Genomic DNA, 57,671 nt, shown 5'->3' with positions numbered 1-57,671 from the left:
TCGTGCCGTGGACGCCTGGTCGGCGGGCACCCCGCTGACCGACACCCGGTCAGCGGGCACCCTGACCGCCGCCGTCAGCGGGCCCGGATGCCCTCCAGCACCGCGTCGACCACGCGTTCGGGCAGGTCCTTGTCGTCCAGGTCAGGATTCCACTGCAACACCCGCTGGATCAGCATCGGCCCGGTGAGCAGCGCCATGGTCACCTCGACGTCGATGTCGGCGCGCAGCACGCCCTCGTCGATGCCGCGCCGCAGCACCTCGCGCATCAGCTGCCGCCGGGGCTCGATGATGTTCTGGTAGAGCTGGTACTGGTCCGGGGTGCGGTTCACGGCGGGCACCAGGCAGGGCATGATCTTCGCCGCTCGCGGGTCGACGTTGGTGCCGACCGCGCCGACCAGCAGCACCAGGTCGTCGCGGACGGAGGTGCCGACCGGCTGAGCCATGATGCCCTTGAGCCGGCGCAGCGCGTCCAGCAGCAACGCGTCCTTGCCGGCCCAGCGGCGGTAGATGGTGGCCTTGCCGACCCCCGCGCGGGCAGCGATGGCCTCGATCGAGAGCGCCTCGGTGGTGCTGCCCTCGGCGAGCAGGTCGAGGGTGGCCTCGATGATCGCCTCGTCGGCACGGATGCTCCGCGGTCGCCCGGGCGACCGCGGAGCATCAGCAGTGGACGTCATGTCCGACATTCTTCCCGCACCTAGGCCGTGCCGGCCAACTCGGGCTCGGCGACCGGCGCCACCGGGGCGACGCTGGTCTCCTCCTTGCCCGGCATCCAGCGCAGCACCACGATGATCCCGAGCGCGGCGATCACTGCGGAGAGCCCGGCCGCCCAGTGCATGGCGGTGACGAAGGCGTCGTTGGCCGCCGAGATCAGCCCCGGTGCCGCCGGGCCGAGCTGGCCCGCCGCCGCGTACGCCCCGGAGATCGACTCGTTGGCCGCGTCCTGGGCCTGCGTGGGCAGGCCGGTCAGCGCGTCACCGATGTCACTGCGGTAGACAGCGGAGAGCACCGAGCCGAGGACGGCAACGCCGAGCGCGCCGGCCACCTGGCGGATGGTGTTGCTGACCGCGGAGCCCACCCCGGCCTTCTCCCGGGGCAGCGCCGACATGATCGACTCGGTGGCCGGCGGCATGATGTTGGCCATCCCGGCGCCCTGGATGAGGAAGACGAGCAGCACGATCCAGATCGGGGTGGAGGCGCCGATGAAGACGAAGGCGCCGAGTGACACAGCGGTCAGCACCAACCCGACGGCGGCGACGGCCTTACCGCCGTAGCGGCGGACCATCGTGGCGCTGCGCGGCGCGAAGACCAGCTGGGCGCCGGCGAAGGGCAGGAAGAGCAGACCGGTCTGCAACGGGCTGTAGTCACGCACGAGTTGCAGGTAGAACGACCCGAAGAACATCGAGCCCATCGCGGCGAAGAACACCAGGCCGACGATGGCGACCGGAGCGGCGAACCGGGGCACCTTGAACAGCCGGACGTCCAGCGACGGGTGGTCGCTGCGCCGCTCGTGCTGCACGAACCAGGCCAGCACCGCGACGCCGACCAGGATCGAGCCCCAGGCCAGCGGGCGGCCGAATCCGTGCTCGCCGCCATCGATGATGCCGTAGGAGAGGGCGACCAGGCCGACCACGGAGAGCAGGACGCCGAGCACGTCGATGCGGCCCGGGCGCGGGTCACGCGACTCGGGGACCAGCAGCGCCACCAGCACCACGCCCGCGGCGACCACCGGCACGTTGATCAGGAAGACCGAGCCCCACCAGAAGTGCTCCAGCAGCGCGCCGCCGAGGATCGGGCCGATCGCCACGGCGAGGCCGACAGCGCCGGCCCAGACCCCGATGGCCCGACCGCGCTCGCGCGGGTCGAAGACGTTGGAGATGATCGACAGCGTCACCGGCATGATGGCCGCGCCGCCGACCCCCATCAGGGCGCGGGCCGCGATGAGCTGTCCGGGGCTCTGGGCGTACGCGGAGAGCAGCGACGCCAGGCCGAACACCAGCAGACCGATCATCAGGAAGCGCTTGCGGCCGGCGCGGTCGCCGAGCACGCCGAAGGTGAACAGCAGCCCGGCGAAGACGAGGGTGTAGGAGTTGATGGACCACTCCAGCTCGCCCTGGCTGGCACCGAGGCCGTGCACCGGGTCGGCCAGGGTGCGCAGGGCGACGTTGAGGATCGTGTTGTCGAGGACGACCACGAGGAGGCTGATCACCAGCACCCCCAGGATCGCCCACCGCCTCGGGTGTCCCGTGTTGTTCTGCAGTTCCATTCCTGGCTTTCCCCCCATGATCACCCGCGACGAAATACGATACGGGTCAGACTCGTAACGCGAGTCAGCGTACGACGCGCATTAACGATACGGTACCGATCCGTATCGTATGTGGTGGGCGTCACGCCCCGGCGGTACCGCCAGGCAGGCCGCGACGGCGTCCGCCAACGTGCCGAGCCGCACGGCCGGCTCGCCGAGCGGCTCGATCCACCCCGGCCCCGCGCCGTACACCCGAAGGCGCGGGAAGTCCCGGGCGAAGCGCACCAGGCGGTACGCGCGGCCGGTGAGCGGCGTCTGCGACCAGAGCACGACGGTGCGGGGTCGGGCCCGGTGCGCCGCACTGGCCAGCGCGCCCCAGGGCAGCGCCGGGCCGAGATACAGACAGCCGCGGCCCCGCTCGCGCAGCGCGGCGGCGAGGGCGTGCAGCCCGAGGCAGTGCGCCTCCTGCTCGGCGCCGGCCAGCAACACCCCGCCCGCGGGCAGGGCCCGGCCGGGCTCCCGGCGGTACACGTCCATCCCGACCCGGACACCCTCGCTCAGGGCGTGCTCGACGGCGATCTCAGCGGCGGTCCGCCCCGGCACCCGGGCCAGCAGCGGCCCGCAGACCTGCTCCCAGAGCGCCTCGACTCCCCACGCGTGCGCCATCTCCAGCAGGACAGTGGCGACACGGTTACTGTCCAGGTCCTCAGCCGCGAGACAGACGCGCTTGTACGCGACCTCCACGGCATCCGCCGGCATCGAAGCGCTCAGCACCACACGTACCCCCGGGTAGACGGTCTCTACCCGGGGGTTCGCTCGGAGGGCGCGTGGCGGATGCGCCGTCGCGCAATCTCAGCGGCGACGGGCCGCCAGCCGGTGGGCCAACGCGGCGACACTTCCCCAGATGCCGCGCCGGAACAGCACCACGACGAGGACGAATATGCCGCCGGTCACCAGGCCGATCGCCTCGAACCCGGAGAACGACAACCAGTCCTCCAGCCGGACCACGAGGGCGGCGCCGAGCACCCCACCCCAGAGGGTCCCGATCCCGCCGAGCACCACCACGATGACCGCCTTGCCGGAGGTGGTCCAGTGCAGCACGTCCAGGGAGACGAACCGGTGGCCGACCGCGAACAACCCGCCACCGAGGCCGGCGATGAACCCGGACAGCACGAACGCGGTGAGCTTGTAACGGTGCACCGGGTAGCCCAGTGCCCGCGCCCGGGCCGGATTGTCCCGGATGCCGACCAGCACCCGACCGAACGGTGAGTGCACGATCCGCCAGGCGGCGGCGAGCCCGAGCAGCACGATCGGCAGGATCGCGTAGTAGAAGAAGTAGTCGTCGGTGAGGTCGATGCCGAACAGCTCGCGGGGCACCCCCTGCAAACCGTTCTCGCCCTGGGTCACCGAACGCAACTCGTTCGCCACGTAGTAGACCATCTGCGCGAACGCGAGGGTCACCATGGCGAAGTAGATGCCGGTCCGCTTGACCGCCAGGTACCCGATCGGCACCGCCAGCACGGCCGCGGCGAGGGCCCCGGCCAGCACCGCCAGCGGAAACGGCAGACCGGCGTGGATGGCCACCAGCCCGGTGACGTACGCGGAGGTGCCCCAGAACGCGGCGTGACCGAAGGACATCAGCCCGGTGAAACCCAGTAGCAGGTCCACGGCCACGGCGAACAGCGCCCAGCAGAGGATGTCGACCGCGACCGCCGGGTAGAGGCCGTTGGGCAGCCACACCGCGACGGCCAGGCCGACGGCGAGCAGCGCGTACCGAACCCAGCCGGGCGCGCGGGCCACGGCGATCAGCCCGGACGGCGGCGTCGAGCGGGACGCGTCGGTAGGAGTGTCCACGGTGTTGGTCATGCGGGGGCCTCCTCCCGACCGAACAGGCCGGCCGGGCGCCAGAGCAGCACGCCGGCCATCACCACGAAGACGATCGTCTGCGAGACGAGCGGGAAGTCGGAGAGGTACGCCTCACCCCACGCCTGCACCAGCCCGATGCCGAAGCCGGCGGCGACCGACCCGAAGATCGAGCCCAACCCGCCGATCACCACCACGGCGAACACCACGATGATCAGGTCGGCGCCCATCAACGGGTTGACCGCGCGCATCGGCGCGGCCAACACCCCGGCGAGGCCGGCCAGCCCGATACCGAAGCCGAAGACCGGGGTCACCCACCGTCCGACGTCGATGCCGAAGGCGCGGGTCAGGTCCGGCCGCTCGGTGGACGCGCGGACCACCATGCCGATCCGGGTCCGGGTCAGCACCCACCACACCGCGACGCAGAGCAGCACCGTGAAGCCGAGGATGAACACCCGGTACGTCGGGAAGTCGAACAGCCCGAAGTCGACCGACCCGCTCAACACCGACGGCGTCTCGTACGGGCTGGACTGCACGCCGTAGCGCAGCTTCACCAGGTCCTGAAGGATCAGCGTGAGACCGAAGGTGAGCAGGAAGTTGTAGAGCGGGTCCAGTTTGGTGAGCCGGTGGATCACCGCGCGTTCCAGCGCCACGCCCAGCAGACCCAACCCCACCGGCATGATCACCAGGGCGGCCCAGAACGGCACGCCCGCCTCACTGAGCAGCACGTACGCCCCGAACGCGCCGAGCATGTAGAACGCGCCGTGGGCAAAGTTGACCACCCGCAGCATGCCGAAGATGACCGCGAGCCCGAGGGCGAGCAGGGCGTAGAACGCCCCACTCACCAGCCCGTTGAACGTGTTCTGCGCAAAACCACTCATAGCTTGCAGTCCGCCGAGGGCGCGCGGAACGCCTCCGCGGCGGGGATCGTCTTGAGCACCTTCACGTAGTCCCACGGCTCGGTTACCTCGGACTGCGGCTTCACCTGGGCGAGGTACGCGTCGTGCACCACCCGGTGGTCCTCGGCGCGGATCTTCCCGTTGCGCAGGAAGACGTCCTCGACCGTCTTGCCTTCCAGGCTCTTGACCACGGCGTCCGCGTCATCGGTGCCGGCGGCCTGCACCGCCTCCAGGTACTGCCACGCCGCCGAGTAGTTGGCCGCGTGCGCGAACGTCGGCCGGGTGCCGGCCTTCTGCTGGAAGCGGTCGGCGAACTCCCGGTTCTTGGCGTCGAAGTTCCAGTACCAGGCGTCGGTGTACGTGGTGCCGGCCAGCGCGGCCGGGGTGAGCGAGTGGATGTCGGTGAGGAACATCAGCCCCACCGCCAGGCCGACGCCCTTGTCCCGCAGCTTGAACTCGTTGTACTGCTTCACCACGTTGACCAGTTCCGCACCGGCCTGCATGGTGCCCAGCACGTCCGGCTTCGGGTTCAGGGTCGGCGCCTTGAGCAGGAAGGTGGAGAAGTCGCCGCTGGTGTTCGGGAACGGCGCCCCGTCCCTGCCGACGACAGTGCCGCCGGCCGCCGTGATCGCGGTGGAGAAGCTTTTCTCCATGTCCTGACCGAAGGCGTAGTTCGGGTAGAGGATGTACCAGTTCTTGCCGATCTGCTCGGTGGTGGTCTTCCCGGTGCCGTTGGCCAGCATGTACGTGTCGTACGCGTAGTGGAAGGTGTACTTGTTGCAGCTCTTGCCGGTCAGGTCGGTGGTGGCCGCTCCGATGTTGAAGTAGAGCTTCTTCTTCTCCTTCGCCACGTCGGCGACCTTCAACGCGGCCGACGAGGTGGGCACGTCCAGGATCAGGTCGACGCCCTTGCGGTCGTACATCTCCTGGGCCTTGGAGTTGGCCACGTCCGGCTTGTTCTGGTGGTCGGCGGTCTCCACGGTGATGTCGGTGGTCACCGCCTTGTCGCCGTACTTCGCGGTGAAGTCGGCGATGGCCATCTCCACCGCCGCCACCGAGTTCTTCCCGGACAACTCCGAGTACGCCCCGGACTGGTCGTTGAGCACGCCCAGCACGATCTTGTCGCCGGTCAGCTTCTGGTCGCCACTCGACTGAGGTCCGCCGCCGCCGCATCCGGCGACCAGCACCACCACGGCCGACGCCGCGGCCACACCCATCGTCCTGCGCATGCCCACTCCATCCATCCCGCGCGTCGTCGCGCGGGTCGTCGTTGGGAAAATTCAGATCCCGAGGTACGCGAGCAGCTCGCGCTCGCGCGAACGCACCTCGGAGTTGTCCATCGCCTCGGCGACCCGGCCCTCGGCCAGCAGGTAGTGCCGGTCGGCGACACCGGTGGCGAAGTGCAGGTTCTGTTCGACCAGCAGCACTGTCACCCCGTGCCGCTTGGCCTCGCGCAGCAGGTCGCCGACCTGCTGCACCAGCAGTGGCGACAGCCCTTCGGTGGGCTCGTCGCAGAGCAGCAGCCGGGCGCCCATCCGCAGCACCCGGGCCAGCGCGAGCATCTGCTGCTCGCCGCCGGAGAGCATGGTGGCCGCCGAGTCCCGTCGGGTGTGCAGGGCCGGGAACGCCTCGTACACCCGCTCCAACGACCACGGGTCGGGGCCGACCGTGGGTGGCAGCGTGAGATTCTCGGTGACGGTCAAGGTGGCGTAGCTGCCCCGATCGTCGGGCACCCAGCCCAACCCCAGGCGTGCCCGCTTGTGCGCCGGCAGCCTGGTGACGTCCCGCCCGTCCAACTCCACCGTGCCGCGCTGACCGGGATGCAGTCCCATCACGCAGCGCAGCAGGGTGGACTTGCCGGCGCCGTTGCGGCCGACCAGGGTGACCACCTCGCCGGCGGAGACCTCGAGGCTGACGTCGCGCAACACCTGCGCCTCGCCGTAGAAGGCGGACAGGTTCTCAATGCGCAGCATCGGCGACTCCCAGGTAGGCGGTGATCACGCGCTCGTCGGTGCGGACCTGCTCGTACGGGCCCTCGACGAGGACCTTGCCGGCCTGGAGGACGGTGACGGTGTCGGCGAGCCGGCCGACCACGCTCATGTTGTGCTCGACCATCACCACGGTCCGGCCCTGGCGGACCCGACCGATCAACTCGACGGTGCGGTCGACGTCCTCCAGGCCCATGCCCGCAGTCGGCTCGTCGAGCAGCAGCACCTTCGGGTCCAACGCCAGGGCGATGGCCAGCTCCAGGGCGCGTTTCCGGCCGTACGCCAGGGCCGCGGAGGGGGCGTGCGCCAGTTCGGCCAGCCCCACCATGGCCAGCAGTTGGTCGGCCCGTTCGGCGTAGCGGCCCATCAGCTTCGCCGAGCGCCAGAACCGCCAGCCCAGCCCGCTTGACGACTGCAACGCCAACGCGACGTGCTCGCGGGCGGACAGCTGGGGAAAGAGGCTGGTGATCTGGAACGAGCGGGCCACACCGAGCCGGGCCACCTGCTCCGGGGGCAACCCGGTGACGTCCCGCCCGGCCAGCTCGATCCGTCCACCACTGGGTCGCAGGAAGCCGGTGAGCAGGTTGAACAGGGTGGTCTTGCCCGCGCCGTTGGGGCCGACCAGCGCGTGCACGCTGCCCGACGCCACGTCGAGGTCGATGTCGTCGACTGCCCGGAAGCCCCGGAAGTCGCGGGTCAGCCCACGGGCCGACAGGAGCGCTTGCCCGGCCATCGCCTCATCCTCCGCACGTCGCGGCGACGGTCGGTTCGGTGACCGCGGTCACAGGCCCGTCGCGTGGACGAAACCTACGGCGGGCCGCCAGAGTCGAACCATGTCGATGGACTCCATATTCGACCCACGTCTGACGTGCGTGAACTCCACTCCCCGTGCCGTCGACTTGACCGGACCCCCTAGGTTGATGATCCACACAGCCCAACGGAAGGTCCCCACCCCATGCCCGTCGGCTTCACCATGGCGATCGTCTTCGCCGTCGCCCTGGCGGTCAGCGCCGTCGTCGCTCTCGTCGCTCCCGCCCGGCCACTCAAGCGGATGGCCGCCCTCGCGGCGCTCGGCCTTCTCGCCCTCACACTGGTGGTCGGCATCGCCTCCAGCGCCCACTCGGTGCCCATCCGCTCGGTCGGCATCGTCACCAGCTTCGGCAAGCCCACCGGAGAGGTGACCGGATCGGGCCTGAAGTGGGTGGCGCCCTGGCAGAAGGTCGGCGAGTGGGACGCGGGCCGGCAGAAGTACGACCACATCGGCGGCAACAACTGCGTACGCGTGCGCACCGGCACCCTCGCCGACGCCTGCGTCGAGGTGCTCGTCGAATGGCAGGTCAAGCCGGAGAACGCGCCGAAGCAGTTCATGGACTACAAGGGCGACTTCGGCAGCTTCCGCGGTCAGCGGGTGGGCGTGCAGCTCGACAGCGCGGTGAACGACGCCTTCGCCGCGTACAACCCGCTGGAGAAGATCGACGCCCGGACCGGTGACCTCAACGTCGACCTGAAGCCGTTTGCCGCGAACATCAAGACCAGCGCGGAGACCCGCCTCGCCAGTGACGTGGACATCCTCTCGGTGACCATCACCCGGGTCAACCACGACGACAAGACCGAGGGCAACATCAAGGCGTTCCAGGACAAGCTGGCACAGACCCGCAACCTGGAGCAGGACCGCAAGAACGCCGAGATCTCCAAGCAGATCACCGAGACCAACGCGAAGGTGGACAAGGTGACCCGCTGCCTGGAGATCGCGGAGAAGAACGGCGCGAACCCGGGCCTGTGTATCAACCCGGGCATCGTCACCGGCAAGTGACAGCGGGCCGGCCCACCGGTGGCGGGTGGGCCGGCCCCGGTGCTCGGCTGGTCGCTGGCCCTAGGCGAAGCTGAACAGCGGCGGAAACACCAGCACCACGATCCAGGCCCACGCCGCGTACACCGGCAGGTAACCGGTCTGCCACCGTTCGAGCGCCGCGAACGGCGTACGTCGGCGAATGAAGGTCAGCAGGAGCCACGCCGACCACGCGAGGTTGACCAGCAGGATCACGTTCTCGCCGAGCGCTGCCGCCCGGTTGGGCGTACCGCCGTAGTCGTCGGTGATGCGCCCGGTGATCTCTATCAACACCAGCACGTCGATGGCCAACGCGCTGACCACGAGCGCGAGTTGGAGTTTGTCGAACGGGCCGGGCAGGGCCGACGGATCGCGGGCCGACAGTGAGTAGAGCAGCAGCCCGAGCACCACGACCAGCAGGAGGTCGAAGAGGAGCAGCGCCTCACGCTCGACGTCGATGCCGTGGCTGGTCCAGACGACAGCGACGAGGAAGGCGAGCAGGGCGGCCGTGAAGAGCGGGGTGAACAGCCGGGTGAGCACCGGCGCGATGTTCTCGACGACGCTCTGCTTGGCCTCGACGAGCCACCCGGCCACCACGACAGCCGCCGCGGCGCCACCGGGCAGCAGCCACTGCGAGACGAACTCCTCCGGGACGATGCCGATGGCCGCGAACGTGTTGAACAGGAACGCGGCGAGCACGCCGCCGCCGAGCGCCATCAGCACCAGGTAGATGAACCACTCGCCGGTGAACCGGATGAAGTCCATGCGCCGACGCGACGAGCGCCAGTCGTCGGCGACGTAGGCCAGGCCGACCACCAGCCACAGGGCGATGGGAAGGTGGACGCTGGTGACGACCACGGACTGCGAGTCGTCCGCCAGGGGGTAGGCGTTGGCCGCCACCGCGCCGAGGGCGAAGAAAACCGCGAGTGCCGCGATCACCGGCCGTCGGGCGCTCCGACGCCAGGCCAGGTACGCCGCCAGCCAGGGCAACGCGAACAGTGTGAAGTTCCGCGCGTAGAACGCGCCGTCGTCGGCGAAGCTCAGCCCGAACAGCGCCGGCACCTTGACGGACACCAACGCGCCCGCCGCGCAGGCGAGCATCACCCACAGGTCCCGCCGGGAGCGGGTGCCGTCGGCCGGGCCGGCGGAGTCGCCGGTCAGCACCAACTGCTTCCACAACCGCTCCGAGTGTTCCCGGGCGAACTCGCGGGAGAGTTCGTCGAGGCTACCCATCCGTTTCACCGCGACCAGGAACGCCTCGTCCGCGCTCAGGCCGGCGGCGACGAGTTCATCGACGGAGCCGCGTAGGTGGTCTTCCAACTCGTCGGCGTCCACCGCCTGCAACTCCCGGCGACGGAGCACGTACTGGCGCCACTGGGCGAACTGCGCCTCCAACTCCTCCGGGCCGTCGTGTGCCGTCATGCCAGGCCCTCCAACGGGGGTACCGTCAGCGGCGCGCGGTGCTGCCAGATCTCCTTGAGCGCGCCCACCACCGTGTCCCACTGCCGGCGCTGCTCGGCCAGCTCAGCCAGGCCGCTGTCGGTGATGCGGTAGTACTTGCGCTTGCGCTCACCGGCGACCGACTGCCAGCTCGACTCCAGATAGGAGAGGCGCTCAAGTCGGTGCAGCAACGGGTACAGCAGCCCTTCGGTCCAGTCCAGCTCACCCCCGGACAGCTCGTTGATCCGCCGGAGGATGGCGTAGCCGTAGCTCTCGCCCTCGGCCAATATGCCGAGCACCATCGGGGTCGCCGAGGCGGCGACCAGGTCCTTGGCGACCTTCATGAAACCTCCCGCCCAAACCTAGAAGTACGATGCATAGTACTGCTAGGTATATCGCCTGGCGCAACCTCAGCGCCAACACCGGCCCGGCGAAAATCGCTCGAATCCCGATGGTCGGGTCACCACAATGGCCGGTGTGCCGGAGGTCAAGGTGGTGGTAGCCCATCAGGAACGCGCCACCCTGCGCATCGGCGACGTGTTCCTGAAGATCGACGCTGATTCGAGGCGCACCGACGTCGAGGTCGAGGCGATGGCCATCGCGCCGGTCCCGACTCCCGAGGTCCTCTGGCGCCAGCCGCCCGTGCTCGCGCTCGCCGCCCTGCCCGGTACGGCGCTCGGCCGCCTCGGCGAGCCGTCGACCGCGTCGTCGGCGGCGTGGACCGCCGTGGGCGCCGCCGTTCGGAAGCTGCACGACGCGCCGCTACCGTCATGGCCCGGTCGCGACCGCGCCGAGTTGACCTCACAGCTCGACGCCGAGTGCGAGTGGCTCGTGCGCGACGGCGTCCTCCCCACCGACCTGGTCGCCCGCAACCGCCAGGTCGCCGAGGCGGCGCTCCGACCGTGGACCCCGGTGTTCACGCACGGCGACCTCCAGATCACCCACGTGTTCGTCGACGGCGACGAGGTCACCGGTGTGATCGACTGGTCCGAGGCGGGCCAGGGCGACGCCCTCTTCGACCTCGCCACCCTGACGCTCGGGCACGAGGAACGCCTCGCCGACGTCCTCGCCGGCTACCGCGCCGACGTCGACCTCGACGTCATCCGTGGCTGGTGGTCGGCGCGCAGCCTGCTGGCGATCCGCTGGCTCGTCGAGCACGGCTTCGACCCGTTCGCGCCCGGCTGCGAGGTCGACGTCCTGAAATCCCGGCTGTGACGGACGTCAGCTGAGGGTAACCACCCAGCGGGCGCCCTCGCCCCGGGCCAGCCGGTCGAACGCGGTGGGCGCCTCGTCCAACGGGATCGTGCCGCTGACCAGCACCCCCAGATCCAGTGCGCCGCCGGCCAGCTCGGCAGCCAGCATCGGCACCTCCCGATCCGGGTCGGACGATCCGTACACCGAGGAGCGCAGCGTGCGCGCCGAGTGGAAGATGTCCAGCGCGCCGAGGCTGACCATGTCGTCCTTCGCGCCCATCCCGACCACTGTCACCGCTCCGCCGCGCCGGGTGAGCCGCCAGGCGGCACGGATGGTGGCGGCCCGACCGACGCATTCGAAGGCGTGGTCGACGCCACGGCTCTCGGTGCGCGCCCGTACCTCCTTGGAGAGCCGGTCGTCGGAGAGCAGGAAGTCGGTAGCCCCGGCGGCCAGCGCCAGATCCCGCTTCGCCTCCGCGACGTCGACGGCCAGGATCGTGGTGGCACCGGCCCGGCGGGCCGCGCTGAGCACGGCGAGCCCGACGCCACCGAGACCGACGACCGCCACCGACTCGCCGGGCGTCACCCGGGCGGTGTTCCGGACCGCACCCACACCGGTGAGCACCGCGCAGCCGAGCAGTGCGGCCTGCTCGGGCGGCAGCCCGGCCGGGATCGGGATGACGGCACGCTCGGGTACCACCACCGCCTCGGCGAGAGCGCCAAGGCCGAGGGTCAGGTGCAGCGGGACCCCGTCGTCGGTCTCGCCACGCGCCACGGTCGGGGCTGTGGTGGCGGCGCAGAGCCACGGCTCGCCGCGCCGGCACCACCAGCAGGCCCGGCACGCCGGTGCCCAGTTGAGCACCACCGGGGTGCCGACGGCCACCTGCGCGCCCGGCCCGGTCTCGGCCACCACGCCGGTCGCCTCGTGCCCGAGCACCAGCGGGAACCTCGCGGCGAGGGTGCCGTTGACCATGGACAGGTCGGAGTGGCAGACACCGGCCGCCGTGATCGTCACCCGCACCTCGCCGGGGCCGGGCGCGGGCAGGCGTACCCGCTCGACCCGCAGCTCGGCACCCGACCCGCGCGCGACCAGCGCGCGGACGGTGACCGGCGCGGACGCCGCTTCGGTGCCGCCGCCCGGCGCTGCCGGGGACAGCTCGCCGCCGGTCATCGCTGGATCGCCTTCAGCTCGCAGAACTCGGCCAGCCCGTGCACGCCCAACTCCCGGCCCAGGCCGGACTGCTTGTAGCCACCGAACGGGGCGAGCGGGTTGAACGGGGCGCCGTTGATGTCGACGGCGCCGGTGCGCAGCCGCCGGGCCACCGCCAGTGCCGCGTCGGTGTCGGCGGACCAGACCGCGCCGGCCAGCCCGTACTTCGAGTTGTTGGCGATGGCGACCGCCTCGTCGGTGTCGGCGAACGGGATGACGGCGAGCACCGGGCCGAACACCTCCTCCTGGGCGAGCGCGCTGTCGGGGTGCACGTCGGCGAAGACGGTGGGGGCGACGAAGTGCCCCCGGTCCGGCACCGGCGCGTCCGGTCCACCGGCGACCAGCCGGGCGCCGTCGGCGACGGCCCGGTCGATGTGGCCGCGCACCCGCTGCGCCTGCGCGGCGGAGACCAACGGGCCGAGCCGGGTCGCCGGGTCGAACGGGTCACCGAGCCGGTAGCCGGCCACCGCCGTGGCGACCAGGTGGAGGGCTTCGTCGTACCGGTCAGCGTGCACCAGCATCCTGGTCCACGCGGTGCAGGTCTGACCCGAGTTGAGCAGGGCGTTGCCGACGCCCACCTTGACGGCGGTGGCCAGGTCGGCGTCCGGGAGGATCACGTTGGCGGACTTGCCGCCCAGCTCCAGCGCGACCCGGGCGATCCGGTCGGCGGCGAGCCGCATGATCCGCGCGCCGGTGGCGGTGGAGCCGGTGAACGAGACCAGGTCGACGTCGGGGTGCCCGGCGAGAGCTTCGCCGACCACCGGCCCGGTGCCGCTGACCAGGTTCAGCACCCCCGGCGGCAGACCGGCCTCGGTGACCGCGTCGAAGAGCAGGTACGCGGTCAACGGGGTCAGCTCACTGGGCTTGAGCACCACTGTGCAACCGGCGGCCAGGGCCGGGGCGAGCTTCGCCATCACCTGGTGCAGCGGGTAGTTCCACGGCGTGATCGCGCCGACCACGCCGATCGGCTCGCGGATGACGAGGGAGTTGCCGATGTGCTCCTCGACCGGCTCGCGGGCGGCGAGCGCCACATGGTCGCGCAGCACTGTCAACGGAAGCCCGACCTGCACCCGGGTGGCGAGCTTGAGCGGCGAGCCCAGCTCCCCGGCGATGGTGCGGGCGAGGTCGTCGGCCCGGGCGGCGAGCGCCGTGTGCAGCCGGTCGAGGTGAGCGGAGCGCTCGGCGGGGGTGGCGGCCGACCAGCCGGGGAACGCGGCGCGGGCCGCGGCGACGGCGCGGTCCACGTCGGCCGGGGTACCGGCCGGCACCTGCCCGATCAGCTCCCCGCTGCTCGGGTTCTCCACGTCGATCAGGTCGGTGCCGGCGGGCGACGTCCACTCCCCGCCGACGTACAGGTGGCGCCGGAGGCGCAGGGGGTCGGGCAACTGCGACGGCGGGGCGGCGGCGAGGTCCATGTCGTCCCTTCGAGGGTGGGCGATGGGCGATGGCGACGGGGTCGCGAGGGGCGATGAAACTAGCGCTGGGAGTTTGGACGCTACCCGGTGGGCCGGGCGGACTCCACCGGGTCGACGGTGCGGGCGTACTCGGCCGCCAGCCCGTGCAGCAGGGCGTCCAGGCCCAGGGCGAAGGCGCCCTCGTCGACGCTCTGCTGGTGTTCGGCGAGCCGGTGCGCCTGGCGCAGGTGCGGGTAGTGCGCCGCGTACAGCTCCGGGTCCTCGACGAAACCGCGGGCGAACGAGCCGAGCGCCGACCCGGCCACGAAGTAGCGCAGCGCCGCGCCGATGTGGGTGGCGCGGGCCGGCGGCCAGCCGGCCCGGACCAGGCCGCCGTAGACCGCGTCGGCCATCGCGAGGGCGGCCGGTCGACGACCCGGCCCCTGCGCGAGGTACGGCACGATGTTCGGGTGCGCGGTGAGCGCCCGCCGGTACGACCAGGCCCAGTCCCGCAGCGCGGTGACCCAGTCCCGGCTGGCGAAGCCACTGGTGTCGACGGCACCGGTGACCGTGTCGGCGACCGCGTCGAGGATCTCGTCCTTGGTGGCGAAGTGGTTGTAGAGCGACGGCCCGCGGACGCCCAGTTCGGCGGCGAGCCGGCGGGTGGAGAAGGCGGGCAGGCCCTCGGCGTCGATGAGCGCGGTGGCGCTCTCGACGATCAGCTGCCGGGTGAGCCGGGGCTGGCGGGGTCGGGGCACTGCGCTCCTCGCGGGTCTCGGGTCGTGGGGTCTGGACGAATGAAAACTTACACCGCTAGTTTAGGTGTGACCGCTGCGTCCCGCAGCGGCGCACCGCCACGCCGACCGAGGGGGAACCGTGAACTTCGCACTGTCCGACGAGGAACGCGCCGTCCGAGACACCGTGCGCGCGTTCATCACCCGCGAGGTGATGCCCCTGGAAGCGGAGGTGCTCCGCCGGGAACGGGCGCACCAGCCGGGCCTGGACCACTCCGAGGTGCGGGAACTGCAACTCAAGGCGCGCAAGTTCGGCTTCTGGGGCCTGGCCACACCGGAAGAGTACGGCGGGATGAACCTGCCGGCCGTCCTCCAGTCGTTGATCTGGACCGAACTGGGCCGCACGTTCGTGCCGTTCCGCTTCGGCGGCGAGGCGGACAACATCCTGTTCCACGCCACCGAGGAGCAGAAGCGGGAGTTCCTCATCCCGACCATCGAGGGCGAGCGCCGCTCCTGCTTCGCGATCACCGAACCGGGCGCCGGTTCGGATGCGGCCAACATCCGGCTGTCCGCCCGCCGCGACGGCGACGACTGGATCCTCGACGGCGAGAAGACCTTCATCACCGGCGGCCACGACGCCGACTTCGCCATCGTGGTCGCAGTGACCGACCGGGAGAAGGGGGCCCGCAACGGCGGCGCCACGGCGTTCCTGGTGGACCGGTCGATGGGCTGGCGGTCGGAGTTCATCCAGACGATGGGCGAGGGCGGTCCGGCGTCGCTGATCTTCGAGGGCGTCCGCGTGCCGCACCGCAACATTCTCGGCGAGATCGGGCAGGGCTTCACGCTGGGCATGGAGTGGATCGGCAAGGGTCGTTACACCATCCCGTCACACGCCATCGGCATCGCCGAGCGGGTGCTGCAGATGGCCATCGACTACGCCAACACCCGGGAGACGTTCGGCGCGACGATCGGCACCAACCAGGCCATCCAGTGGATGATCGCCGACTCGGAGACCGAACTGGAGGCGGCCCGCTGGCTGGTGCTGCGCTCGGCGTGGACGGTCGACCAGGGGCTGGATCCCCGGCACGCCTCGTCGATGGGCAAGCTCTACGGCGCCGGCATGGTCAACCGGGTGGTCGACCGGGTGCTCCAGATCCACGGCGGCATGGGCTACACCCGGGAACTGCCGATCGAACGCTGGTACCGGCAGGTCCGGCTCTACCGGATCTTCGAGGGCACCGACGAGATGCAACGGTTGATCATTTCCCGGGACCTGCTGCGCGGCTACACGAAGATCGGCGGCCACCTGGCCTGAGTCGTATGCCGTACGCGATCGGGGACGGCCGGGTGCGCGCCCGGTCGTCCCCGACGTCGGGTTTCAGCCGGTCAACGCCGTCAGCGCGGCGTCCACATCGGCCTCGGTGGAGTAGACGTGGAAGGAGGCCCTTACCCGGCCGGCGCGCACCGCCGCCCGGATGCCGGCCGCCGCGAGGCGCTGCTGCGCGTCGGGCACGTCCACGCTGACGATGGCGCTCTCCCCCGGTGGCCGACCCAGCCCGGTCAGGAACCGGTTGGCCAGCGCCACGTTGTGCGCCCCGATCGCCGACACGCCGATCTCGGCGACCACCTCCAGGGCGGGCGCCGCGCCGACCCAGCTGAACCAGGCCGGTGAGATGTCGAACCGGCGGGCGTCGTCAGCCAACCGCAGCGGCGGACCGTAGTAGGAGGCGTGCGGGTCGTCGCCCGCGTACCAGCCGGCGGCGTCGGGGCGCAGCCGCTCACGCAGCGCGGGGGCCAGATAGGCGAACCCGGTCCCGCGCGGATTCATCAGCCACTTGTAGCCGCCCACCGCCACCACGTCGGCCCGGCCGCCGTCGAACGGCAACCACCCGCACGCCTGCGTCGCGTCCACCGCCACCAGTGCGTCGTGCGCGCGGGCCGCGGCCACGATCTCGTCGTACGCCGCGACTGCCCCGTCTGCCGACTGCACCAGGCTGAACGCGACCAGGTCGGTATCGTCGTCGATGGCGTCGACCAGCGACTCCAGCGGCACCGTCCGGACCGTGACACCCCGCTCCCGCTGCACCAGCCAGGGGAAGAGATTCGAGGTGAACTCGACCTCGGGGACCACCACCGTGGCACCGGCCGGCAGCGCCGCCGCGACCGGCGCGAGGAGCTGGGACACGGCCGCGCCGACCGCCACGTCACCGGTCGGCACCCCGATCAGGCCGGCGAACGTTTCCCGGGCCCGGTGCGTCGACTCACCCCACCCCTCCCACGACGTACGACCAACCCGCCAGGCGGTAAGGGCCTCCTGCACCGCCGCCCACGCCGGCTCCGGCGGCAGCCCGTAGCTGGCGGTGTTCAACCAGCCCGGCTCCGGCTGCCACAGCTTCTGCGCCTGCTCGATCTCCATGCCCCGACGCTATGTCGAGCCCGGCGCGACGGGCACTGCCAATCGGCGACCCGCGGCCTCACCGGCCGCGGCCGGCCGACTCGTCGGCGGTGGGCCGCTGGATCCGGGTGAGGCTGTCGGCGAGACCGGCGAGCCACCGGTCGACCTCCACCAGGTGCCGGACGGACCGCAGGTCGGCCCCGCGCAGCAGCGGACGGATCCGGTCCAACTGGTCGACGCAGGTCATCGAGACCGGTGCCGGGCCCGCTGTCCGGCCGTGGGCGACCTCGTCGGCGAGGGTGTCGTACGCCGAGCGCAGGCGGCCGACGGCGTCCGCCAGCAGCGCCGCCGCCTCGGGCCAACCGGCGAGGCAGCCGGGCGGGTTGCGGCGCAGCAGCGCCTCAGCGCCCGGCACGACGTGGTGCCCGGTGCTCAGGACGGCATCCCAGTTCACCCGCTGACCGTGCGGATCGTGCCGCTCCGAGTGGTACTGGCAGTACGACGAGTCGATCAGGACCATCCGCCGACGGACCCGGCTGAGGGCACCCTCGGGTGGCGGGGCGTCGCCGAGCACCGCCTGGACCGTCTCTTCGACAGCGTCGGCGCTGGCCTTCAGGTAGCGGGTGGCGTTGTACCGCAGGTCGTGGCCCGCGCCGCGCGGCCACATCGCCACCCCGGCGAGCACGCCGATCACCGCGCCGAGCAGCACGTCGACGAGGCGGGCCTCGGCGAGCCGCCACCCTGCCGGGCTCAGTTGGGCGAAGACGACAGTCAGCAGCACGGTGAACAGCGCCTGCTGCCACACCGGACCGAGCAGGCGGCCAACGCCGAAAGCCAGCAGCAGGGTGATCGGCAGGACGATGGCGTAGACGATCGGATCAGCGACGACGAGCATCACCCCGCCGCTGACGACCGCTCCGATGATCGTGCCCAGCACGGCCGGCCGCAGCGCGGTGCGGGTGTCGGCGGCCGAGGTGCGCAGGACCGTGAGGGTGGCCAGCAGCACCCAGAAGCCGTGGTTCAGCTGCAACACCCCGGCGGCCACCCGGGCGATGGCGAGGGCCACGGCCAGCCGCAGCGAGCTGTGCAGGTGGGCCGAGCGCGGCGCCAGGTGGGAGCGGAACTGCCACCAGTACAGCGTCCACGGGCTGCGCCGGGCGTACTCGAACAGACCCGAGGAGGCGTGCGGGTCGTCGAGCCGTGCCCCGGCGGCCACCCGGCAACCGACGGCGAAGACCCGCACCTGGTCCGCGAGGGCCAGCACCGTCGCGTCCCGGCACAACCGCTGCACGTCCGGCCCGTCGCGGGCGCTGCCCGCTCCCACGGGGTACGCCGCCTCGGCTCGTCCGACCGCCACGTCCAGGTCGGCGAGGGTCACCGCCGGGGCCTTTGGCGACAGGCTCCGGCCGGCGGCGCGGGTGGTTTCCGCGCACGAGCGCAGCAGACGTGCCGCCGCCAGATCCGGGGTCGGCTCCGGTGGGGCGTCCGCCGCCAGCCGGTCCGCCTCGGTGAGCACCTCCCGAAGCGCGGCCGCGCAGATCCGCAACGCCCGGTCCTGGGCGCCCGCCGCGGTGGGCGCCCACGCCGGAGGGCTGCGGTTCAACTCGATCGCCGCCACCACGTCGTACGCCCGCGCGCGCCGAGTGTCCCGGTCGGCCCCGGCGGTGTGCAGGCCGGTCACCGTGGCGGCGGTGTCGTCGAGGAAGGCGGCGATGCCGTCCGCCGCCGCGGTGAGGCGCTGCCGGTAGGAGACCGGCACCGGGTCGGGCCAGAGGACGACCTCCGCCGCGGCGAGCAGCACGATGGCGAGCGTCACCCCGCCGAGTCGGGCCGGCAGGGTGCCCGGCTGGTACGGCGGGAACGACGCCAGGATGTAGAAGAGCTGGAACGCGCTCGCCAACCCCACCAGGCGCGGGTTGCCGACCCCGGCGAACGCCACCACGAACCCGACGACGAGCATGCCGCCGGCGGCCGCCCACGTGCTCCACGCCAGGAACGAGCCCACCGCGATCAGCGCCCACACCACCGGTAGCGACAGCACGAGGATCCGCGCCCGCTGCGGTGCCGGACCGGGCAGCTGCGCGAACGACCCGGCGGCGATCGTGCCGAACAAGCCGTACGTGGCGAGGGTGGAGTTGCCCGCACCGTAGCGGCAGCCAAAGAAGACGACCGACGCGACGAGCGTCAGTCGTGCCGCGCGTCGCATGATGACGTCACCCGGGTCACGGCGGCGAAGCCGGCCAAGGAGGCTGGTTCCGAGCACGACCGCTCCCCCGGTTCGTCGCAGCAGCCCTCCCCGGCCCACCATTCTCCACCGCGCCCCGCCACGGGCGGCGGGTTTAGCGACGAATCATCGCCGGGAGCTGCCGAGCAGACCGAGCCGGAGAGCCCGCAGCAGGGTGCCGGGGCGGCTCAGGGCGGCCGGATGGTCGAGCATGGTGGTGACCCGACCCAGCCGGGCGTTGAGCACCGGGTCGGTCAGCGACGCCCGGAAGAGCAGGTCCCCGAACCACTTGGTGACCCGGTAGCCGGGCGGGTACGGCCCGTTGACGTGCGGCAGCTCGATGTCGGCGGTGGTGGAGATCTGCCAGGCCGCGTCGACCACCACCCGGACCTGGTCGAAGTACGCCCGCGCCGGCTCGTCGTGCGGCCTCGGCCCGGATCGCAGGTACCTGGACAGGCAGGAGGCGTGCAGCGTCGCGGAGGTCATGCCCTGGCCGTACACCGGGTTGAAGGACGCTACCGCGTCGCCCGCGGCGACCAGCCCGGCGGGGAGGCGGTCGAGCTTGTGGAAGTCGCGGCGTCGGCTGTCGGCCTGGTGGTACGTGACCACCCCGCCGAGCATCTCCCCGTGTTCGGCGATGTCACCGAACATCTGCGGGTAGTGCTCCCGGCAGCGGGCGGTGAAGTCGGCGACGTCGCGGCTGGGCCGATCATCGTCGTAGCCGGCCACCAGCATGATCCAGCGGTCCCCCTCGACCGAGTTGATGCCACCGATCCGGGCGGTACGCCCCCTGCCCGCCATGGTGTGGAAGACCGCCACCCACGCGTCGCTGACCTTCTCGTCGCGCTTGAAGAGCGCCGTTGCGTAGTTCAGCTTGATCGGCATGCGCTGCATGGGCGGACGCGGCCACCCGTGCTCGGCCAGCCAGTCGCTCAACCGGCTGGACCGCCCCATCGCGTCGACCACCAGGTCCGCCGCTTCGACGACGGGCTCGGTACCGCCCTCGGGCACGTATCGGGCGCCGGTGACCCGCCGCTCGTCGAAGAGCAGGCCCTCCGCCCGGCCGTACACCATCCGGATGTTGTCGACGGCGAGGGTGCGCCGCCGGACCAGCGCCTCCAGGAACGGACGCGTGGTGATCAGCGCCGGCCCGGTGCCGGTCGCCGCGGGCGGCAGGCCCAACATGCCGTTCACGAAGACCTTCGCCGTGCCCGGGTCGCGCGGCGGCGGTGGAGCGCCGAGCGCGAGCGCCTCGTCGGCGATGCCGGGAAACCAGCGCTCCAACTGGACCTGACCGGCGGGCAGCAACGCGTGCACCTGACTGCCCTGCGGCACCCCCGGCCGTGGCCCGGCGTCGACGTCGGACGGGTCCCGTTCGACGATCAGCACCTCCTCGGCGTGGTCGCTCAGCACCCGGGCCGCCAGCAACCCGGCCATGCTGCCACCGAACACCACCGCACGTCGCATGACGACTCTGGTCTCGGCCGGTCGTTCGGCGGTCGCTATCTCCGCGAAGAGCCGGGACGGAGAGGGGGGCATGCGATCACTCCTCGGACGGTCGGGAAAGCGTGGCATCCACGACCGTAACCATCACCGCCCTCGCCGTCAGCGCTCAGCTGGCCCGCCACTTCTGGTTGGCGTTGCCGGTGCACTGCCAGATCTGCAACCGGGCGCCGTTGTCCGGATTCGAGTCGACCACGTCGACGCACCTGTCCGCCTTGGTGTTCACCAGGTCGTACGCCTTGTTGAGGGTGAACCTCTGCGACGACGCGCCGGAGCATTCGGCCAGGATGACGTGCGCCCCGTCCTGGGTGGAGTGGCCGGCGACATCAAGGCACATTCCCATCGAGCGGACGGTGCCGTCCGACGGGAACGTCCACAGTTGCTTTGCCGTCCGTCGACAGTCCCAGATCTGCGGTCGCGCGCCGGCGTAGGCGTTGCCCTCGGGGATGTCGATGCAGCGGTCGCTGGCGAAGCTGGAGATCTGCTTGCCGGCGGGCGGGTTGCTCTTCGTCGGAGACGGTGGCGGAGCGGACGGCGGCGCCTGATTTCCCGGAGCGGTGGTCGTATTGCCGCCTGTCCCGGGCGACGGCGGCGGCGCACTGGCCGACGGTGGCGCGCTGGCGGCTCGCGACGGCGGGGCACCCGCGACGGGTAGGCCCTGGAAACCATCCGTGATCAGCGCGAGGACGGCCTCGCTCGCGGACCATTCGGCGGCCGAGGTGGTCCAGTCGATCGAGTACGCGTGCCCGTTGTGGCCGACGAACAGCCGGCTCGACGTGCGCATCGGCGTGCCGTCCTCGTCGGTGTACGTCCACGCCCACTCGGCGGCACGCAGCTGGTAGCGCAGCGCGTCGAGCCGGACCTGCCGATACTCGGCGTACCGGCCGCGTTGCGTCGTCTCCCGCGCCCGCAGCTGCGCGAGCGGCTCCGCGGGGACGGACCGGAGTTCGTCGACGACGAGCACGCGGCTGCCGTCCGGCTCGCGGAACACCGCGCGCTCACCGTCGTGCCGGGCCTGCCAACCGTCCGGCACCGGTACGAGGAAGCGCGGATCGTCACGGTAGTAGCGCCAACCCGCCGGCGGCGGTGGCAGCACCCTGGACACCGGCGTCTCGGCGACCGGCGACGGGTGCACGGCCGGCGCCGCCACGTCGCCGGCACGGGTGTCACCGAACAGCCCGCCCTTGAGCAGGGACGCGGCCACCAGCAGGACGACCAGCAGCACGGCGGCCCCGACCGACCCGATCAGCCGCGCCCGACGCTGACGGCCCTTCCCGGGCACCGGGGCGGCAGTGGGTGACGGGGGCACAGCCGGCGACATGGGCGTAGCCGGCACGGCAGCGACGGCGGGCGACTTGGGCACGGCAGCGGCGGCGGGTGACGTGGTGGCGGCGGCGGGCGACGTGGTGGCGGCCGGCACGGCGTTGACAGTCGATGCCGCGGGGGCGTCGGACGCGTCGGGGAGGGCCGGCGACGCGGGCGGGCCGGGTTCGGCGGGGACGAACTCGGGCACGATCGTCGGACGGGGCAGGTCGGCTGTGGCGGTGGTGATCCGGGTCAGCGGTCCGCCGCCGGCGCCGCTCACCTCAGTCGTCGGCACATCCGGGGTGGCGGCCTGGCGCAGGAGCCGATCCGCCTCCTCGGCGCTGATCCGTTGACCCGGCTCCCGGCGCAGCAGTCCGTCCAGGAGCGGGGTCAGCCGACCGGCCCGTCGCGCCGGTGGCGGCGGCTCGGTGGCCAGGGCCGCCAGCGTGGCGAGCGGAGACGAGCGGTGGTACGGGGTGCGTCCCTCGACCGCCGCGTAGAGGGTGGCGCCCAGCGACCACAGGTCGGCCGCCGGCCCCACGTCGCCGTCGGTGGCCCGCTCGGGTGCGAGGAACGCCGGCGAGCCGAGCACCATCCCGGTCTGGGTCATCCGTGGGTCGCCGGGGAGGGTGGCCAGACCGAAGTCGGTCAGCACCACCCTGCCGTCGTCGGCGAGCAGCACGTTGGCCGGCTTGACGTCCCGGTGCAGCACACCGGCGCGGTGGGCGGCCCGCAGCGCGCCCAGGATGCCCAGCCCGATCCGGGCGGCGCGGTCCGCCGGCATCGACCCCTCGGCTTCGAGCACCTGTTGCAGGGACCGGGACGGCACGAGCTCCATCACGATCCAGGGGTCGCCACCGGAGTGCAGCACGTCGAAGACGCGTACCACGTTGGGGTGGCCCAGACGGGCGACGGCCCGCGCCTCGCGCATGGACCGTTCCCGCATCTCCCGACGTTCGTCGTCGCGCAGGCCGGGCGGTGCCACCAACTCCTTGATGGCGACGTCGCGCTGCAGCATCTCGTCACGGGCCTGCCACACGCGGCCCATCCCGCCCTGACCGAGCGGACGGACCAGCCGATAGCGATCGGCAATCAACTGTCGAGAGGCGTCTGGCACGACAGGAAGGTACCTGCCCTGGTTTACGTACCCAATTCTTGTGGCGGCTGGAAATGCGACAGTTGGATATGTCACACGCAAGATCGACTAGTTACCGATCGTTCATTTAGACATAACTCCGCTATTGGGTACGAGCAGTGTCGCCCACCGCGATGTTACCAACGCGTATATCGGCGTCCTGCTATAAATATCGAATGAATTCGAATTCTGCGGAGCGCCGGGCCGGACGCGTCGCGGCCGAGTTGGGCGCCCTGTGCCTGGCGGTGGTCCTGTCCGCCTGCACGCCGGCAGGTGGCCCGCACCAGCCCACCTCAGCACCGGTCGACCGGACAACTCCGGCCGACCGGGCGGCGCCGGCCACCGGTGCCAGCGGTGCCGCATCGCCGTGCACGCCATCGGTCGATGCGCTGCCGGCGCCACCGGCCGGCTACCGGTTGGTGGGCGAGGACGTCGCGGTGCCCGACACCCCGGTGCTGTCGGCGGACGATTCCGGGGAGGTCGACCCGGCGGCGCGACTGTTCGCCAAATGGGGGCTCGTCGTCCGCGCCGGCACTGTCGTCGACCTGCGGGTGGCACCGGGCTGGCAGGACAGGGCCCGGCTCGGATGGGGCGGCACGGGCGCGCCCGCGGCGACCGTCACGGTGCACGCCTGCACGCCCGAGGGTGGGCAGGCGCAGTGGCTGGCCTTCGTCGGCGGCACCTGGGTCGGGCAGGCCGCCTGTGTACCGCTGATCGTGACGTCGGACGGCCAGACCGACCGCGTCAACCTCGGCATCGGCACCCCCTGCGACACGACCGCCACGCCACACCCCGTCACCTCATGAACCCGAACGGCCCGGCGCCGCCGGCCGCCGATCAGTCCGGCAGCGCTCGTGCGACTCGATCGAGCAGGTCTCGGGCACCGGACTGAACATCCGGGTCGGGATCGTCCAGCAGACTCCGGAGCGCGGCGCGAAAACGCATCCGGTCCTCCGGCCCCGCGCAGGCGAGCTCGAAGAAGGCGGCGCTCAGGCAGCCGGTGAGATGATCCGCCTGGTCCGGCTCAGCGACATGCCACGCCGCCGCGACGAGACGCAGGCCGGCTGCGTCACGACGCCGCAACAGCTCCTCGGCGGTGGCGTCGGTGACCGCGGTGTTCGCGCTGTCGAGAAGCAGGCTCCGCACCACGGCATCCACCGGTTCCCGTCCAACGACAGCGCTCAGGTGACGCCCGGCGCGGGCCCGGTCCGACCACCACCGCGACCGCGCCAACCCCAGTGCCTCCCCGTCCTCCACCCTTACATCATCCCCGGCCCTCACCCGGAATGACGTCCACCGCCCTCGTGATCAAGAGCTTTACGTCATCCATCCCGGTGTGTCGTGACGCAAACCTCTTGATCACCAGGGTGGCGGGTGGGGTGGGGGTGGACGGGGGTGTCTACTGTCTACAGCGCCTGCCGTCCGACTGTCGATGTCCTGGATGTTCTGCCGAGAGGGTCAACGACATGCTGAAGGCCGAGGATCTTCCCCCGTTTCAGCGCGCCGTGTCCGATGAGTCGCAGCGCGGCCAACGCGTGTACACCACCCTTGTCGCGCTGCGGCTGTCCCTGCTCCTGGTGGCCGCTGTCGCGGGAGTCGCCACCTGGAAGCTCGACGATTTCGCCCTCGGCCCGGCGCTGGCGGCGGGCGCGTTCGCCGCCACCTCGTTCGTCGAGGTCTTTCTCCTCACCAATCGTCCGAATGAACGGTGGTACGTCGGCAGGGCCCTCTCCGAATCCATCAAATCACTCACCTGGCGATTCACCGTCGCGGCTGAACCTTTTCCCCGATCGCAGAGCGAATCGGACAGCGTCCAGGAATTCACCAACCGATTGTTGGGCCTGACCGGGGACATGTCGGCCGCCGGGTTGGCGGCTCCCGCGGTGGCCGGGCAACAGATCACTGACGGAATGCGTGCGCTGCGCGCCACCCCCCTTGAGGAGCGCCGCGCCGCGTACCTGGTCGGCCGCCTCGAGGCCCAGCGGGCCTGGTACGCCGAACGGTCACTGGCGAACCGGGCCCGGGCGACCGGCTGGTCGGTGACCATGCTCGTGCTGGAGATCGCCGGGGTGACCCTGGCCGTGTCGAGGGCTGCCGGACTGACGGACCTCGACCTGCTCGGGGTGGCCGCCGCAGCGGTCGCGGCCGGCGCGGCCTGGACCCAGACGCGGCAACACGGCGCGGTGGCGACCGCCTACGCGCTGGCTAGTCAGGAGCTTGCCGCCATGGGGTCACTGGCCACCCGGATCAGTACGGAAGCCGAACTGTCGCGGTTCGTGAACGACACGGAGACGGCCATTTCCCGGGAACACACGATGTGGCGCGCGCGCCGACGCTGACGCCGCCACGCCCAGCCCTCGCCCCCGCCCCCGCCCCCGCCCCTGTCGCCCGGAGATCGACTCGGATTTCAGGAAAGCGCGGTCTCGAGGCCGATCGGATGCCCCGATATTCAGGAAGCCGAGTGGATCACGGCGTGGACCGGGGTCACGGGGTGGACCGGGGTCACGGGGTGGACCGGGATCACGGCGGCCGAGGCCACCGCGAAGCCCGGTCCACGTCCGTGCATCAGGCCGGCGCTCCGGCCGGCGCGGTCTCCCTCTCGTCGGGGCGCGGCGCCGCGTCGTCGTGCTCGTCGACCATGGTGGCCTCGTCGAACGGGTCGTTGCCGCTCAGCACCCCGACCGCCCGGTCCCGGTCGAACTCGCCGGTCCAGGTTCCCACCAGCACTGTCGCCACCGCGTTGCCGGCGAAGTTGGTCAGCGCCCGGGCCTCCGACATGAACCGGTCGATGCCGACGATCAGCCCGACCCCGTCGACGAGGTCCGGTCGGTGCGACTGGAGGCCGCCGGCAAGCGTGGCCAGCCCGGCGCCGGTGACCCCGGCGGCACCCTTCGAGGCAATGATCATGAACAGCAGCAGCGAGATCTGCTCGCCGACGGCGAGTGGCTTGCCCAGCGCGTCGGCGATGAACAAAGACGCCATGGTCAGGTAGATGGCCGTACCGTCCAGGTTGAACGAGTAACCCGTCGGCACCGTGATGCCGACGACCGGCTTGCTCACGCCGAAGTGCTCCATCTTGGCGATCAGCCGCGGCAGCGCCGACTCCGACGACGAGGTGGACAGGATCAGCAGGAACTCCCGGCCCAGGTACCGCAGCAGCGAGAAGATCGAGATCCGGGCCACGAACCACAGCAGCGCGCCCAGGAAGACCAGCACGAAGATCAGACAGGTGACGTAGAAGCCCACCATGATCTGGGCGAGGCTCTTGAGGGCGTCGACGCCGGTCGCGCCGACCACGGCGGCCATCGCGCCGAACGCGCCGATCGGCGCCAGCCACATGATCATGGCGAGGACCTTGAAGACGACCCGCTGGATGACGGTGATGGCGTTGAGCACCGGCTCGCCCCGCTGTCCCATGGCCTGGACGGCGAACCCGACCAGCAGGGCGACCAGCAGCGTCTGGAGCACCTTGCCCTCGGTGAGCGCGGAGAGCAGCGTCGTCGGGATGATCCCGAGCAGGAAGTCGGCAGTACCGGCGGCCTCGTCACCGGCGGCGGCCTTGCCCGAGCCGACGAGGTCCGGGCCGAGGTTCAGGCCGGAGCCGGGGTGGATGAGGTTGCCGACGACCAGGCCGATGGCGAGCGCGACCGTCGACATGGTCAGGAAGTAACCGAGGGCCAGGCCGCCGACCCTGCCGACCTTCGCGGCCTGCCGGACGGAGCCGACGCCGAGCACGATGGTGCAGAAGATGACCGGGCTGATCATCATCTTGATCAGGTTGACGAAGCCGGTGCCGATCGGCTTGAGTTCCTTGCCGAAATCGGGGGCGACCAGGCCGACCACGATGCCGGCGACGACGGCCACGATGACGGCCAGATACAGGTAACGGGTACGGTCCCGGCGGACCGCCGGCGCCGGGGTGGTGGCGGATGTGGTGGTGTCCATGTCGACAATGTGAAGCGCGTCTCACCCGTTGACAGCCTTGCGGTCATTCTGTTCACCGCGATGGCTCCAACGGCGGCGCGACGAGGAGGGGGTGGAGGTGGCCCGACGCCAGTGGAGCATCGCGGGGCAACTCTTCGCCCTCCAGGCGATGGTGGTGACGTTGCTCGTGCTGGCCGGCGCGGCGGGCGCCGTCTGGCTGGCCCGCAGCGACTCCCGCCAGGCCGCGCAGGAAGAGGTGCTCGCGGTGGCGCAGACAGTGGCGCGCTCCCCCGACGTCCGCGCCGCCCTCACCACCGCCGACCCGGCCAGCATCCTGCAGCCGTACGCCGAATCGACCCGGCTGGCCACGGGCACCGACTTCGTTGTGGTGATGGCCCCCGACCGCACCCGTTTCTCCCACCCCACCCGGGAGCGCATCGGCCAGCCGTTCGTCGGCGAGATCGGACCCGCCCTGGCCGGCCACCCGTTCACCACCACGAACGTCGGCACGCTCGGCGAGTCGGTGCGCGCCGTCGTTCCGGTGTACGACGAGCAGCGGCACCTCGTCGGTCTGGTCTCGGTGGGCATCACCACCCGGGCCATCGACCGTAAGCTGCTCAGCCAGCTGCCGGTGCTGTTCGGGGTGGTCGCGCCGGCTCTGGCGCTCGCCGCGACGGGCTCCTGGCTGCTCAGCCGCCGGCTCCGTCGCCAGACGCACGGGCTGGGGCCGGCACAGATGACCCGGATGTACGAGTACTACGACGCCGTTCTGCACTCGGTGCGCGAAGGTCTCGTCGTGCTGACCACCGATCGTCGGGTGGCGCTGGTGAACGACGAGGGCCGCCGACTGTTGGGGCTCGACACGGACGCGCCGGTGATCGATCAGCCGGTGGGCGGGATCGACCTGCCGCCCGCGGCGGCCGAGTTGCTCGACTCCGGGCGTGACGCCCGCGACGAGCCGATCCTCGCCGGTGACCGGGTGCTCGTCGCCAACCAGCGGACCGCCCGCTTCGAGGGCGCGGCGCTCGGCACCGTCCTGACCCTGCGCGACCAGACCGAGCTGCGCACCCTGGCCAGCGAGCTGGATTCGGTGCGGGCCCTGACGGAGGCGTTGCAGGCGCAGACCCACGAGTCGGCAAACCGGCTGCACACCGTGCTCACCCTGGTCGAGCTGGGCCGCACCGAGGAGGCCGTCCGGCTCGGCACCCGCGACCTGGCCCTCGCCCAGCAACTGACCGACCGGGTGGTCGGCGCGGTGACCGAACCGGCGCTCGCGGCCCTGCTGCTCGGCAAGTCCGCGCAGGCCGGCGAGCGCGGAGTGGACCTGATCATCGAACCGGACTGCCGCCTCGACGACAGCCCACTGCCGACCGGTGACCTGCTCACCGTGGTCGGCAACCTGGTCGACAACGCGCTCGAAGCGGTGGCCGGCACCCCGGCGCCCCGTCGGGTGCGCGTCTTCGTCGGCGCGGCCGACGACGAACTGGTGGTCCGGGTCGCCGACAGCGGCCCCGGGCTGGCACCGGAGCGGGTCGCCGACGCGTTCCGGCGCGGCTGGTCCACCAAGAGCACCGGCCGTGGCCTCGGCCTGGCGCTGGTCGGGCAGGTGGTGCGCCGGCACGGCGGCAGCGCCGAGGTGGATCGCTCGGACGACGGGGGCAGCCTGTTCACCGTCCGACTGCCGAGCCGGGTCGAGCGCTCGTGACCGACATCCGCGTGCTCGTCGTCGAGGACGAGCCGCTGCTGGCCGAGGCGCACAGCGCGTACACCGAACGGGTCCCCGGTTTTGTGGTGGTCGGGGTGGCGCACACCGCGCGGGCGGCGATGGCGGCCCTGCGCGCCGACCACGGCGGCGGCGTGGACCTCGTACTCCTGGATTTTCGGCTGCCCGACCTGCACGGCCTGGACGTCTGCCGGGCGCTGCGCGCGGCCGGCAGCAGCGTGGACGTGCTCGCCGTGACCTCCGCACGGGACCTGGCGGTGGTGCGCACCGCCGTGTCCCTCGGGGTGACCCACTACCTGCTCAAACCGTTCACGTTCGCCGCGTTCCGCGACAAGCTGGAGCGCTACGCCGACTACCGCGCCCAGGCGCTCGCCGACGGCGAGGTCGCCGCCCAGCACGAGGTGGACCAGATGTTCGCCACCCTGCGCGGCACCGCCGGGCACAGCCTGCCGAAGGGGCTCGACGCGCAGACCCTCGATCGGGTACGCGCCGCCCTCACCGACGGCAACCGCGCGGCGGCCGGGCTGTCCGCGACCGAGGTGAGCGCGCTGACCGGCATCTCCCGGGTGACCGCCCGCCGCTACCTGGAGTACCTGGTCAGCGTCGACCGGGCCGCCCGCACCCCCCGCTACGGCACCCCCGGCCGCCCCGAGGTCGAGTACCGACCCCGCTGAGCGCGTCGCCGGCCAGGCCCAGCGCACGCCGCAGAGTGCTCAGGAACCTGGTTGTGGCGTGAAGATCCGTTGTTAGACTCGACGGAGTTGGGTTGGCGATACGACCAGGGAGACCAGACATGGCGGGTGACGACGACATCTCCGGGTGAGACCGGATGTGTTCGGCCATCGGTTCGGCGCGCGTGAGGCGCAGCCGCGGTGGCCATGACGTCGTTCCACCGTTCCCGTTCGTCGTCGGGCGGTTTACGCACGCCCACCCCACCCTCTGAGGTCACTCGCAATGTCTGATGCTTTCATCGTCTGCTCGAATCTGTCCTTCTCCTGGCCGGACGACACCCCGGTCTTCTCGGACCTGTCCTTCACCGTGCCGGGCGGTCGCACCGGCCTGGTCGCGCCCAACGGCGCCGGCAAGAGCACCCTGCTGCGGCTGATCGCCGGGGAGCTGCGGCCCAGCGGCGGCAGCGTCAGCGTCGACGGCGTGCTCGGCTACCTCCCGCAGACGCTGCCGCTGGTCGGCGACCTGACCGTGGCGCAGGTGCTGGGCGTCGCCGAGCGGATCGCGGCGTTGCACGCCATCGAGGCCGGCGACGCCAGCGAAGAGCACTTCGCCACCATCGGCGACGACTGGGACATCGAGGAGCGCACCCGCGCCGAGCTGGACCGGCTCGGCCTCGGTGACCTGGAACTCGACCGGCGGCTGCACACCCTCAGCGGCGGTCAGGTGGTCTCCCTCGGCCTGGCGGCGCAACTGCTGCGGCGCCCGGACGTGCTCCTGCTCGACGAGCCGACGAACAACCTGGACCTGGCGGCCCGGCACAAGCTCTACGACGTGCTGACCGACTGGTCCGGGTGCCTGCTGCTGGTCAGCCACGACCGGGAGCTGCTGGACCGGATGGACCGCATCGCCGAACTGGAACGCGGCGAGATCCGCTGGTACGGGGGCAACTTCACCGCGTACACCGAGGCGGTGCAGGCGGCGCGGGAGGTCGCCGAGAGCAACCTGCGCAACGCCGAGCAGGAGGTGAAGCGGGAGAAGCGGGAGATGCAGCAGGCCCGGGAGCGGGCCGACCGGCGGGCCAGCAACGCCTCGAAGAACCTGAAGAACGCCGGGCTGGCCCGGATCGTCGCCGGCGGGCTCAAGCGCAGCGCGCAGGAGTCGGCGGGCAAGGCGCAGGGGACCCACTCGGCCCGGCTCGGCGAGGCCAAGGCCCGACTCGACGAGGCCGGCCGGGCGGTACGCGACGAGGACCGGATCACCGTCGACCTGCCGGACACCAGCGTCCCGGGCGGGCGCACGGTCTTCTCCGGTCAGGGCATGCGGGCCCGCTTCGACGACCGGGACCTGTTCGGCGGCGACGGCGCCGACCTGGTGATCCGAGGGCCGGAGCGGATCGCGCTCACCGGCGCGAACGGCGTCGGCAAGTCGACCCTGCTGCGCCTGGTCCAGGGCGACCTGCAACCGTCCGGCGGTGAGATCAAGCGGGGCGACGGGCGGATCGCGTACCTGTCGCAGCGGTTGGACCTGCTGGACCTCGACCGTACGGTGGCGGAGAACTTCGCCGCGTACGCGCCGAACCTGCCGGACGCGAAGCGGATGAACCTGCTCGCCCGGTTCCTGTTCCGGGGCGCCCGGGTCAACCTGCCCGTCGGGGTGCTCTCCGGTGGCGAACGGCTACGCGCCACCCTCGCCTGTGTGCTCTGCGCCGAACCGGCACCACAACTGCTGCTGCTCGACGAGCCGACGAACAACCTGGACCTGGTCAGCGTCGGTCAGTTGGAGAGCGCGCTCGCCGCGTACCAGGGGGCGTTCGTGGTGGTCAGCCACGACGAACGGTTCCTCGCGGAGATCGGCGTGCAGCGCTGGTTGCGGCTGGCCGACGGCCAACTGCGGGAGATCAGCGCCCCCGACCGGAGCTGAGCCCGGCGGTGTCCTCGGCCCGGTCGGACGAACGCCCGACCGGGCCGAGGCCCACTCAGCTCACGGCCGGCCGGGACGAGGCCCGGTCAGCTCACGTTGGCCGGGCCGAGGACGCTCTTCAGGTCACCCATCAGGGCGGTCGTCGGCGCCACCCGGAACGGCCCCAGCCGCAGCGTGGTGGTACGCCCGCCGTTCTGCAGCTTGACGTGCACCTCGGTGTCGCCCGGGTGCAGCACCAGGGTCTCCTTGAGCCGCTCGACCAGCGGTGGCGTGCACCGGTGCACCGGGATGGTGAGGGTGACCGGCTTGTTGGTGGCGCTGGTGCTGACGTCCGGCATGGACATGTCCATCGCCATGATCCGTGGGGTGTCGTCGCGGCGGTCCACCCGACCCTTGACCACCACGATGGCGTCCTCGGCGATGTACTGCCCGATCACCTCGTAGGTGTTGGGGAAGAACAGCGTCTCCACCCCGCCGGCCAGGTCCTCCAGGGTGGCCGACGCCCAGGCCCGGCCCTGCTTGGTGACCCGGCGCTGCACGCCGGAGAGAATGCCGGCGAGGGTGACGACCGCCCCGTCGGGCACCGCGCCCTCCTCGGCCAGCGAGGCGATGGTGGTGTCGGCCGCCGCGTTGAGAATGTGCTCCAGGCCGAACAGCGGGTGGTCGGACACGTACAGGCCGAGCATCTCCCGTTCGAAGGCCAGCTTGTCGCGCTTGTCCCACTCGCTGTCACCGATGGTCGGCATCACCGTGGTGCTGCCCGTGTCGGCGTCACCGAAGCCGGCGCCGAACAGGTCGTACTGGCCGACGGCCTCCTTGCGCTTGACGTCGGCGTACGCGTCGATCGCGTCGGCGTGCACCGCGAGCAGGCCCTTGCGCGGGTGGTCCATCGAGTCGAACGCGCCCGCCTTGATCAGCGATTCGATGGTCTTCTTGTTGCAGACCACCGCGTCCACCTTGGACAGGAAGTCGTAGAAGTCGGTGTAGTCGCCCTTCTCCTCCCGGCAGCGCATGATCGAGGCGACCACGTTCGCCCCGACGTTGCGCACCGCGGCCAGGCCGAAGCGGATGTCCTTGCCGACCGGGGTGAACGGCCCGGCCGAGGTGTTCACGTCCGGTGGCAGCACCTGGATGCGCATCCGGCGACACTCGGCCAGGTAGAGCGCCATCTTGTCCTTGTCGTCGCCGACGCTGGTCAGCAGCCCGGCCATGTACTCGGCCGGGTAGTGCGCCTTCAGGTACGCGGTCCAGTAGGAGACCAGGCCGTACGCGGCTGAGTGCGCCTTGTTGAACGCGTATCCGGCGAACGGCACCAGGACGTCCCAGACGGCCTGGATCGCCTCGTCGGAGTAGCCGCGTTCGCGGCAGCCGTCCCGGAACGGGATGAACTCCTTGTCGAGGATCTCCTTCTTCTTCTTACCCATGGCCCGGCGCAGCAGGTCCGCCTGACCGAGGCTGTAACCGGCGAGGATCTGCGCGGCTCGCTGCACCTGCTCCTGGTAGACGATCAGGCCGTGGGTGGGGGCCAGGATCTCCCGCAGCGGCTCCTCCAGCTCCGGGTGGATCGGAGTGATCTCCTGGAGGCCGTTCTTGCGCAGCGCGTAGTTGGTGTGCGAGTCGACGCCCATCGGGCCGGGCCGGTACAGGGCCAGGACGGCGGAGATGTCCTCGAAGTTGTCCGGCTTCATCAACCGCAGCAGAGACCGCATCGGGCCACCGTCGAGCTGGAACACGCCGAGGGTGTCACCGCGGGCCAGCAGTTCGTACGCGGCCTTGTCGTCCAGCGGCAGGGCCAGCAGGTCGAGCTTGAGACCGTGGTTCAGCTCGATGTTCTTGACCGCGTCGTCGATGATCGTCAGGTTGCGCAGGCCGAGGAAGTCCATCTTCAGCAGCCCGAGCGACTCGCAGGTCGGGTAGTCGAACTGCGTGATGATCGCCCCGTCGGCGTCGCGGCGCATCAACGGGATGTGCTCGATGATCGGCTCGGCGGACATGATGACGCCGGCGGCGTGCACACCGGTCTGCCGGATCAGCCCCTCGATGCCCTTGGCGGTGTCGATCACCTTGCGGACGTCCGGGTCGGAGTCGTACAGGCCGCGGATCTCGCCCGCCTCGGCGTAGCGGGGGTGCTTGTTGTCGAAGATGCCGGTGAGCGGGATGTCCTTGCCCATCACCGCCGGCGGCATGGCCTTGGTGATCCGGTCGCCGACCGCGTACGGGAAGCCGAGGACCCGGGCCGAGTCCTTGATCGCGGCCTTCGCCTTGATCGTGCCGAAGGTCGCGATCTGGGCGACCTTGTCCTCGCCCCACTTGTCGGTGACGTACTTGATCACTTCGCCGCGCCGACGCTCGTCGAAGTCGATGTCGACATCCGGCATCGAGACCCGCTCGGGGTTGAGGAACCGCTCGAAGATCAGGCCGTGCTGGATCGGGTCCAGGTCGGTGATGCCCAGCGCGTACGCGACGAGCGACCCGGCGGCCGAACCGCGGCCCGGACCCACCGCGATGCCCTGATTCTTCGCCCACTGGATGAAGTCGGCGACCACGAGGAAGTAGGACGGGAAGCCCATCTGGTTGATGACGCCCAGCTCGTACTCCGCCTGGACGACGTGGCCCTCCGGGATGCCGTTCGGGTAGCGGCGGCCCAGGCCGGCGAAGGTCTCCTTGCGGAACCAGGACTCCTCGGTCTCACCCTCGGGCACCGGGAAGCGCGGCATCAGGTTGTGGAACTCGAACATGCCCTTCGGGTCGACCTTCTCGGCGACCAGCAGGGTGTTGCGGCAGCCCTGCTGCCACAGCTCGGACGAGTCCACGGCGCGCATCTGGTCGGCGCTCTTGATGAAGTAGCCGCCGCCCTCGAACCGGAACCGGTTGGGGTCGTCGATGTTGCTGCCGGTCTGCACGCAGAGCAGCACGTCGTGGGCGGTGGCCTGGGCCTCGTGGGTGTAGTGCGAGTCGTTGGTGACCACCGGCGGGATGTCCAGCTTGCGGGCGATCTCGGTGAGCCCCTCGCGGACCCGGCTCTCGATGGAGAGGCCGTGATCCATGATCTCCAGGAAGTAGTTCTCCTTGCCGAAGATGTCCTGGTAGCTGGCGGCGACCTTGAGGGCCTCGTCGAACTGGCCCAGCCGCAGCCGGGTCTGCACCGCGCCGGACGGGCAGCCGGTGGTGGCCATGATCCCCTCGGCGTGCTCGGCGATCAGCTCCATGTCCATCCGGGGCCACTTGACGTAGTGCCCCTCCATGGAGGCGCGCGAGTTGAGGGTGAAGAGGTTCTTCAGGCCCTGCGCGTTGCGTGCCCACATGGTCTTGTGGGTGATCGCGCCGTTACCGGAGATGTCGTCGCTCTTCTGCTCCGGGCGACCCCACTTGACCCGCGCCTTGTGGTAGCGCGACTCCGGCGCCACGTACGCCTCGACGCCCAGAATCGGGGTGATCCCGGCGGCCATCGCCTGGTTGTAGAAGTCGTTCGCGCCGTGCATGTTGCCGTGGTCGGTGATCGCCACAGCGGGCATGCCCAGCCGCTTGGCCTCGGCGAACAGGTCCTTCAGTCGGGCCGCTCCGTCGAGCATCGAGTACTCGGTGTGCACGTGCAGATGCGCGAACGAATCAGCCATGCGTGGCGCCCCCCGGCGGTGTGGATCTTGTTGGTCGGAGCCGACCGGGACCTACCCTACCGAGGTGATCTCGGCGGCTCCACCGTCCGCGCCGAGGGTGGCCCTCGTCTCCTGATCGCCCTGGATGGGCCTAGGCTCTCCAGGATGGCGAGGTACTACGACGTACACCCGGACAACCCGCAACCCCGGGTCATCGGCCAGGTCGCCGACCTGATCCGCGGCGGTGGGCTGGTGGCCTACCCGACCGACTCCTGCTACGCGCTCGGCATCCAGCTGGGCAACCAGGACGGCCTCGACCGCATCCGGCAGATCCGGCACCTCGACGACCGGCACCACTTCACCCTGGTCTGCCACGACTTCGCGCAGCTCGGCCAGTTCGTGCAGATCAGCAACTCGGTCTTCCGGCTGGTGAAGGCGTCCACCCCGGGCAGCTACACGTTCATCCTGCCGGCCACCCGTGAGGTGCCCCGCCGGATGCTGCACCCGAAGAAGCGGACCGTCGGCGTGCGGGTGCCCCGGCACACCATCACCCAGGCGCTGCTGGCCGAGCTGGGCGAGCCGCTGGTGTCCAGCACGCTGGTCCTGCCCGGCGACGAGGAGCCGATGACGCAGGGCTGGGAGATCAAGGAGCGGCTCGACCACCAGCTCGACGCGGTGCTCGACGCCGGCGACTGCGGCATGGAGCCGACGACAGTGATCGACCTGTCCGGGCCCGAGCCGGAGATCCTGCGCCGGGGCGCCGGGGACGTGTCCCGCTTCGAGTAGCGCGCTCGGCGCGGTAAGCGCGTTACCACGTCGATCACCTGACCCGGCAGCCCTCTGGGCGCCGGGTCACCGTCATGCACGCCCCCTTTGCTCTGCAGCCGCATACGCACCAGCCGCCGGCCCCGCAGTCAGCGCCACCGAACGGACCACCGCGCTGGCCACCGCACGGGGCACCCCGCTGGACCGCCCGCTGGGCACCGCATTGGTGCATCCGCAGCAGCAGAGCAAAGGGAGTGAACGACCCTCTCCCGGACGTCGCGTCACGCAGACCTTCAGGCGGCCACAACATCCTCAGCAGACGCGACGCTATCGTCCTAGACAACAGTGTGTGACACACAGTATGGTGTGACACATGGTTAGCGAGGATGTTCTACGGACGCACCTGCAGGAGTTGCGTCGAGGCACCGTCGTGGTGGCCAGCCTGGTCGCGCTCCGCCGGCCGGACTACGGCTACGCACTGCTGCAACGGCTCACCGACCACGGCTTCCCGGTCGACGCGAACACGCTCTACCCGCTGCTGCGCCGCCTGGAGGACCAAGGGCTGCTGACCAGCGAGTGGAACACCGCGGAGAGCCGGCCGCGCAAGTTCTACCGGACCAGCGACGAGGGCGAGTCGATGCTGAGCCGACTGCTCGACGACCTCGCCGCCGTACAGACCTCCATCACCGGGCTGATCCAAGGAGTGGGCCGATGAACACCCTGACCGACCGCTACCTCGCCGCCACCCTGCGCTCGGTGCCCGCCCAGCGCCGCGACGAGATCGCCACCGAGCTGCGGGCCTCCATCGAGGACATGATCGAGGGTCGGACCGATGGAGGGCAGGACGCCACCACTGCCGAGCGGGAGGTGCTCACCGAGCTGGGCAACCCGGACGTGCTGGCCGCCCGGTACGCCGACCGTCGACTCCAGCTCATCGGCCCGACCTACTACCTGGTCTGGCTGCGGCTGCTGAAACTGCTGCTCAGCTTCATCCCGGCGCTCGTCGGCACGATCGTGACCATCGTCGAGGCGGCCGAGGGGAAGGGTTTCGGGGCCATCGGGCCGGGCCTCGTCGTCGCCCTGCAGGTGGGCGTGCAGATCGCCTTCTGGCTCACCCTGACCTTCGCCATCATCGAGCGCTCCCAAACGGCGGTGGACCTGCCGGACTGGACGGTCGACCAGCTGCCCGACGCCCCGGTGCACCGGGGCATCCCGCTCGCCGACACCATCGCCTCGGTGGTCATGCTGGTGGCGACCATCGCGTACCTGCCCATCCAGCACTTCCAGTCCTGGGTGCGCGGCACCGACGGCGAGAACATCGCGATCCTCGACCCGGCTCTCTGGTCGTTCTGGCTGCCGGCGCTGATCGTCGTGCTGATCGCCAGCGTGATCTTCGAGATCGTCAAGTACCGGATCGGACGCTGGACCTGGCGTCTCTTCGGCACCAAGGTGCTGCTCAACCTGGCGTTCTCCGTGCCGCTGGCGTGGTTGGCGCTGTCCGACCGGCTGCTCAACCCGGCCCTGGCCGAGCGGCTGAGCTGGCTGGCGGACGCGGACAACCGGAACCTCCTCGGCGCGGCGATCGCGGTGGGAGCGGCGGTGGTGGTGGTCTGGGACCTGATCGACACCGCGATCAAGACCCGCCGCCAGACGGCGTGAGCGACGCCCGAGCGGGCGGCCCGGCGCGTACCCCGCGCCGGGCCGCCGCCCGTTGGCCGGCACCAAACCGCCCGCCCGCCGGCCCCGCCCGGCCGAGCACGTGGCATCGTTCTCGGATGACCGCCGCACCGCAGGGGGAATGGCACCGCCCCGGTCCAACGACCGAGCAGCGCCGCAACGACCTGTGGCTCGGGTTGGGGATGACCGGGCTGGCCCTGGTGAGCCTCACCCTGGCCCGCAGCACCGGGGCGTTCCTGCTGGGCCCGCCGCCGTCCGGGCCGGAGCAACTGTTCTGGACCGTCGCGGTGACAGTGCCGCTGATCTGGCGACGACGGTGGCCGGCCGCCACCCTGCTGGTCGTCGCGGTGATGTTCATCGCCGCGCAGGCACGATCGGCACCCGAGACGCAGTTCTCCCCCTGGGCCCTGTTCTGCGCCATCTACACCGTCGGCGCGTGGGGGCAGGACCGCCAGCTGTCCCGCCGATTGCGGGTCGGCGTGATCGCCACGATGTTCGCCTGGCTCGGGGTCTACTACGCGGTGATGATCGACCACATTCCGGCGGATGCCTTCGCCGGTGCGGTCGGACCGGTGCCACCGGTGCTCGCCGCGATGGTCACCGGCGTCCTGCTCAACGTGCTGGTGTTCGGCTTCGCGTACTTCTTCGGCGAGACCGCGTGGGTGGCCGCGCGGCGCGAACATGAGCTGCGCACCCAGGCCGAGGACCTGCGCCGGTCGCAGGCCGAGGCCCGGGAGCGGGCGGTTCTCGGCGAACGGGTCCGGATCGCGCGGGAGCTGCACGACGTGGTGGCCCACCACGTGTCGGTGATGGGTGTGCAGGCATCCGCGTGCCGCCGGGTCTTCGACCGCGACCCGGGCAAGGCCCGCACCGCACTGACCGCCATCGAGCAGAGCGCCCGCACCGCCGTCGACGAGCTGCGTCGGATGCTGGGCGTGCTGCGGACCTCCGCCGGCACCGACGCCGCGCCGCCGACGGCCGGCGGCCTGGAACGGATCGACGAACTCGTCGAGCGGGCTCGCGCCGCCGGGCTGACGACCACCCTCGGGGTGTACGGCGACGCTGTCACGTTGCCCGCGTCCGTCTCGCAGGCGGCCTACCGGGTGACGCAGGAGGCGGTGACCAACACCCTGAAGCACGCCGGAGCGAACCTGTTGGACGTGCGGGTCCGCTACCTGGCCCGCGAGGTGGAGGTCGACGTGACCGACGACGGACGGGGCGGCGGCCGGGCCGACACCGTCGGGTTGGGCCTGATCGGGATGCGCGAACGGGTTGGCGCCCACGACGGTGACCTGGAGGCCGGGCCGCGGGCCGGCGGCGGTTGGCGGGTCCGCGCCCGCTTCCCCCTGGCGGCCCCGGTCACCCCGCAGCCGAAGCCGAGCGACAGGCAGCAGGCGGCAGCCGCCGCGGGGCCGGCGGCATGAGTACGGCGGCACACCACGCACCGGACACCGGCCCGACGGTCCGGGTCCTGCTCGCCGACGACCAGCACCTGGTCCGTACCGGCTTCCGGGTCATCCTGGAGGTGGAGGACGACATCGAGGTGGTCGGTGAGGCCGCCGACGGCGAGCGGGCCGTCGCCATGGCCCGGGCCACCCGCCCGGACGTCGTACTCATGGATGTGGAGATGCCCGGGATGGACGGCCTGGAGGCCACCCGGCAGATCAGCGCCGACGGGCCCGGTGGGCCGGCCGTGCTGATCCTCACGACCTTCGACCGCGACGACTATCTCTTCGCCGCGCTGCGGGCCGGGGCCAGCGGCTTCCTGCTCAAGAACGGCACGCCGGAGGAGCTGGTCGAGGCGATCCGGGTGCTGGCCAGGGGCGACGGTCTGCTCGCTCCGGAGATCACCCGCCGGGTGATCTCCACCTTCGCCCGACCCGGCGACCCGACGGGCACCGCCCACCGGGGCCCGGAAGCCGAGGCCGCGTTGGCCGAGCTGACCCCGCGCGAACGGGAGGTGCTGATGTTGCTCGCCGCCGGGTCGAGCAACGCGGAGATCGCCACGACCATCCACCTGGGCGAGGCGACGGTGAAGACGCACGTGAGTCGGGTGCTGGCCAAACTCGGCCTGCGTGACCGGGTGCAGGCAGTGGTCTTCGCATATGAGAACGGGGTGGTCCGGCCCGGCGGGTGACCGGCGTCCACCGCCCGGCGGACCCGCCCGCTCCGCCGCCGGGCGGACGGCGCAACGGCGCACTCGATCTAGCATCAGCGCGTGACCAGAACGCTTCGCCTCGACGGCGTCGACCGCAGCTTCGGCGACCGGCAGGTGCTCAACAACGTGTCCTTCGAGGTGGCCGCCGGGCGGATGACCGGCTTCGTGGGCGCCAACGGCGCCGGTAAGACCACCACCATGCGGATCATCCTGGGGGTGCTCTCCGCCGACGCGGGCGAGGTCAGCTGGGGTGGCACGGCGCTGACCCGGCAGGACCGCCGACGCTTCGGGTACATGCCGGAGGAGCGCGGCCTCTACCCGAAGATGACCACCCGGGAGCAGGTCGCCTACCTGGGCCGGCTGCACGGCCTGGACGCCGCCGCGGCACGGCGTGCCACCGATGCCCTGCTGGAGCGGGTCGGGCTCGGTGAACGCGGAAACGACCTGCTGGAGACGCTGTCGCTGGGCAACCAGCAACGCGCGCAGATCGCCGCCGCACTGGTGCACGACCCCGAGGTGCTGGTGCTCGACGAGCCGTTCTCCGGCCTCGACCCGCTGGCCGTCGACACCGTCGTCACCGTGCTGCGGGAACGGGCGTCGGCCGGCGCGCCGGTGCTCTTCTCCAGTCACCAGCTCGACGTCGTGGAGCGCCTCTGCGACGACCTGGTGATCATCGGGGACGGGGTGATCCGGGCCGCCGGCAGCCGCCAGCAACTGCGCGACTCGTACACAGTGCCCCGCTACGAGCTGGTGGTGGCCGGCGACGCCGGCTGGGTACGCGACCACCCCGGGGTGACAGTGGTCGAGCTGGACGGCCCCCGAGTGGTCTTCGACCTGCCGGCCAGCGCCGACGAACAGCCCGTCCTCCAGGCGGCTCTCGCCCGCGGCCCGGTCCGCGCCTTCCGCCCGGTCAGCCCCTCGCTCACCGAGATCTTCCGAGAGGTCACCCAGTGAACGTCACCCAGGCCACCCGGCTGGTCGCCGAACGCGAGATCCGCGTCAAGCTGCGCGACCGCACCTTCCTGTTCGGCACCCTCTTCTTCCTGCTGATCGCGGCGGCCGGCACCATCCTGCCGCCGCTGCTCGCCGGAGGGCCGTCCACCGTCGCGGCGACCGAGAGCGTGGCCGCGCCGCTGCGCGCCGCCGGGCTGGAGGTGCGGGTCGTCCCCGACGACCGGGCCGCCGAGCAGGCCGTCCGCGACGACGACGTGGACGCCGCGGTGGTCAGCGGACCCGCCGTCGTGGCCATGGACGAGGCCCCCGACGACGTGGTGCGGGCCCTGAGCAGCCAGCCGACCGTCCGCCTGCTCGACCCGGACGCGGTCGACCCCGTGGTGGCGTTCCTGGTGCCGTTCGTCTTCGCGTTCGTCTTCTTCATCACCTCGCAGACGTTCGGCCTGCAGATCGCGCAGAGCGTCACCGAGGAGAAGCAGACCCGGATCGTGGAGATCCTGGTGGCCGCCGTGCCGGTCCGGGCCCTGCTGGCCGGCAAGGTGGTGGCCGGGGCGATCCTGGCGTTCGCGCAGATCGCCTTGATCGCGGTGGTGGCGGTGATCGGGCTGCAGATGGGTGACAGCGGGGGCCTGCTCACCCTGCTCGCCCCGGCGATCGGCTGGTTCGTGCCGTTCTTCCTGCTCGGCTTCGTGCTGCTCGCCGCGATGTGGGCGGCGGCCGGCGCGCTGGCCAACCGGCAGGAGGACATTGCCGCCGTGTCGACACCGGTGCAGTTCGCCGTGATGTTGCCGTTCTTCGCGGTGATCTTCCTGAACGACAACGACACCGCGATGCGGGTGCTGTCCTACCTGCCGTTCTCGTCGCCCACGGCCATGCCGCTGCGACTGTTCACCGGTGACGCGGCCGGTTGGGAGCCGATCGTCTCGCTGGTCGTCCTGCTGCTCGCCGCCGGCGCGTTCGTGGTCGCCGGAGCCCGGGTGTACGAGGGGTCGCTGCTGCGTACCAACGGCCGGACCTCGCTGCGTACCGCCTGGCGGGAGCGGGAGACGATCGGCTGAGCACGAGGCTTCGCCAGTGCGGGCGTCGGTGCCCTGACCGGATGCCGGCGCCCGTCGCCGTGCGACACCGTCCGCGCGGTCTGACGCCGACGGCCTGACCGGCCGGGCGGGGCGGCGGGCCGCTCAGCGCGCGGGTGACACCCGGTCCCAGCCGGCCGGCAGCCGCGGGACCGTCCAAGCGGGGTCGGGCTGCCACCCGGCCCACGCCGGGTCCCACCAGCGCTCACCCCCGTCGAGCAGGGCGGCGATCCGGTCCCCCTCGGCCTGGATGGCGTCCCCCAGGCCCGGGTAGCGCCCCTCGACGAGGCGCTGGGCGAACAACTCCACGTCCTTCCAGACGTACCGGTCGGCGCCCGCGGCCCACCACAGGTCCAACTCGTGGTCCAGGGTGTCCACCCCGATCGGCGTACGCCGCACCGGGTCCTGAAGGTTGAAGTACCAGCCGGCGAAGTCACGCCCCGGGCCCGACCAGAACACGTCGACCGAGTGCGCCTCACCGGGGCGTTGCAGCATCAGCTTGCCGTGCCCCGACCAGGAGCGGTGCCCGGCGGCCTCCCACGGGTGCCGCCCGCACGGGAACACCCCGTCCTGCGGGAAGCCGAACTCGGCCCCCGGCGGGAGATAGAGGACGAGCAGGTCGGCGGAGTCCTCGACGCAGATCGTCGGGCAGCCGAACCAGACCTCGCCGCGCAGCACCTCACGCCGGACCACCGTGTCGCCGGCCGCGAACCGCCGCACCACCACGGCACCTCCTCGCCGTCCACCAACCCCACCGCGATCATGCGCGCTCGATCAGCGATCTGTCCTGTCCGACCCGGTCTGGCGGGGCAGACAGGGCACGATCGCGGCGGGCGGCGGCGGGCTCAGGCGTCGACCGCCGCCATCACGTCGTCACTGACGTCGAAGTTGGCGTAGACGTTCTGCACGTCGTCGCAGTCCTCCAGCACGTCGATCAGCTTGAAGATCTTGCGCGCGCCCTCTTCGTCGAGGGGCACGTTGACGCTGGGGATCAGGGAGGACTCGGCCGACTCGTACTCGATGCCGGCGTCCTGCAGGGCCGTCCGCACCGGGATCAGGTCGGTCGGCTCGGAGACCACCTCGTACGCCTCGCCGATGTCGTTGACCTCTTCGGCACCGGCGTCCAGGACCGCGAGCATCACGTCGTCCTCGGTGGTGCCCTCCTTGGGGACGATCACCACACCCTTGCGGGAGAACATGTACGACACCGAGCCGGCGTCGGCGAGCGAGCCGCCGTTGCGGGTCAGCGCGGTCCGTACCTCGGTGGCCGCCCGGTTGCGGTTGTCGGTGAGGCACTCGATGAGCATGGCCACGCCGTTCGGGCCGTACCCCTCATACATGATCGTCTGCCAGTCGGCGCCGCCAGCCTCCAGGCCGGAGCCGCGCTTGACGGCGCGATCGATGTTGTCGTTCGGCACCGAACTCTTCTTCGCCTTCTGGATGGCGTCGAAGAGCGTCGGGTTACCCGAGGGGTCACCGCCGCCGGTCCGCGCGGCCACCTCGACGTTCTTGATCAGCTTGGCGAACATCTTGCCGCGCTTGGCGTCGATGACGGCCTTCTTGTGCTTGGTCGTCGCCCACTTTGAGTGGCCGGACATCTTCTACCTCCGTCTGTCATTGCACGCCTGCGTCGACTGCCGCACCGATTCCGCGCCGCATCCGGCGATCCGGCGGCCGATCGGCCCCGCGGGAAGTGCCCGCGTCGGGCGACGGCCCTGCCGAACCGCGGCAATCTTACCGAGGTCACACTCCGCCATGTCACACCCGGGACCTGCCGGGGCGCCGGGTGCACCTCCACCGGGGGTGACGAGCGCGCCCAAGATCTTGCTCGAACCAGGATGTAGTGGCCTCCCCGGCACACCGAGACCACTACATCCATGTTCAGGCACGACCTTGGGATCGGCGCGGGGCGTGCGCCGGGCACGGCCGGCCGCTCAGGCGGCGCGGGCCAACTCCACAAAGTACGCGTGGACGCGCGGGTCACCCGTCAGCTCGGGGTGGAACGAGGTGGCCAGCAGGTTGCCCTGCCGGACCGCCACGATCCGCTCGGCGGCCGGGCCACCGGTCACCGTGCCGATCACCTCGACGCCCGCGCCGACCCGTTCGACCCACGGGGCGCGGATGAACACCGCGTGGAATCCCCCGCCCGCCACGCCGGTGATCTCCACCGGCGCCTCGAACGAGTCGACCTGCCGGCCGAACGCGTTGCGCCGTACCGTCATGTCGATGCCGGCGAAACCGCGCTGGTCGGCGCGGCCGTCCAGCACCTCGCTGGCCAGCATGATCATGCCGGCGCACGAGCCGTAGACGGGCATGCCGTCGGCGATCCGCTTGTCGATCGGCTCACGCAGCTCGAAGATGTCGACGAGCTTGCTGATGGTGGTGGACTCCCCGCCGGGGATGACCAGGCCGTCGACCGCGTCCAACTCGCCCGGACGACGGACCGGGCGGGCGTCCGCGCCCGCCACGGTCAGCGCCGCCAGATGCTCCCGGACGTCCCCCTGGAGGGCGAGGACACCGATGGTGGGCCGGCTCATGCTCACCAACCGCGCTCGGCCAGGCGGTGCGGCTGCGGGATCTCGTCGACGTTGATGCCGACCATCGCCTCGCCGAGCCCCCGGGAGACCTTGGCCAGCACGTCCGGGTCGTCGTGGAAGCTGGTCGCCTTGACGATCGCGGCGGCCCGCTGGGCCGGGTTGCCCGCCTTGAAGATGCCGGAACCGACGAACACGCCCTCCGCGCCGAGCTGCATCATCATCGCCGCGTCGGCCGGAGTGGCGATCCCACCCGCGGTGAACAGCACCACCGGCAGCTTGCCGCTCTCGGCGACCTCCTTGACCAGCTCGTACGGGGCCTGCAGCTCCTTGGCCGCGACGTACAGCTCGTCGGCCGGCAGCGAGGCGAGCCGGCGGATCTCCTGGCGGATCTTGCGCATGTGGGTGGTGGCGTTGGAGACGTCACCGGTGCCCGCCTCGCCCTTGGAACGGATCATGGCCGCACCCTCGGTGATCCGGCGCAGCGCCTCGCCCAGGTTCGTCGCGCCACAGACGAAGGGCACCGTGAACGCCCACTTGTCGATGTGGTTCGCGTAGTCGGCCGGGGTCAGCACCTCGGACTCGTCGACGTAGTCCACACCCAGCGACTGGAGGATCTGCGCCTCCACGAAGTGACCGATGCGGGCCTTGGCCATCACCGGGATGGAGACCGCCTCGATGATCCCGTCGATCATGTCGGGGTCACTCATCCGGGACACCCCGCCCTGCGCGCGGATGTCGGCGGGCACCCGCTCCAGGGCCATCACCGCGACGGCTCCGGCGTCCTCAGCGATCTTGGCCTGCTCGGCGTTGACGACATCCATGATCACGCCGCCCTTGAGCATCTCGGCCATGCCGCGCTTCACGCGGGCGGTGCCGACGACGGGGGCGGTACCGGTGTTCGAGGCGGTGTTTTCGGGCACGGGTCATCGCTCCTTGGACGTGCGGTGGGGGTGGCAGCGAAAATGCTACGCGCGGTGCAACGCCGTACCGACAGCCAATCAGACCCCCGGTGGCCTGCACTGTGGCAGTGGTCACCGGGCCGCCGGCGCCCGTCGGGGAGCGGCCGGCGCCCGCCGGGGGTCAGGCGGCGGGGACGTCCGCCGGGACGACGAGGGTCGGGTCGTCGATGTCGAAGTAGCGCGGCCACTCCCGGCCCCGCCCCATCCGCAACAGGCGCACCAACGGCCGGCTGCGCGCCGAGCGGGCGTCGCGGACCAGGTCGGTGTGCACCTGCCGGGACAACGCGAGCCGACGACTGGCGGCGATGACCGCCGCGCAGTCCGGGTCGCCCGCGTCCAACTGGACGGCGCGCAACTGCCGGGTCAGGTCGTTCTCCGCCGCCTCCCGCTCGTCCGGGCCGGCGTCCAGGGCGATCCGGGCCGCCGCGTACAGCTCGACGCCGAAACGCCGCTCAGCCAGGACCGCCGCCGCCGCCGCGCGGCGCAGCAGGTGGGCGTCGAGGGCCCGGGCCGCCAGCTCCGCGCGGCCCTGCAGCCGCTCGACCCGGCCGGCGGTCCAGATGAGGTACGCCGCGATCAGCCCCACGACCACGCTCGCGGCCACCACCCACCACATGTGCGGCATCGTAGTGCTGCTCCGTTTCGTCCGATCGGGCGCGGGCTGACCGGTCCCGCCGGTCACCACCGCACCATGCGTCACGCCGGCTCAGCCCAGCCCCACCCATTCCTGGTCGATGACCCGCCCGTCGGTTGCCTCGATCGCCGCTGCGTATACCTCCAGAACGCGCCGAGCAACCACCGGCCAGTCGAAATTCGCCACCACCTGATCGCCGCAGGCGCTCAGCGCGGCCCGCCCGTCCGGATCGTCCAGCAGCTCACTGAGCACGTCCCGCAACCCCGCCGGGTCGCCCGTGGGGAAGAGCCGACCGGCCCGCCCACCGTCGAGCACCCGCCGGAACGCGTCGAGGTCACTGGCGACCACTGTCGTGCCCGCGGCGAGGGCCTCGGTGAGGATCATGCCGAACGACTCACCGCCGGTGTTCGGCGCGACGTAGAGGTGCGCACTGCGCAGCATGCGTGCCTTGTCCGCTTCGCTGACCAGGCCGAGGAACGTGATCCGTTCGTGCAGTTCGGTGGGGAACTGGTCGTACAGGTCGTCGGGGTCACCGGGACCGGCGACGAGCAACCGCAGACCGGGCCGGGTGGCGGCCAACGCCACGAACGCGTCGCGCAGCACCGGGAAGCCCTTGCGAGCCTCGGTGAACCGGCCCAGGAAGCCGAGCGTGCCCCCGGTGCCGGCCGCGCACTCCCCCGGCCAGCCCGGCAACGGCTCGGCGTCGGCGAACTTGGCCACCGCCACCCCGTTGGGAATCTCCACCGCGCCGCCGTCCATGTGCTCGACCTGCACCTTGCGGGCCAGCGCGCTCACCGCGATCCGGGCGGTGATCCGCTCCAACACGATCTGGAGTACGCCCTGCGCGGCGGCGAGCACCCGGGAACGGGTCATCGCGGTGTGGAACGTGGCCACCACCGGGCCACGGGCGGAGAGCACGGCCAGCAGCGACAGGCTCAACGTGAGCGGCTCGTGCACGTGCAGCACGTCGAAGTCACCGTTGGTGATCCACCGCCGCACCCGGGCTGTCGACACCGGGCCGAACGCGATCCGGGCCACCGAACCGTTGTACGGCAGGGGAACGGCACGCCCGGCGGACACCACGTACTCCGGCACCGGCGAATCGTCGTCAGCCGGCGCGAGCACGCTGACCTCGTGGCCCAGCGCGATCAGCGCCTCGGCGAGGTCCATGACGTGGTTCTGCACCCCACCGGGCACGTCGAAGGAGTACGGGCACACGATGCCGATCCGCATGCGTCAGCCCACCTCCTCAGGCCTGGCCGGAGGCCGACGAGGGCAGCGCCGCGCCCTCCCCCGACCTTCCCTGGTCCAGCCACATCCGCTGCAACATGTGCCAGTCTTCCGGATGCCGGGCGATACCCGCCGCCAGACGGTCAGCGATCAACTGGGTCAGCGACCGGACCCGCTGGTCCAGGGGACCCGCCTCGGGCCCGGGCACCGGCAGTGGGCCGTCCAGCGACGCACACGCGGCGTCCGGTTCGTACCACATCGAGGCCACGTAGAGCGGCGCGCCGGTGTGCAGCGCGAGCAACGCCGGCCCGGCGGGCATCCGGGTCTTCCCGCCGAAGAAGTCCACCTCCACCCCCCGGGCGGAGAGGTCCCGGTCGGCCAGCAACGGCACCACCGCACCGGCGCGTACCCGGTCCAGCAGCACGTCGAAGGCCGGGCGCGGCCCACCGTGGGTCGGCAGGATCTCCATCCCGAGGACCTCTCGGAAGGCCAGGAAACGCTTGTACACGCCCTCCGGCCTGAGCCGCTCCATGACGGTGGTGAGCGGCCAACCGGTGGCCGCCACCCAGGCACCGGCGGCATCCCAGTTGCCGGCGTGCGGCAGCGCCACCACCGCGCCCCGGCCGGCCGCCACGTCGGCGGCGAGCAGTTCCGCGCCCTCCAGCCGGAAGGTGGACAGGATCTGCGACCGACTCAGGCTGGGCAGCCGGAACGCCTCCATCCAGTACCTGGCGTACGAGCGCAGCCCGCGCTTGACGAGATCGTCCAGCTCGGCGTCGGGCAGCTCAGGGCCGACCACCCGGCGCAGGTTCGCGCGCAGTCGGGCCGTACCGCCGCCGCCGGCGCGGTGGGCGCGGTCCGCGCCCGCCTGGAACGCCGCCGCCACCAACGGCCGGGGTAGCGCGCGGATCACCCGCCAACCGGCGATGTAGCCCAGCTCGGTGAGGTTCACGCGACTGGGCCGCCGGTCTTCCGACGGCGGGTCGCTCGCAGGCCACTCACGCCTGACCGTCCGGCTGGAGCTGCTGGGCCTGGCGGTAGACGTGCGTCATCCGCTGGCCCACCGTGAAGATCGACACGGCGGCGAGCAGCCAGAGCGCGATCTCCAGGGCCGGATCGACACCGACGCCGGTGAGGATCCCGCCGACGCCGACGATCAGCAGCCGCTCGGTGCGTTCGGCGATGCCCACGTTGCAGGTCATGCCGAGCCCTTCGGCGCGGGCCTTCACGTAGGAGACCAGGCTGCCGGCGGCCAGGCAGACCAACGCGGCGGCCACCCCGGAGTAGTTGCTCTGCGTGGCCAGCCAGTACGCGACAGCACCGAAGACGGCACTGTCGGCGACCCGGTCCATGCTCGAGTCGAGGAACGCCCCGAACCGGGTGGAGCCACCGCTCATCCGGGCCATCGTCCCGTCGAGCAGGTCGGTGAGCGCGAACAGGGTGACGATCAACGCGCCCGCGACCAGATGGCCGCGGGCACCGAAGCCGAGCGCGCCGACGAGCACACCAACGGTGCCCGCGACGGTGACGGCATTGGGGGTGACGCCCGCGCGCAGCAGGGCGCGGGCAATCGGCTCGACGACGCGGGTCATCCCCGCGCGTGCCGACACTTGGAAGATCTTCGCCATGGCGGTCCCCACGATAACGGTCCGCCCAGCTCCGCCGATACGGACGGTACCGCCGACCCGCCCGGGGGAGGCTTGTGCCTATCCGACAACGGGTGTGAGATCGAGCCGGGAGGTGAGCCAGCTCACCCGTCCGCCCGTTGAGTTCCCGCTGTGCAACAGACCACCGGAGGATATCGCCGCGCACTCGCCCCGGGCCGCTTCCCGTCGCGCGGCGGTCGCCACCACCACCGGCTGAGGGAGGTGCGCCCCATGGCGCAGAAGAGTCACGACAAGGGTTCCACCGGCGGCACGCCGGTGGTGACCGAGCCCGAGCGGGTTCGCAACGTGGTGCTCGTCGGCCACTCCGGGGCAGGCAAGACCACCCTGGTCGAGGCGCTGCTCGCGGCGACCGGCACGATCGGCCGCGCCGGCAGCGTGGTCGACGGCACCACTGTCGGCGACCACGACCCCGCCGCCGTACGCCAGCAACGCTCGGTCAGCCTGTCCTGCGCGCCGCTGCTGCACAACGGCATCAAGGTCAACCTGCTGGACACCCCCGGGTACGCCGACTTCGTCGGCGAACTGCGCGCCGGGCTGCGGGCCGCCGACGCCGCGCTGTTCGTGGTCTCCGCCGCGGGCGGCATGGACGCTGCCACCGTCGCGCTGTGGGAGGAGTGCGCCGCCGTCGACATGCCCCGGGCGGTCGCGGTGGCCCGACTGGACCAGCCCCGCGCCGACGTCGACGAGACGGTGGCGCTCTGCCAGCGCCTCTTCGGCGACAACGTGATGCCGCTCTACCTGCCGATGCTCGGCGACGACGGGGTGTCCACCGAAGGTCTGCTCGGCCTGATCACCCGCCGGGTCTTCGACTACAGCGCCGGGCTGCCCGCCGACGTCCGCGCCCCCGACCCGGAGCACCAGCGGGCCATCGACGAGTCCCGCGACGAGCTGATCGAGGGGATCATCGCCGAGAGCGAGGACGAGACCCTGATGGACCGCTACCTCGACGGCGAGGAGATCAGCGACGAGGTGCTCATCGACGACCTGGAGAAGGCCGTCGCCCGGGGCCACTTCTACCCGGTGGTGCCGGTCTGCGCCCAGACCGGTGTCGGGCTGGACGTGCTGCTGGAGGTGCTGACCGCCGCGTTCCCCTCCCCGCTGGAGCACGAGCTGCCGGCGGTGACCGGCGTGGACGGCTCACCGCGTCCGCCGCTGAGCTGCGATCCGGCCGGGCCGCTCGTGGCCGAGGTCGTCAAGACCACCGTCGACCGCCACGTCGGTCGGGTCTCGCTGGTCCGGGTCTTCTCCGGCACGCTGCGCCCCGATCAGACGGTGCACGTCTCCGGGCACGGCCTGGCCGAACGCGGGCACCCCGACCACGACGCCGACGAGCGGGTCGGGCACATCTACACCCCGCTGGGCGCGACTCTGCGGGAGGTGTCGCTCTGCGTGGCCGGTGACATCTGCGCGATCACCAAGTCGGGTAGCGCCGAGACCGGCGACACCATCTCGACCAGGGACGAGCCGCTGCTGATCGCCCCCTGGGAGATGCCGGAGCCGCTGTTGCCGGTGGCGATCGTCGCCCGCAGCCGCGCCGACGAGGACGCCCTGGCCCGCAACCTCGCCCGCCTGGTCGCCGGCGACCCCACGCTGCGGCTGGAGCGCAACCCGGAGACCCACCAACTGGTGCTCTGGTGCATGGGCGAGGCGCACGCGGACGTGGTGCTCGACCGGCTGCGTGCCGGCGGCGTCGAGCTGGACACCGAGCCGGTCAGGGTGTCGCTGCGCGAGACCCTGAGAGCGCCCGCGAAGGGGCACGGCCGCCACGTCAAGCAGTCCGGCGGCCACGGCCAGTACGCGGTCTGCGACATCGAGGTCGAGCCGCTGCCGCGCGGCAGTGGCTTCGAGTTCGTCGACCGGGTCGTCGGCGGCGCGGTACCGCACAACTACATCCCGTCGGTGGAGAAGGGAGTCCGGGCCCAACTGGAGCGCGGGCTGGTCGCCGGCCACCCGGTGGTGGACCTGCGGGTGACACTGGTCGACGGCAAGGCACACAGCGTCGACTCCTCCGACGCGGCCTTCCAGACCGCCGGCGCGCTGGCGCTGCGCGACGCCGCCGAGCGTGGTCAGCCGGCCCTGCTGGAGCCGATCGACGAGGTGAGCATCCGGGTTCCGGACGGCTCGGTGGGCACGGTGCTGGGCGACCTGTCCGGCCGGCGCGGCCGGGTGCTCGGCACCGAACCGGACCCGGACGCCGAGGGCCGCACCCTCGTCCGCGCCGAGGTGCCGGCCACCGAACTGCTCCGCTACGCCGTCGAGCTGCGCTCCATGACGGCCGGCACCGGCACCTTCCGCCGGCACTTCGTCCGCCACGACCCCATGCCCACCCACCTGGCCGACCAGGCCCGCAAGGAACAATCCGCATAACCCGCTGCCCTGCCCCGTCCCGGCCCGCCCCGTCCCGGCCCGGCCCGCCCCGGCCCGCCCCGGCGATCTTGCGTTTTCTGTCGTCCTTATGTCGCTGTCGCGGCATATGCCACCGCAGAAAGCGCAAGATCAGCCAGGGCCAGGGCCAGGGCAGGGCGGGTGTGGCGAGGATGGGGTGGGGGTCAGGGGTGGACTGTGGGGTAGGCCGAGCGGGGCCAGTGGGGGCGGTCGGCGTCGCGGAGGGCGGCGCTGCGCAGGGCTGCCAACTGGCGCTCCACCTCGGCGAACTGGTCGCCCGGCAGCGGGCCCCGGTGCAGGGCCGCGGCGTTCTCCTCGACCTGGGCGACAGTACGGCAGCCCGGGATCGGGATGGTGCGACCGCTGCGCGCCCAGATCCACCCCAGCGCACCCTGGGCGAGGGTGCGCCCGTCGGCGGTGAGCGCGGCGCGGACCGTGCCGACCCGACGCAGCCACTCGGGCGCCGGCCGGCCACCCCGGAACCACCCCAACCAGCCCGGCGCCAGCCCCCGCACGTCGTCGCGGGGCAGCGTCGACGAAGCCGTGTACTTGCCGGTGAGCAGCCCCATCCCGAGCGGCCCCTGGTTGATGCTGGCCAGGTCGTACTTGTCGCACACCGCCAGCAACTCGGGGGCGTCGCGCAGCACCGACAGGGCGTGCTGCACAGCGGTGGCACCGGCGGCGGCCTGCCCGAACGCGGCGGCCCGGTCGGGGCGGTCGGTGCTCCACCCGTACGCCCGGATCAGGCCCTCGGCCACCAGGTCCTCGCAGGTCCCGATCAGCGCCTGCGCCCTCGGCACCGACAGGTCGGCCAGGTGCAGCTGATACAGGTCGATCCGGTCGGTGCCCAGCCGGCGCAGCGAGGCGGTCACCGCGCCGCGCAGGTACGCAGGTGACGCGTCCTCCCCGGTGGCCTGCCGACTCGCCTCGTCGAACGTGTAACCCCACTTGGTGGCGATCACGGCCTCGTCGCGGCGGCCGGCGAGCGCCCGGCCGAGCACCCGTTCGCCGTGCCCCGCCCCGTACGCGTCGGCGGTGTCGAACAGGGTGACGCCGAGGTCGAGTGCCCGACGGACGGCCCGCACCGACTCGTCGTCGTCGACCGCGCCCCAGCCCAACGGCTGGCTGCCCTCCGCCCAGGGCCCGCCGATCGCCCAGCACCCCATGCCGAGGGCGCTGACCTCGATGCCGCTGCGCCCCAACATCCGTGTCGTGACTGCCATCGGCCGATCGTGCCACCTTCGCCGGGTCGGGGCGTAGCAGATCCGGCGGGCGGACACGCGGGCGCACGGAGACGGTCACCGTGCGGCATGATCGCCGGCATGCGACGGCGGGGCGTGACGGTCAGGACGGCCAGGCGCGGGCGAGCAGGTCGCGGGTGTCGCCGAGCAGCTGTGGCAGCACCTTGGTGCGGCCGATCACCGGCATGAAGTTCGCGTCGCCGCCCCAGCGCGGCACCACGTGCTGGTGCAGGTGCGCGGCGATGCCGGCGCCGGCCACCCCGCCCTGGTTCATGCCCAGGTTGAAGCCGTGGGCGTTGCTGACCTTGCGGATCACCCGCATGGCGGTCTGGGTGTACGCGGCCAGCTCGGCGGTCTCCGGCCCGTCCAGGTCGGTGTAGTCGGCGACGTGCCGGTAGGGGCAGACCAGCAGGTGGCCCGGGTTGTACGGGTAGAGGTTGAGCACCACGAACACGTGCTCGCCACGGGCCACCACCAGGCTCTGCTCCGGGGGGAGCTGGGGCCCCCGGCAGAAGGGACAGCCGGTGGGCTTCTCGTAGCCCTCGGCCGGGCGGTCCTCGCCGGAGATGTAGGTCATCCGGTGCGGCGTCCAGAGCCGCTCCAGGCCGTCCGCCATGCCGTCGGTGTCCGTGTGCCGTTCCGCCCCTGTCACGAGCCGATCCTACGGAGCCCGGTGGACGCGCCGCGACACCGCCGTCGGGAAACCGGGCATTGCAAGTTCTTGACGGATCAACGGCAAGGCATGAAACTTCCATGCATTCAGGTACTTCCATGTATTGATGGAGGGTTTCATGTTCCGACGGCTCGGCAGGTTCCTCGCGGCACTTGCGCTGACCGCCACCACCACGGTGGTCGGCGTCACCCTCACCGCCGGCGCGGCCCAGGCGGACGGCTGCTACACCTGGGGTCGCACCCTGGCCCAGGGGGCGTCCGGCGAGGACGTCCGGCAACTCCAGATCCGGGTCGCCGGCTACCCCGGCTACGGCGCGGTGCTCGGCCTGGACGGCGCGTACGGCCCAGCCACCCGATCGGCGGTGATCCGCTTCCAGCAGGCGTACGGGCTGCCCGCGGACGGCATCGCCGGCCCACAGACCTTCAACCGGCTCTACGCCCTCCAGGACGACGACTGCACGCCCGCCAACTTCAGCTACGCCGAGCTGAACAAGTGCAACAGCGACTGGTCCGGTGGCGCGGTCTCGGCGAGCACCGCCCGGGCCAACGCGCTCGTCTCGATGTGGAAACTCCAGGCCATGCGGCACGCCCTCGGCGACGTGTCCATCGCCATCAGCAGCAGCTTCCGCAGCTACGCCTGCAACAGCGCGGTCGGTGGCGCGTCGAACAGCCGACACCTGTACGGCGACGGGGTGGACCTGGTCGGATCACCGTCGTTCTGCCGGTTGGCCCAGCAGGCCCGCTACCACGGCTTCGGGCAGATCCTCGGCCCCGGCTACCCGGACCACAACGACCACACCCACGTGGCGGCGGTCGGCGGCTGGTCAGCCCCGAACTGCGGCATCTGACACCCGAGACCGGCTCCCCCGCCGGCCTCCCGGCGTCGGCCCCTCACGTCAGGGCGAAGATCACGCTCGAACATGGAAGTAGTGGCCTCCCCGATGCGGGAGGCCACTACTTCCCGGATCGAGCACGATCATGCAGAGAGCAGGCCGCGACAGGCCGCACAGGCGAGCGCCCGAGCGGGCAGGCGCGCGGCCGCCCCGGCTGTTCTGCTACTCCGCGGCGGCGGAGGGGCCGATGTTGGTCCGCGAGCTGACCACGTCCAGCACGTGGGTCACCGCCTCGGCGACCGGCACCCCGTTGCGCTGCGAGCCGTCGCGGTAGCGGAAGGAGACCGTGCCGGCGGCCACGTCGTCGTCACCGGCGATCACCATGAACGGGATCTTCTGCTGCTGGGCGGTACGGATCTTCTTCTGCATCCGGTCGTCACCCGCGTCCACCTGGGCCCGGATGCCCTCCGCGCGTAGCGCCGCCACGAAGCCGTGCAGGTAGTCGGTGTGGTCCTCGCGGATCGGGATGCCCACCACCTGCACCGGCGCCAGCCAGGCCGGGAAGGCACCCGCGTAGTGCTCGGTGAGCACCCCGAAGAACCGCTCGATCGACCCGAACAGCGCCCGGTGGATCATCACGGGCCGCTGCCGGCTGCCGTCGGCGGCCTGGTACTCCAACCCGAACCGCTCCGGCTGGTTGAAGTCGACCTGGATGGTGGACATCTGCCAGGTCCGGCCGATCGCGTCGCGGGCCTGCACGGAGATCTTCGGCCCGTAGAACGCCGCACCGCCCGGGTCGGGCACCAGCTCCAGGCCGGAGGTCGCGGCGGCGGTGCGCAGCGCCTCGGTGGCCTCGGCCCAGTCCTCGTCCGCGCCGATGAACTTCGGCGAGTCGTCCCGGGTCGACAGCTCCAGGTAGAAGTCGTCGAGGCCGTAGTCGCGCAGCAGGTCCAGCACGAAGCTGAGCAGCGTGGACAGCTCACCGGCCATCTGCTCCCGGGTGCAGTAGATGTGCGAGTCGTCCTGGGTCAGGCCACGGACCCGGGTCAGGCCGTGCACCACGCCGGACTTCTCGTACCGGTAGACGGTGCCGAACTCGAACATCCGCAGCGGCAGCTCACGGTACGACCGCCCGCGCGACCTGAAGATCAGGTTGTGCATCGGGCAGTTCATCGCCTTGAGGTAGTAGTCCGCGCCCTCCAACTGCATGGGCGGGAACATGGTGTCCGCGTAGTACGGCAGGTGACCGGAGGTCTGGAACAGCTGCGCCTTGGTGATGTGCGGCGTGTTGACGAACTCGTACCCGGCGGCCTCGTGCCGCTGCCGGGAGTAGTTCTCCATCTCGCGGCGGATGATGCCGCCCTTGGGGTGGAAGACCGCCAGGCCGGAACCGATCTCGTCGGGGAAGCTGAACAGGTCGAGGTCCGCACCGAGCTTGCGGTGGTCGCGCCGGGCGGCCTCCTCCAACAGCTTCAGGTACGCCTTGAGCTCGTCGCGGGTCGGCCACGCGGTGCCGTACACCCGTTGCAGTTGGGGGTTCTTCTCCGACCCCCGCCAGTACGCGGCGGCGGAGCGCATCAGCTTGAACGCGCCGATCAGCCGGGTGGTCGGCAGGTGCGGGCCACGACACAGGTCCGACCAGCAGACCTTGTCCTCCTTGGCGTCGAGGTTGTCGTAGATGGTCAGCTCGCCGCCGCCGACCTCCATCACCTCGTCGGTGTCCAGGCCCTCGCCCTTGACCTCGATCAACTCCAGCTTGAACGGCTCGTCGGCCAGCTCGGAGCGCGCCTCGTCAAGGCTGCCGAAGCGGCGACGGCGGAACCGCTGCCCGGACTTGATGATCTCCTGCATGCGCTTCTCGAGCTTGCTGAGGTCATCGGGCTGGAACGGCTTGTCGACGTCGAAGTCGTAGTAGAAGCCGTTCTCGATGGGCGGGCCGATGCCCAGCTTCGCCTCGGGGAAGACGTCCTGCACGGCCTGCGCGAGAACGTGCGCGGTCGAGTGGCGCAGCACGTTGAGCCCGTCGGGCGAGTCCAGGCTGACCGGCTCGACGACGGTCTCCTCGGCCGGCGACCAGTCCAGGTCACGCAACTGGCCCTGCGGGTCGCGGACCACGACGATCGCCTTGGGGCCGTTCGCGGGCAGTCCGGCCGCGGCCACCGCGTCGGCCGCCGTGGTCCCGGCGGCGACGACGACGGGGTCGGCCACGGCGGGGGTACGGGGTGCGGACACGGTGACTCCTCCAAGCGGTACGAAACGGTGCCGATCCTCGGCTCCTGCCGATGCTATCGGTCGCCGTGTCCCCGACCGGGAAGGGCACCTTCCTTACCGCCGCCGTTGAACCTTTCGCGCCTCGCAGCCGAACTAGAAGGTGTGGCCGGAACCGGTGCCGGCCGCGTCGACACGGATGGGGGCACGAGATGGGGAGCACGCACGGCGGCGGCCGTCGGCGGCGGATCGTGGCGGCGACCGCGGTGACCGCCGCCGGGCTGCTGCTCTGGCCTGGCACGGCGTACGCGGCGGACGTGACGATCACCCCGACCGAGGCCCGGCAGGGCGACGCGGTACGGCTGGAGTTCACCGTCCCGGCGGAGCGGGCCGGCACCACCACCAAGCAGATCGAGGTCCGGCTGCCGGCCGACGCGCCGGTCGCCGAGGTCTACCCCATGTCGGTGGACGGCTGGGCGCCCCGGATCAGCTCCCGCACCCTGGACAAGCCGGTGGCCGGTATCCACTCCTCCGGGGTGAGCACCGTGACGACGGCGGTGACCTGGGTCCGGGTCGGTGCGAGCGATCCCGGCCCGGCCCGGTTGGCGCTCTCCATGGGGCCGATGCCGCAGGCCGAACGGCTCACCTTCGAGGTCGTCCAGACGTACGCCGACGGGACCGTGGTCCGGTGGGCGGACGCCGCCGGCGCGCAGCGGGCCCCGGCGCTCACCCTGCTCCCGGCGGCCCCGGGCGCCGCCGGACCGGCCGCACACGGTGGCGCTCACGGCGCGCCGGCAGCCGGCGCGCCAGCCGCTGAGGGCAACGGCGCCGACGGCGACCCGGCCACCCGCGCGGGTGGCGCCGGCGAGGAGTCCGGCAACGCCGACGGGATGCTGGCCGCCGGCCTGCTGGCCGGGTTGGGCGGCGGCGCGGCGATCGGCTGGCTGGTCAGCCGGTGGCGCCGACGCGGCCCGGACGAGGCCACCGCGCTCGCCGGGGTGACCGGCGACCCGGACCGGGACTCGAAGCGCGACGAGGCCGCGACCCTGGCCGAGATAACCGGCCGCGCGCAGCCCGCCGCGACGCGTGGCAGCGGGAACGACGCCACGACGCCCGCCGAGACGACCAGCCAGCCAGCCGGGACTGCCGGGACGACCAGCCAGCCAGCCGGGACCGCGGAGCCCGCCGACCCGGCGCGGCCCGATCCGCAGCACGCCGACCCCCAGCACGCCGTTTCCGCGGCATCGCGGTGATCCACTCGGGTTCCCGGAAACCGCGGCATCCCGACCGCCCGGACAGCCCGACTTGGCGGTGATCCACTCGGCTTTCCGGAAACCGTGGCAACTGGGCCGCGCGGACACCCCGATGTGCAGGAAGCCGAGTTGATCATTGGCAGGCAGCCCGCGCACACGGTAGCCCCGGTGCGCAGGGCAGCCCTCGTGCGCAGGGCAGCCCTCGTGAGCAGGGCAGCCCTCGTGAGCAGGGCA

At 71.5% G+C, this 57,671-nt stretch carries 49 protein-coding genes; 18 read left to right on the top strand and 31 right to left on the bottom strand.

Annotated features, from left to right (window positions below):
• Positions 1-74 precede the first annotated feature (74 nt).
• From QSK15_RS12185 to QSK15_RS12150, 8 genes are all read right to left on the bottom strand, one after another.
• Positions 75-683 (bottom strand): TetR/AcrR family transcriptional regulator, encoded by a 609-nt coding sequence (locus tag QSK15_RS12185; protein ID WP_285794265.1) that lies wholly within the window; start codon positions 681-683, stop codon positions 75-77.
• 11 nt (positions 684-694) lie between these two features.
• The gene (locus QSK15_RS12180) at positions 695-2,263 is read right to left on the bottom strand and encodes an MFS transporter (protein ID WP_285794264.1); all 1,569 of its coding nucleotides are present in this window, start codon (positions 2,261-2,263) and stop codon (positions 695-697) included.
• Between the two features lie 81 nt (positions 2,264-2,344).
• The gene (locus QSK15_RS12175) at positions 2,345-3,016 is read right to left on the bottom strand and encodes a transcriptional regulator (RefSeq protein ID WP_285794263.1); all 672 of its coding nucleotides are present in this window, start codon (positions 3,014-3,016) and stop codon (positions 2,345-2,347) included.
• Positions 3,017-3,094: 78 nt separating this feature from the next.
• Complete coding sequence (locus QSK15_RS12170) at positions 3,095-4,108, bottom strand: branched-chain amino acid ABC transporter permease (protein ID WP_285794262.1); 1,014 nt, start codon at positions 4,106-4,108, stop codon at positions 3,095-3,097.
• On the bottom strand, positions 4,105-4,986 hold the full coding sequence (locus QSK15_RS12165) for a branched-chain amino acid ABC transporter permease (protein WP_285794261.1): 882 nt from the start codon (positions 4,984-4,986) through the stop codon (positions 4,105-4,107). Before QSK15_RS12165 ends, QSK15_RS12170 begins: the two co-directional genes overlap by 4 nt.
• Positions 4,983-6,233, bottom strand: coding sequence for an ABC transporter substrate-binding protein (locus QSK15_RS12160; protein WP_377620932.1), 1,251 nt, complete (start codon positions 6,231-6,233; stop codon positions 4,983-4,985). The genes QSK15_RS12165 and QSK15_RS12160 overlap by 4 nt, the downstream gene beginning before the upstream one ends.
• Before the next feature lie 51 nt (positions 6,234-6,284).
• Positions 6,285-6,977 carry an ABC transporter ATP-binding protein gene (locus tag QSK15_RS12155; RefSeq protein ID WP_285794260.1) on the bottom strand — a complete coding sequence of 231 codons (693 nt, stop codon included), beginning with the start codon at positions 6,975-6,977 and terminating at the stop codon, positions 6,285-6,287.
• Positions 6,964-7,725 (bottom strand): ABC transporter ATP-binding protein, encoded by a 762-nt coding sequence (locus QSK15_RS12150; protein ID WP_285794259.1) that lies wholly within the window; start codon positions 7,723-7,725, stop codon positions 6,964-6,966. The genes QSK15_RS12155 and QSK15_RS12150 overlap by 14 nt, the downstream gene beginning before the upstream one ends.
• A 222-nt stretch (positions 7,726-7,947) precedes the next feature.
• On the opposite strand from QSK15_RS12150, the gene QSK15_RS12145 reads away from it, so the two are divergent.
• Positions 7,948-8,805: an SPFH domain-containing protein gene (locus QSK15_RS12145; protein WP_279517276.1), complete on the top strand. Its 858-nt coding sequence runs from the start codon at positions 7,948-7,950 to the stop codon at positions 8,803-8,805.
• A 60-nt stretch (positions 8,806-8,865) separates the two neighbouring features.
• On the opposite strand, the gene QSK15_RS12140 is transcribed toward QSK15_RS12145, so the two are convergent.
• Both QSK15_RS12140 and QSK15_RS12135 read right to left on the bottom strand, forming a co-directional pair.
• Positions 8,866-10,242 carry a permease prefix domain 1-containing protein gene (locus tag QSK15_RS12140; protein WP_285794258.1) on the bottom strand — a complete coding sequence of 459 codons (1,377 nt, stop codon included), beginning with the start codon at positions 10,240-10,242 and terminating at the stop codon, positions 8,866-8,868.
• Positions 10,239-10,604: a PadR family transcriptional regulator gene (locus QSK15_RS12135; protein ID WP_285794257.1), complete on the bottom strand. Its 366-nt coding sequence runs from the start codon at positions 10,602-10,604 to the stop codon at positions 10,239-10,241. Before QSK15_RS12135 ends, QSK15_RS12140 begins: the two co-directional genes overlap by 4 nt.
• 124 nt (positions 10,605-10,728) lie before the next feature.
• On the opposite strand from QSK15_RS12135, the gene QSK15_RS12130 reads away from it, so the two are divergent.
• The gene (locus tag QSK15_RS12130) at positions 10,729-11,475 is read left to right on the top strand and encodes a phosphotransferase family protein (protein ID WP_285794256.1); all 747 of its coding nucleotides are present in this window, start codon (positions 10,729-10,731) and stop codon (positions 11,473-11,475) included.
• A 6-nt stretch (positions 11,476-11,481) separates the two neighbouring features.
• On the opposite strand, the gene QSK15_RS12125 is transcribed toward QSK15_RS12130, so the two are convergent.
• The 3 genes from QSK15_RS12125 to QSK15_RS12115 form a co-directional block, all read right to left on the bottom strand.
• Positions 11,482-12,624 (bottom strand): alcohol dehydrogenase catalytic domain-containing protein, encoded by a 1,143-nt coding sequence (locus QSK15_RS12125; protein ID WP_285794255.1) that lies wholly within the window; start codon positions 12,622-12,624, stop codon positions 11,482-11,484.
• Positions 12,621-14,078: an aldehyde dehydrogenase family protein gene (locus tag QSK15_RS12120; RefSeq protein ID WP_285794254.1), complete on the bottom strand. Its 1,458-nt coding sequence runs from the start codon at positions 14,076-14,078 to the stop codon at positions 12,621-12,623. The genes QSK15_RS12125 and QSK15_RS12120 overlap by 4 nt, the downstream gene beginning before the upstream one ends.
• An 80-nt stretch (positions 14,079-14,158) precedes the next feature.
• The gene (locus QSK15_RS12115; protein ID WP_285794253.1) at positions 14,159-14,815 is read right to left on the bottom strand and encodes a TetR/AcrR family transcriptional regulator C-terminal domain-containing protein; all 657 of its coding nucleotides are present in this window, start codon (positions 14,813-14,815) and stop codon (positions 14,159-14,161) included.
• Positions 14,816-14,933: 118 nt separating this feature from the next.
• On the opposite strand from QSK15_RS12115, the gene QSK15_RS12110 reads away from it, so the two are divergent.
• The gene (locus QSK15_RS12110; RefSeq protein ID WP_285794252.1) at positions 14,934-16,106 is read left to right on the top strand and encodes an acyl-CoA dehydrogenase family protein; all 1,173 of its coding nucleotides are present in this window, start codon (positions 14,934-14,936) and stop codon (positions 16,104-16,106) included.
• A gap of 63 nt (positions 16,107-16,169) precedes the next feature.
• Here the strand turns inward: QSK15_RS12110 and QSK15_RS12105 are convergent, their stop codons facing one another.
• The 4 genes from QSK15_RS12105 to QSK15_RS12090 all read right to left on the bottom strand — a co-directional run bounded on the left by QSK15_RS12105 (position 16,170) and on the right by QSK15_RS12090 (position 23,335).
• Complete coding sequence (locus QSK15_RS12105) at positions 16,170-17,207, bottom strand: aminotransferase class V-fold PLP-dependent enzyme (RefSeq protein WP_285794251.1); 1,038 nt, start codon at positions 17,205-17,207, stop codon at positions 16,170-16,172.
• A 58-nt stretch (positions 17,208-17,265) separates the two neighbouring features.
• Entirely contained in the window at positions 17,266-19,449 is a 2,184-nt protein-coding gene (locus tag QSK15_RS12100) for an FUSC family protein (protein WP_285794250.1), read from the bottom strand.
• Between the two features lie 87 nt (positions 19,450-19,536).
• Positions 19,537-20,949 (bottom strand): FAD-dependent oxidoreductase, encoded by a 1,413-nt coding sequence (locus QSK15_RS12095; protein ID WP_285794249.1) that lies wholly within the window; start codon positions 20,947-20,949, stop codon positions 19,537-19,539.
• Between the two features lie 73 nt (positions 20,950-21,022).
• Entirely contained in the window at positions 21,023-23,335 is a 2,313-nt protein-coding gene (locus QSK15_RS12090; RefSeq protein ID WP_285794248.1) for a protein kinase domain-containing protein, read from the bottom strand.
• Positions 23,336-23,529: 194 nt separating this feature from the next.
• On the opposite strand from QSK15_RS12090, the gene QSK15_RS12085 reads away from it, so the two are divergent.
• The gene (locus QSK15_RS12085) at positions 23,530-24,159 is read left to right on the top strand and encodes a hypothetical protein (protein WP_285794247.1); all 630 of its coding nucleotides are present in this window, start codon (positions 23,530-23,532) and stop codon (positions 24,157-24,159) included.
• A 31-nt stretch (positions 24,160-24,190) separates the two neighbouring features.
• On the opposite strand, the gene QSK15_RS12080 is transcribed toward QSK15_RS12085, so the two are convergent.
• Positions 24,191-24,499, bottom strand: coding sequence for a hypothetical protein (locus QSK15_RS12080; protein ID WP_285794246.1), 309 nt, complete (start codon positions 24,497-24,499; stop codon positions 24,191-24,193).
• Between the two features lie 320 nt (positions 24,500-24,819).
• Here QSK15_RS12080 and QSK15_RS12075 point away from each other — a divergent pair, with 320 nt between their 5' ends.
• Positions 24,820-25,692 carry a DUF4231 domain-containing protein gene (locus QSK15_RS12075; protein ID WP_285794245.1) on the top strand — a complete coding sequence of 291 codons (873 nt, stop codon included), beginning with the start codon at positions 24,820-24,822 and terminating at the stop codon, positions 25,690-25,692.
• Positions 25,693-25,918: 226 nt separating this feature from the next.
• On the opposite strand, the gene QSK15_RS12070 is transcribed toward QSK15_RS12075, so the two are convergent.
• Complete coding sequence (locus QSK15_RS12070) at positions 25,919-27,298, bottom strand: cation:dicarboxylate symporter family transporter (RefSeq protein ID WP_285794244.1); 1,380 nt, start codon at positions 27,296-27,298, stop codon at positions 25,919-25,921.
• A 97-nt stretch (positions 27,299-27,395) separates the two neighbouring features.
• On the opposite strand from QSK15_RS12070, the gene QSK15_RS12065 reads away from it, so the two are divergent.
• The 3 genes from QSK15_RS12065 to abc-f all read left to right on the top strand — a co-directional run bounded on the left by QSK15_RS12065 (position 27,396) and on the right by abc-f (position 31,592).
• A complete protein-coding gene (locus tag QSK15_RS12065) occupies positions 27,396-28,982 on the top strand; it encodes an ATP-binding protein (RefSeq protein WP_285794243.1) in 1,587 nt (528 codons plus the stop codon).
• A complete protein-coding gene (locus tag QSK15_RS12060) occupies positions 28,979-29,674 on the top strand; it encodes a response regulator transcription factor (RefSeq protein WP_285794242.1) in 696 nt (231 codons plus the stop codon). Before QSK15_RS12065 ends, QSK15_RS12060 begins: the two co-directional genes overlap by 4 nt.
• Positions 29,675-29,954: 280 nt before the next feature.
• The gene (gene abc-f / locus QSK15_RS12055) at positions 29,955-31,592 is read left to right on the top strand and encodes a ribosomal protection-like ABC-F family protein (RefSeq protein WP_285794241.1); all 1,638 of its coding nucleotides are present in this window, start codon (positions 29,955-29,957) and stop codon (positions 31,590-31,592) included.
• Positions 31,593-31,678: 86 nt separating this feature from the next.
• On the opposite strand, the gene dnaE is transcribed toward abc-f, so the two are convergent.
• Positions 31,679-35,209 (bottom strand): DNA polymerase III subunit alpha, encoded by a 3,531-nt coding sequence (dnaE, locus tag QSK15_RS12050; RefSeq protein WP_285794240.1) that lies wholly within the window; start codon positions 35,207-35,209, stop codon positions 31,679-31,681.
• A 144-nt stretch (positions 35,210-35,353) separates the two neighbouring features.
• On the opposite strand from dnaE, the gene QSK15_RS12045 reads away from it, so the two are divergent.
• From QSK15_RS12045 to QSK15_RS12015, 7 genes are all read left to right on the top strand, one after another.
• Entirely contained in the window at positions 35,354-35,974 is a 621-nt protein-coding gene (locus QSK15_RS12045) for an L-threonylcarbamoyladenylate synthase (protein WP_285794239.1), read from the top strand.
• Between the two features lie 352 nt (positions 35,975-36,326).
• The gene (locus QSK15_RS12040; protein WP_285794238.1) at positions 36,327-36,668 is read left to right on the top strand and encodes a PadR family transcriptional regulator; all 342 of its coding nucleotides are present in this window, start codon (positions 36,327-36,329) and stop codon (positions 36,666-36,668) included.
• Positions 36,665-37,612 carry a permease prefix domain 1-containing protein gene (locus QSK15_RS12035; RefSeq protein ID WP_285794237.1) on the top strand — a complete coding sequence of 316 codons (948 nt, stop codon included), beginning with the start codon at positions 36,665-36,667 and terminating at the stop codon, positions 37,610-37,612. Before QSK15_RS12040 ends, QSK15_RS12035 begins: the two co-directional genes overlap by 4 nt.
• A gap of 116 nt (positions 37,613-37,728) precedes the next feature.
• The gene (locus QSK15_RS12030; RefSeq protein ID WP_285794236.1) at positions 37,729-39,054 is read left to right on the top strand and encodes a sensor histidine kinase; all 1,326 of its coding nucleotides are present in this window, start codon (positions 37,729-37,731) and stop codon (positions 39,052-39,054) included.
• A complete protein-coding gene (locus QSK15_RS12025) occupies positions 39,051-39,767 on the top strand; it encodes a response regulator (RefSeq protein WP_285794235.1) in 717 nt (238 codons plus the stop codon). The genes QSK15_RS12030 and QSK15_RS12025 overlap by 4 nt, the downstream gene beginning before the upstream one ends.
• 81 nt (positions 39,768-39,848) lie before the next feature.
• Positions 39,849-40,742, top strand: coding sequence for an ABC transporter ATP-binding protein (locus tag QSK15_RS12020; protein WP_285794234.1), 894 nt, complete (start codon positions 39,849-39,851; stop codon positions 40,740-40,742).
• Positions 40,739-41,800, top strand: a complete 1,062-nt coding sequence (locus tag QSK15_RS12015; RefSeq protein ID WP_285794233.1) for an ABC transporter permease — start codon at positions 40,739-40,741, stop codon at positions 41,798-41,800. The genes QSK15_RS12020 and QSK15_RS12015 overlap by 4 nt, the downstream gene beginning before the upstream one ends.
• 123 nt (positions 41,801-41,923) lie before the next feature.
• Here the strand turns inward: QSK15_RS12015 and QSK15_RS12010 are convergent, their stop codons facing one another.
• The 8 genes from QSK15_RS12010 to pgsA form a co-directional block, all read right to left on the bottom strand.
• On the bottom strand, positions 41,924-42,544 hold the full coding sequence (locus QSK15_RS12010; protein WP_285794232.1) for a ribonuclease FAU-1 family protein: 621 nt from the start codon (positions 42,542-42,544) through the stop codon (positions 41,924-41,926).
• Between the two features lie 119 nt (positions 42,545-42,663).
• Complete coding sequence (locus QSK15_RS12005; protein ID WP_030336891.1) at positions 42,664-43,416, bottom strand: YebC/PmpR family DNA-binding transcriptional regulator; 753 nt, start codon at positions 43,414-43,416, stop codon at positions 42,664-42,666.
• 336 nt (positions 43,417-43,752) lie between these two features.
• Positions 43,753-44,355: a pyridoxal 5'-phosphate synthase glutaminase subunit PdxT gene (gene pdxT, locus QSK15_RS12000; protein ID WP_285794231.1), complete on the bottom strand. Its 603-nt coding sequence runs from the start codon at positions 44,353-44,355 to the stop codon at positions 43,753-43,755.
• Between the two features lie 2 nt (positions 44,356-44,357).
• A complete protein-coding gene (gene pdxS / locus QSK15_RS11995) occupies positions 44,358-45,275 on the bottom strand; it encodes a pyridoxal 5'-phosphate synthase lyase subunit PdxS (RefSeq protein WP_285794230.1) in 918 nt (305 codons plus the stop codon).
• 160 nt (positions 45,276-45,435) lie between these two features.
• Complete coding sequence (locus QSK15_RS11990) at positions 45,436-45,939, bottom strand: hypothetical protein (RefSeq protein WP_285794229.1); 504 nt, start codon at positions 45,937-45,939, stop codon at positions 45,436-45,438.
• An 81-nt stretch (positions 45,940-46,020) separates the two neighbouring features.
• Positions 46,021-47,181: a glycosyltransferase family 4 protein gene (locus tag QSK15_RS11985; RefSeq protein WP_285794228.1), complete on the bottom strand. Its 1,161-nt coding sequence runs from the start codon at positions 47,179-47,181 to the stop codon at positions 46,021-46,023.
• Positions 47,182-47,197: 16 nt separating this feature from the next.
• Complete coding sequence (locus QSK15_RS11980) at positions 47,198-48,130, bottom strand: phosphatidylinositol mannoside acyltransferase (protein WP_285794227.1); 933 nt, start codon at positions 48,128-48,130, stop codon at positions 47,198-47,200.
• Positions 48,131-48,176: 46 nt separating this feature from the next.
• Positions 48,177-48,806 (bottom strand): phosphatidylinositol phosphate synthase, encoded by a 630-nt coding sequence (pgsA, locus tag QSK15_RS11975; protein ID WP_238680059.1) that lies wholly within the window; start codon positions 48,804-48,806, stop codon positions 48,177-48,179.
• 249 nt (positions 48,807-49,055) lie between these two features.
• Here pgsA and QSK15_RS11970 point away from each other — a divergent pair, with 249 nt between their 5' ends.
• On the top strand, positions 49,056-51,212 hold the full coding sequence (locus QSK15_RS11970) for an elongation factor G-like protein EF-G2 (RefSeq protein ID WP_285794226.1): 2,157 nt from the start codon (positions 49,056-49,058) through the stop codon (positions 51,210-51,212).
• 182 nt (positions 51,213-51,394) lie between these two features.
• On the opposite strand, the gene QSK15_RS11965 is transcribed toward QSK15_RS11970, so the two are convergent.
• The gene (locus QSK15_RS11965) at positions 51,395-52,453 is read right to left on the bottom strand and encodes an aldo/keto reductase (RefSeq protein WP_285794225.1); all 1,059 of its coding nucleotides are present in this window, start codon (positions 52,451-52,453) and stop codon (positions 51,395-51,397) included.
• A gap of 121 nt (positions 52,454-52,574) precedes the next feature.
• Positions 52,575-53,087: an HIT family protein gene (locus QSK15_RS11960; RefSeq protein WP_285794388.1), complete on the bottom strand. Its 513-nt coding sequence runs from the start codon at positions 53,085-53,087 to the stop codon at positions 52,575-52,577.
• A gap of 175 nt (positions 53,088-53,262) precedes the next feature.
• On the opposite strand from QSK15_RS11960, the gene QSK15_RS11955 reads away from it, so the two are divergent.
• Positions 53,263-53,991: a D-Ala-D-Ala carboxypeptidase family metallohydrolase gene (locus QSK15_RS11955; RefSeq protein ID WP_285794224.1), complete on the top strand. Its 729-nt coding sequence runs from the start codon at positions 53,263-53,265 to the stop codon at positions 53,989-53,991.
• A gap of 207 nt (positions 53,992-54,198) precedes the next feature.
• Here the strand turns inward: QSK15_RS11955 and thrS are convergent, their stop codons facing one another.
• Positions 54,199-56,208: a threonine--tRNA ligase gene (thrS, locus tag QSK15_RS11950; protein WP_285794223.1), complete on the bottom strand. Its 2,010-nt coding sequence runs from the start codon at positions 56,206-56,208 to the stop codon at positions 54,199-54,201.
• A gap of 188 nt (positions 56,209-56,396) precedes the next feature.
• On the opposite strand from thrS, the gene QSK15_RS11945 reads away from it, so the two are divergent.
• Positions 56,397-57,437, top strand: a complete 1,041-nt coding sequence (locus tag QSK15_RS11945) for a DUF1775 domain-containing protein (protein WP_285794222.1) — start codon at positions 56,397-56,399, stop codon at positions 57,435-57,437.
• Positions 57,438-57,671 lie beyond the last annotated feature (234 nt).

The organism is Micromonospora sp. NBRC 107095 (assembly GCF_030269705.1).
Lineage (GTDB): Bacteria > Actinomycetota > Actinomycetes > Mycobacteriales > Micromonosporaceae > Micromonospora > Micromonospora parva.
The sequence above is the reverse complement of the archived record's forward strand: the minus strand, read 5'-3'. Positions and strand labels throughout refer to the sequence as shown.

Bases quoted from the DNA above. Each gene is read 5' to 3' on its own strand.
- QSK15_RS12185 (WP_285794265.1), bottom strand. From the start codon at position 683: ATGTCGGACATGACGTCCACTGCTGATGCTCCGCGGTCGCCCGGGCGA.
- QSK15_RS12180 (WP_285794264.1), bottom strand. From the start codon at position 2,263: ATGGAACTGCAGAACAACACGGGACACCCGAGGCGGTGGGCGATCCTG.
- QSK15_RS12170 (WP_285794262.1), bottom strand. From the start codon at position 4,108: ATGACCAACACCGTGGACACTCCTACCGACGCGTCCCGCTCGACGCCG.
- QSK15_RS12165 (WP_285794261.1), bottom strand. From the start codon at position 4,986: ATGAGTGGTTTTGCGCAGAACACGTTCAACGGGCTGGTGAGTGGGGCG.
- QSK15_RS12160 (WP_377620932.1), bottom strand. From the start codon at position 6,233: ATGCGCAGGACGATGGGTGTGGCCGCGGCGTCGGCCGTGGTGGTGCTG.
- QSK15_RS12155 (WP_285794260.1), bottom strand. From the start codon at position 6,977: ATGCTGCGCATTGAGAACCTGTCCGCCTTCTACGGCGAGGCGCAGGTG.
- QSK15_RS12150 (WP_285794259.1), bottom strand. From the start codon at position 7,725: ATGGCCGGGCAAGCGCTCCTGTCGGCCCGTGGGCTGACCCGCGACTTC.
- QSK15_RS12145 (WP_279517276.1), top strand. From the start codon at position 7,948: ATGCCCGTCGGCTTCACCATGGCGATCGTCTTCGCCGTCGCCCTGGCG.
- QSK15_RS12140 (WP_285794258.1), bottom strand. From the start codon at position 10,242: ATGACGGCACACGACGGCCCGGAGGAGTTGGAGGCGCAGTTCGCCCAG.
- QSK15_RS12135 (WP_285794257.1), bottom strand. From the start codon at position 10,604: ATGAAGGTCGCCAAGGACCTGGTCGCCGCCTCGGCGACCCCGATGGTG.
- QSK15_RS12130 (WP_285794256.1), top strand. From the start codon at position 10,729: ATGGCCGGTGTGCCGGAGGTCAAGGTGGTGGTAGCCCATCAGGAACGC.
- QSK15_RS12125 (WP_285794255.1), bottom strand. From the start codon at position 12,624: ATGACCGGCGGCGAGCTGTCCCCGGCAGCGCCGGGCGGCGGCACCGAA.
- QSK15_RS12120 (WP_285794254.1), bottom strand. From the start codon at position 14,078: ATGGACCTCGCCGCCGCCCCGCCGTCGCAGTTGCCCGACCCCCTGCGC.
- QSK15_RS12105 (WP_285794251.1), bottom strand. From the start codon at position 17,207: ATGGAGATCGAGCAGGCGCAGAAGCTGTGGCAGCCGGAGCCGGGCTGG.
- QSK15_RS12095 (WP_285794249.1), bottom strand. From the start codon at position 20,949: ATGCCCCCCTCTCCGTCCCGGCTCTTCGCGGAGATAGCGACCGCCGAA.
- QSK15_RS12085 (WP_285794247.1), top strand. From the start codon at position 23,530: ATGAATTCGAATTCTGCGGAGCGCCGGGCCGGACGCGTCGCGGCCGAG.
- QSK15_RS12075 (WP_285794245.1), top strand. From the start codon at position 24,820: ATGCTGAAGGCCGAGGATCTTCCCCCGTTTCAGCGCGCCGTGTCCGAT.
- QSK15_RS12070 (WP_285794244.1), bottom strand. From the start codon at position 27,298: ATGGACACCACCACATCCGCCACCACCCCGGCGCCGGCGGTCCGCCGG.
- abc-f (WP_285794241.1), top strand. From the start codon at position 29,955: ATGTCTGATGCTTTCATCGTCTGCTCGAATCTGTCCTTCTCCTGGCCG.
- dnaE (WP_285794240.1), bottom strand. From the start codon at position 35,209: ATGGCTGATTCGTTCGCGCATCTGCACGTGCACACCGAGTACTCGATG.
- QSK15_RS12045 (WP_285794239.1), top strand. From the start codon at position 35,354: ATGGCGAGGTACTACGACGTACACCCGGACAACCCGCAACCCCGGGTC.
- QSK15_RS12040 (WP_285794238.1), top strand. From the start codon at position 36,327: ATGGTTAGCGAGGATGTTCTACGGACGCACCTGCAGGAGTTGCGTCGA.
- QSK15_RS12035 (WP_285794237.1), top strand. From the start codon at position 36,665: ATGAACACCCTGACCGACCGCTACCTCGCCGCCACCCTGCGCTCGGTG.
- QSK15_RS12030 (WP_285794236.1), top strand. From the start codon at position 37,729: ATGACCGCCGCACCGCAGGGGGAATGGCACCGCCCCGGTCCAACGACC.
- QSK15_RS12025 (WP_285794235.1), top strand. From the start codon at position 39,051: ATGAGTACGGCGGCACACCACGCACCGGACACCGGCCCGACGGTCCGG.
- QSK15_RS12005 (WP_030336891.1), bottom strand. From the start codon at position 43,416: ATGTCCGGCCACTCAAAGTGGGCGACGACCAAGCACAAGAAGGCCGTC.
- pdxT (WP_285794231.1), bottom strand. From the start codon at position 44,355: ATGAGCCGGCCCACCATCGGTGTCCTCGCCCTCCAGGGGGACGTCCGG.
- QSK15_RS11990 (WP_285794229.1), bottom strand. From the start codon at position 45,939: ATGCCGCACATGTGGTGGGTGGTGGCCGCGAGCGTGGTCGTGGGGCTG.
- QSK15_RS11985 (WP_285794228.1), bottom strand. From the start codon at position 47,181: ATGCGGATCGGCATCGTGTGCCCGTACTCCTTCGACGTGCCCGGTGGG.
- pgsA (WP_238680059.1), bottom strand. From the start codon at position 48,806: ATGGCGAAGATCTTCCAAGTGTCGGCACGCGCGGGGATGACCCGCGTC.
- QSK15_RS11970 (WP_285794226.1), top strand. From the start codon at position 49,056: ATGGCGCAGAAGAGTCACGACAAGGGTTCCACCGGCGGCACGCCGGTG.
- QSK15_RS11965 (WP_285794225.1), bottom strand. From the start codon at position 52,453: ATGGCAGTCACGACACGGATGTTGGGGCGCAGCGGCATCGAGGTCAGC.
- QSK15_RS11960 (WP_285794388.1), bottom strand. From the start codon at position 53,087: ATGGCGGACGGCCTGGAGCGGCTCTGGACGCCGCACCGGATGACCTAC.
- QSK15_RS11955 (WP_285794224.1), top strand. From the start codon at position 53,263: ATGTTCCGACGGCTCGGCAGGTTCCTCGCGGCACTTGCGCTGACCGCC.
- QSK15_RS11945 (WP_285794222.1), top strand. From the start codon at position 56,397: ATGGGGAGCACGCACGGCGGCGGCCGTCGGCGGCGGATCGTGGCGGCG.